Genomic DNA, 46526 nt, shown 5'->3' on the forward strand with positions numbered 1-46526 from the left:
CCTATCAATTCAACCCCAAATTTTTCCAATATCCCTTCCCGCACCAAATCCAATGCGCAATTCAGCGCTGTTTGACCGCCCATGGTAGGCAAAAGCGCATCCGGCCGTTCTTTTTCAATGACGCGGGCAACCTCTGGCCACAATACGGGTTCGATATAAGTGGCATCCGCAAGCTCAGGATCGGTCATAATCGTTGCCGGATTGGAATTAACAAGAATCACGCGGTATCCCTCCTTTTTCAAGGCACGCACCGCTTGTGTTCCAGAATAATCAAATTCACACGCCTGACCAATAACAATAGGGCCTGCACCGAGGATAAGGATGGAGTTTATATCTGTACGCTTAGGCATAAGGGGAGCTTAAAAAATAAAATTGACATATTTTATCGGCTTTGCCTAAAAATTTACACCTTTTGCTGTATCAATTTTGTGATTAGTGCCGCATCGGCCACTGCAGTGCGCATAACATGCCATACACGCATTACCATCTTCAATCTAATCCGTATTTTTATCTTTAAATGATGGCTCTGATACAAAAATCACAACAAGCAAGAATAAAAGAGAGACTCTGGCTTCACAGTCACGAAATTTGCGGAATGAGTGAGTTGCGCTAATTTTGAGTTTTACTCTTTGAGGACACAGTAATAATAAAAGAATATTCCTTCACTGCAGTAAAGACTGATACTTTTCCCCCTTGATACATCTATGAGGCGATTGATTTCGCAAGACTCTTTAAATGCAAATTTTTCGCTGTAAGTAAATTGCCCAAAGCAAATCTCTGGAATATTAGCCGTATTTCCAGTGGCGAATGCAGACCAGGGCAGCATTAGCAAGCACAAAGCTTTTAATAATTGTTTCATATTATAACCTTCATATAGCGAATTGAAATCAGGATCCATCAACCTAAATTGCGATTAAATATATGGAAAATTCGCCATTTAGGGGGATGATAAGCCTTGATACAGAAAAGCTGCATCAAGGCTACGGTTAATAGCGATAATAGTCAGGTTTATAAGGGCCATTCACATCAACACCAATGTAGTCAGCCTGTTCTTTCGTTAATTGGGTAAGCTTCGCACCAATTCGGCCTAAATGCAGGCGGGCAACCTTCTCATCCAAATGCTTTGGCAGGACATAGACTTCATGGGCATAATTGGCGCTATTCTGATAGAGCTCAATTTGCGCCAATACCTGATTGCTAAAAGATGCGGACATGACAAAGCTAGGATGCCCGGTGGCACAGCCCAAGTTCACCAATCGACCCTGGGCAAGCACAATAATCCGCTTTCCATCCGGAAAAATCACATGATCAACCTGGGGCTTGATGTTTTCCCATGGGTACTGGCGAAGACTTTGAATATCGATTTCCGAATCAAAATGGCCAATATTGCATACAATAGCCTGGTTTTTTAGGCGCAGCATATGTTCATGGGTAACCACATGGTAATTTCCGGTCGCGGTAACCACAATATCGACCTGCTCTGCGACATCATCAAGAGTGACCACGCGATATCCTTCCATGGCAGCCTGTAGTGCGCAGATTGGATCAATTTCAGCTATCCAGACTGTCGCCCCCAGTCCGCGCAGGGATTGGGCACAACCCTTTCCTACATCACCATAGCCAAGGATCAGCGCAATTTTTCCGGCAATCATGACATCAGTTGCACGCTTGATGCCATCGACCAAAGATTCACGGCATCCATATAAATTATCAAATTTCGACTTGGTTACCGAATCATTCACATTGAACGCAGGCATTTTGAGCTGTTTGTTGCGCGCCATTTCATAGAGCCTTGCAACCCCTGTGGTGGTTTCTTCAGAAAGCCCTTTAATGCCTGCAAGCAGATGCGGGTATTGCTCATGAACCAGTTTTGTCAGATCCCCGCCATCATCAAGCAGCATATTTGGCACCCAGCCGTTAGGCCCGGTAATCGTTTGCTCAACGCACCACCAGTATTCTTCTTCTGTTTCACCTTTCCAGGCAAAAACAGGGATACCCTGAACTGCCATTGCCGCTGCTGCATGATCCTGTGTTGAAAAAATATTACAGGAAGACCAGCGAACTTCTGCGCCTAAGGCAATGAGCGTTTCAATCAATACCGCCGTTTGGATTGTCATATGCAAACAGCCCGCAATTCGCGCGCCTTGTAATGGTTTTTTTGTGCCGTATTCTTCACGAAGCGCCATCAATCCCGGCATTTCAGTTTCAGCGATGGCAATTTCTTTTCTGCCCCATTCTGCCAAAGCTATATCGGCAACTTTATAATCCCGCATCATCACTTCACTTTCTTTAATCATGATTTCCTCTGATTTTTATAGGGCTTTGCGTAATTCATCAACCTTATTGAGACGCTCCCAGGGGAAATGGTCCCGCCCATAGTGGCCATAGTTGGCGGTCTCGCGGTATATTGGCCTCAATAGATCATGGTGGTTGATAATTCCTTGCGGCGTTAAATCGAAATGCGTATTAATCAAGTCAATGATGGTAGGTTCATCAAGCTTTGCTGTCCCAAATGTTTCAACGTGAATGGAAGTTGGTTCGGCAACGCCAATCGCATAAGAAACCTGGATTTCACATTTATCGGCTATGCCCGCTGCCACAATATTTTTTGCCGCATGCCTTGCCGCGTATGCCGCTGATCGGTCAACTTTGGATGGGTCTTTACCTGAAAAGCAGCCGCCGCCGTGTCTTGCAACGCCACCATAGGTATCAACAATAATTTTTCGACCTGTTAATCCGCAATCTCCTAACGGGCCGCCGATAACAAAACGCCCTGTAGGATTGATGAAAAATCGGGTTTGCGGAGTTAACCACTCCTCAGGCAATACGGGCTTGATAATTTCTTCACGTACTGCTTCTGTTAACTCCTGATGGCTGACGTCAGGTGAATGCTGAGTGGAAAAAACCACCGTATTGACCGAAACGGGAACGCCACCTTCATAATTCAGGGTTAACTGACACTTCGCATCCGGCCTGAGCCAGGGTAATCTGCCCTCCTTGCGAAGCTCTGCCTGACGCTTCATCATGCGATGGGCATAAGCAATAGGCGCCGGCATATACACATCTGTTTCCCGGCTTGCATATCCAAACATAATGCCCTGGTCCCCTGCTCCCAGTTGCTGGGTTTGCTGGTTATCAACCCCTTGGGCTATATCAGGAGACTGTTTGCCGATTGCGGAAAGTACGGCGCAGGATTCCCAGTCAAACCCCATCTCGGAACTGTTGTAACCAATATCTTTAATCACTTCGCGGGTAATTTCTTCAACATCTACCCAGGCACTGGTTGTAATCTCTCCTCCAACCAATACCATCCCCGTTTTTACAAATGTTTCACAGGCAACCCGTGCTTTGGGATCCTGTGCGATTATGGCATCCAATATGGCATCTGAAATTTGATCGGCTATTTTATCAGGATGCCCTTCTGACACCGATTCAGAAGTAAAAACAGAAGAAAATGTCATTGATTGCTCCTTTGATTAGTTCCTTTGGACATGAACTCAATAAATTGCTTAAAAATAATCTCGATATCATGCGGACCCGGGCTGGCTTCAGGATGTCCTTGAAAGCCAAAAGCAGGACTGTCAGCATGTCTAATGCCTTGCAGGCTTTGATCAAACAAGGAACGGTGAGTGACTTCCAAACATGGGGGCAATGATGCCTCATCAATTGCAAAGCCATGATTCTGACTGGTGACAAATACCCTTTTTCTGCCTTCTGTTTCAATCACTGGATGATTAGCGCCATGATGGCCAAATTTCATTTTGATTGATTTTGCGCCACTTGCTAATGCCAGAATCTGAAAACCAAGACAAATACCAAATAGAGGTATCTTTTTCTGCAAAAACTCCCGGGTAGCGGCAATGGCATAATCACAAGCCTTTGGATCGCCAGGCCCGTTCGACAAGAAAATTCCGTCAGGATTCAAGGCCAATGCCTCGCTTGCGGGCGTTTGCGCCGGAACCAGTGTCAAATGACAGCCGAGATCATGCAGTATGCGCAAGATATTATGTTTTACCCCATAATCGTATACCACTACGTGATATTTGGGCGGAAAGGAGCTGCTGGCCCATTCTCCACGGCCAGCGTGCCAGCGCTCTATTGTTTGCCTGGATACGGTTCTTGCCAGATCAAGGCCTTCTAAACCTGCGAAAGCACGGGCTTTTTCCAGGGCGTGTTCTTCTGTTAAGGTATGGGTGCTGATACAGGCATTCACTGCCCCCTGTTCACGCAGATGAAGGGTTAGTTCGCGTGTATCCAGGCCTGCTATCGCTATTACTCCCTGCTTTTTCAGCCAGTCAGGCAATGATTGCCGCGCTCTATAATTGCTGTATAGCGGAGGAGAATTTCTCAGCACAAGCCCGCAGGCCCAGGCACGGGAAGATTCCATATCATCCGGGTTGCAGCCGGTGTTGCCTACATTCGCTGTGGTTAGGGTGATAATCTGTTTGGCATAGGAGGGATCAGTAAGCATTTCCTGATATCCGGTCATTCCTGTATTAAATACCAGCTCGCCTACACAATCTCCATCAGCGCCTATGGAATAACCATGAAAAACTTTACCGTCGGCCAAGGCTAAAATTGCAGGTTTATAAATCATCAACAACTCTATGGGATTAGCTATTTGGACAAAATGTCATATTGTAACCTGCTTATGCGGGTAATAAAAGTTAAATCACCAAAACGGAAAGCACAAACTCTCCAAATTCTGATATACATTTTATGCTTGCATCAGCAGTCCGCCGTTTCAATTTCTTGCTGATATTCACCCGTCTGAATAGACCATAAGTGCCGATAATAGGTAGGGCTTTTCAATAATTCCTGATGCGTGCCCTGCTCAATGATTCTTCCTTTATCCAGAACATAGATTTTATCGGCATTGGTCACTGTAGAGAGACGGTGAGCGATAATGATGGTTGTTTTGTTATGTGAAATTTTAGCCAATGCCTGTTGAATAGCAAGTTCAGTGTCATTATCTACGGCAGAGGTCGCTTCATCCAGGATTAAAATCGGCGCATCTTTTAAAACAGCGCGGGCGATGGCAATACGTTGTTTTTGACCACCAGAAAGGAACGCGCCGCGCGGCCCCACATCTGAGAGCATACCATCAGGCAATTGGTGAATAAATTTATCTACTCCCGCTATACATGCCGCTTTCCAGATTTTGTCCATATCGGCATTTTTCTGGGCATACGCAATATTATCCGCAATACTTCCTTCAAACAGAAAAACATCCTGACTGACTAAAGCAATCTTTTCTCGCCAGTTTTTCAGATCAAAGCAATTAATATTTGCGCCGTTGCAGGTGATGTTTCCTGATTTGGGCAAATAGAAGCGGCAAAGAAGTTTAATAATTGTGCTTTTCCCTGAGCCGGACTCACCGACAAAAGCCACTGTTTCCTTGTCTCTAATGGTCACGCTGAAATCATCCAGCACTGGTTTTTCGCTGCCCAGATAGGAAAATACAACCTGATTGAAACTGATTCCTGAAGAATCGAATTGCTTCTTACCAGATACAAGTTGCTTTCCAGTTTGTTCTTCTTTCTCCCAGGTTAGCAAATTTAAAGCCCTTGTGGTCGAAGCCATGGCGCGCTGAAAATTAACCGTTACATCAGCCAGCATGCTAAACGGCCATAACAGGCGTTGCGACAAAAAGATTAACAGGCTGAATACGCCTACATTCATTGCCCCATGGATGGTTTTATATCCGCCAATCATCAGGGTAAATAAAAAGCCCGTTAAGATAATAATACGGATTACCGGAGTTACCATGGAGCTGATGACAATAGTTTCACGATTGGCATTCTGATAATCCTGGCTTAAAGATTCAATGCGCCTGCCTTCAAACTGTTCAGCCGTATAACTTTTAATGGTCATCAAGCCCGTTAAATTATTGGCGAGGGCTGCGGAGATATTCGCTGCTTTTTCACGCACCAGCAGAAACTTTGGTTCAAGTTTATGCTGAAAATAAAAAGCGCCAAGTAAAATAAAAGGAACGGGCAAAATAGCAAAAACCGTGATAATGGGAGAACAAATTAAAAAAATAATGCCTATTAATAGAGTAGAAGCAGTAATTTGTATGATTTGATTCAGTCCATCTTCTAAAAATCGTTCTAACTGGTTGATATCATCATTGATCGTGGCAATAAGCTGCCCAACAGCAGTTTTATCCACATCCTGCATGCGGGCTGACTGAATATGCTGATAGGTTTCCATACGCAAGCGGTGCTCAACCGCCTGAGCCAGATTTCGCCACTTTACGCTGTACAAATATTGAAAGACAGACTCAAGCCCCCAGGCTACAAAAGTCAGTACCCCAAGCATCACCAATTGAAACATCATATCGGGATTACCGAGCAAGGTGGCAAGCCATGAATTCTTGCGGTTAACCACCACATCCACAGCGACCCCAATCAGCACTTCGGGAAAAATATCAAACAGTTTATTTAATACCGAATACAAAGTCGCGGTGAGGTAATTTTTCCTTTCGCCCCGCATATAATTTAAAAGACGCAGGAAGGGATAGCGGGAGGTTTGCAGGTAGGTTTCTTTATCCACGGTTTAAACCTGTTAATTGAAATCAACGAATGGTGATCTTGAAATAGGCATAATACTCAATTGAAGGACAAAATCAACTTTTATTATTGAGCTGAATTTCATTTGGCAGTAAAGACTCTTTGAAAGAAGAGAAACGTTGACCAAGCGATTTACAATGAAATTCAGGAATCAGATTTTTTAACAAGATAAGCAGTTCATCATCCTGATGCAACACGCACGCGCGATTCAACATTCGAAAAATTTCAACCAGCTCTTTCCACTCAATCTGCCGAAACTTGGCTTTAAACAATTTTTCATGAGCAGTTTGTTCCAACTGCTCAGACGCATGAAACAATTCCTCAAACAACTTTTCCCCAGGGCGAAGCCCGGTATAGGTAATGGCAATGTCTTTCCCCGGCTCCTTTCCTGCAAGACGGATCATTTGCTCTGCAAGATAAGTAATTTTTACCGGCTCTCCCATATCCAATACAAAAATTTCGCCGCCTTCGCCGTTCACCATCGCTTGCAAAATAAGCTGGCACGCTTCCGACACAGTCATAAAATAACGCTGAATTTCAGGGTGAGTCACAGTCAACGGTCCGCCATTTTGTAATTGTTTTTGAAATAGCGGCACCACACTGCCGACTGAACCTAATACATTACCAAAACGCACAGTAATAAACTGGGTGGCAACCCGGGCATCAAGATTTTGACAATATATTTCTGCAGCACGCTTGCTGGCCCCCATAACGTTTGTCGGATTCACCGCTTTATCTGTTGAAATAAGAATAAATTTTTCCACTCCATGAGCAGCACTGGCGTCTGCAATGATTTGTGTGCCCAGGACATTATTATGTACAGCAACCCGAATTTGTGTCTCAAGCATTGGAACATGCTTGAATGATGCAGCATGAAAAACAACCTGGGGGCTAAATTTACGAAACAGCTCTTCAACAGCCACCGCATCAGTCACATTCACCAAGGCAAGCTCAATTCGTTTATCAGGAAAAAGTTCCCTAAGCTCCAGATCAATTTTATATAAATTGTATTCACTGTTATCGAGGATAATGAGTAATCCCGGCGCCAGAGTCAGAATTTGCCGGCAAAGTTCCGAACCGATTGAGCCCCCCCCGCCTGTTACCAAAACACGTTTTTCATTGACGCTTAATGCGATTTTATCCCAGTTCAGTTCGACCTGATCTCGACCCAGCAAATCTTCAATTCTCACTTCGCGCAATGCGTTCACCTCCACTCGCCCTGACACCAGAGCCTGGATGCTTGGCAAGGTTCGAAAAGGTACTTGGCATTGTTCGCAGTAATTCACAATCCGACGCATGGCAGCTGAACGTGCTGACGGAATAGCAATGAATATTAAATCAACAAGATGCAGCTGCACCAAATCAGGCATGTCGCGAATAGACCCAAGAACGCGCACACCATGAACCTCCAGCCCGCGCTTCCCCGGGTTGTCATCAATAAAACCTACTGGCAGATAAGAATGCGTGCGCTTTAAATCCCGCACCAGCCCTTCCCCGGCTTGCCCTGCGCCAATAATTAAAACCCGCTTTATGCCGTCTTGTGCTGCGGAAACGATTTTCTGATCCCAGTAAGAGCGCAAAAGCAAACGGCCACTACACAGCAAAGTAATCAAAACCATGCAGTATAAAGGCAGGACAGAACGCGGAATATCATGAAGCAGCGTAGATAAATACAATACAGGGATACTTAAAATGGTAGCGCTGATTGCAGCACGAAGAATACGTGTCAAATCACTTAATGATGAAAAACGCCAGAGTCCCCGATAAACTTTGAAATAGTAATAGCAGGCAATTTGCACCGTTGCCACCATAGCCAGAGCCGCCAGGATCTGAGGTTGTGTGAGCGAAACGGGAAAAGGTTGCATGTTGTAACGTAACCAGTATGCCATATACCAGGCTACAGGTATTGATAAGATATCAAAGGCCAGGACAGGAAGCTTTGGATAAATTTTCTGCCAATAAAAAACCATTTTTTTCATATTCATATCCATGACTGGTTCAATTGCTCTCTATAATCTGAAAGCAATCAATGCGCACAACCAAACTTTTTCCAGCAAGCATGAAGTATAAACGATGTTATGCAATTATGATAAAAAAATTTTATAAGCCTTAATTTGCGCAATTTGATTTTTAGATAATCAAGTATTTAAACCCAACAGAGTCAAGGCGAAAAAACACAAAAGATTGATGCAGGACAGATTATCCTTAAATAAAAGAAAAACAGGATCGTCGTTGTTTCTTTCCCGCGCTATCAGGAATAAAAATCGCCATATGCCGAATCCGGCGAAAGGGATGGTCAATAAAAAATAAAAGCCTTCATTGCGAGGATATATAACATAGAGCGCATACGTTATAAAACAACCGATCGCTATGAAATTGATCATTACATCCAATATGTGGGGATGGTATTTCTTAAGTGCCGTTCGACTTGCTTTTTTTAACTGTATATTCAGTTCAAGCCTTCTTTTCCCCAGTGCAATCAAAAGACTGAGTAAGGCAGCAGTAATTGCTAACCAGGTGGTAAGAGGCAATCCGATACCAACAGTGCCTGTTAATATGCGAAGCATAAATCCGCTCGCGATGCATAAGATCTCAAGTACGAGAATCGTTCGAAACCAGTGGTTATAAAAAAGATTGATAAGGAGATAAATACTCAGGATAAAAGCCACCTTGCTGGAAACCGCAAATGCGAGCATGTACCCAAAAAGCAACAAAAATGCGAGCGCCCATACCGCAAAAGCGACCGAAACCTGCGCGCTAGCTATAGGTCGATGGCGCTTGAACGGGTGAAGTCTGTCTTCTTCAATATCCTGTAAATCATTATAAACGTATGCTGCACTGGAAATTAAACAAAAGGCAAAAGCAGCCAACAATGCGCTGGGCCAATAACCAGAAACTTCAGCATAAATAACGCCCAGTAAGACAAAAATTGCCTTACTCCAGTGTGGAACCCTCAGCAATAAATATATTTTCCTAAACCACACCATGGCAGCGTCCAGTGAGTTATCATACGAGGAATCATGGAACATTTATGAAATTATCATATTTTCTGATACTGAAGAAGATACCCCTCTATTAAAGCGGAATTGATAAATAAATTAAAGAGTTAAAATGCAACAGTGCATCATGTATGTACAAAAGTCTATTCCTTGCCTAAAGCGGCAGCCTTGGGCGGCATTATTCTTAGACAGGATTTTCGCTGTCAATAAACTGATGTTTCAGGCCAAACGCCTCATTTAAATGATTGCCAAGATTAATAATGCCGTAACGTTCACTGGCATGATGTCCACAGGCAAAATAATGCAAACCAAGCTCTTTCGCTTGATAATAGGTACGCTCGGAAATTTCGCCGCTGATATAGGCATCAACACCAAGCGCATAAGCATTCTCTATATAATCCTGCGCAGCGCCAGTACACCAGGCTATGTTCTGGATCTCTTTTTTTCCAGCAGATATCAGCAAAGGGGCACGTTTCAATTTCGCCTGAATATGATTGGCTAAGGTTTCAGGTTCCATAGGCTTGGAAAAACGGCCGGACCATAACAGATTGGGTATCTTGCCAACCGCATGCATTTTTGGTGATTCGATTGCAAGCATTCTTGCAAGGCTCACGTTATTACCCAGTTCCGGGTGGCAATCCAGAGGTAAATGATAAGCAAAAAGACTGAGATCATGGCGGATTAATTCCCCAATGCGTTTCTTTTTAATGCCGGTAATACAGGCTTCCTCACCTCGCCAGAAATAGCCATGATGCACCAAAAGCGCATCAGCACCTTTTTTTATGGCTTCCAGTACCGCACTATGTGAAGCAGTTACAGCCGTACAGATTGTTTTTATCGTTTCACGCCCCTCTACCTGCATGCCATTTGGAGCATAATCACTATATTCTGCACAGCGAAGAAATTCATGCAAGTAGGAAGCCAGTTGATCCCGTTGCATCACCGTGATGAACACCGCTTAATATCTGCGCCAAGCATTGAAAGTTTTTCTTCAATGCGCTCATAACCACGGTCTACATGGTAAACACGCTCAACTCGAGTTTCTCCCTCTGCGACCAGGCCTGCAAGAATCAGACTCGCTGAGGCACGCAAATCAGTTGCCATAACCGGCGCTGCTGTTAGTTTTTCAATTCCCTTGACCATGGCAGTGTTGCCGTGAAGGCGAATATGAGCCCCCATTCTTTGCAATTCCTGTACATGCATAAATCGGTTTTCAAATATAGTTTCAACAATACTTGAAGCGCCATCAGCAATGCAGTTTAAAACCATGAATTGCGCCTGCATATCGGTAGGAAACCCAGGGTAAGGTGCTGTTGAAATATTGACTGCCTGAGGCCTTAATCCCTGCATATCGAGACTGACCCAGTCCTCGCCAATAGAAATAGCGGCGCCCGCCTCTTCAAATTTACAAAGAATCGATAACAAATTATCGGGCTTTACCTGCTTAATGGTCACCTGGCCACGGGTAATGGCGCCAGCCGCAAGATAAGTGCCAGCTTCAATGCGATCAGGCATGACGCTGTATGAACCGCCTCCCAAAGACTCCACACCTTCCACCTCAATGGTAGGCGTTCCAGCGCCTGAAATTTTAGCGCCCATCTGGATTAAAAAATTGGCCAGGTCAACAACTTCCGGTTCGCGCGCAGCATTTTTGATTATCGTTTTACCTTCAGCAAGCACGGCAGCCATCAAAATATTTTCAGTACCGCCCACTGTCACTGTGTCAAAGACCAACGTTCTGCCTTGCAAGCGCCTTTGCCTGCAGCGGGCTTTGATGAAGCCATTCTTTACGGATATCTCAGCGCCCATTGCCTTTAATGCATTCAAATGCAAATCAACCGGACGCGTTCCGATAGCACACCCTCCCGGCAATGATACATCAGCCTCTCCAAAACGGGTGAGCAACGGTCCCAATACAAGGATTGAGGCACGCATGGTCTTAACAAGTTCATAAGGTGCGACAAATTCATTAATGTGGCTTGCATCAACCTGGACATTCATTTTTTCATCAATAATTAATTGAGCTCCCAGCTGTCCAAGCAGTTCCATCATGGTGGTCACATCTTTTAGATGAGGCACGTTTGAGATTGTTACATTATCATTGGCAAGTATAGTCGCTGCCATAATAGGCAAAGCGGCATTTTTTGCACCAGAAATTAGCACCTCACCTTGCAACGGCTTGCCGCCGTTAATAATTAATTTATCCATGCTGTTTCTCCCATTCTTCCCTGGTCCAGGTTTGCATGCTTAATGCGTGCAGACGCCCGCTGGTAATATAGTGTTTTAACCGGCTGTAAACCCATTGCTGCCTTGCTACTTTGGACTGATTGCGGAATGCATCAGAAACAATGGTTAAATGGTAATGATACCCATCACCTTGGACCTGAGCAAAATCGACTTCTTTTATTTCCTTAAGAAAATTTTCTAATTCTTCATTGCTTATCATCTAATCTTCCATCCGTTAAAACGGTTTCTACTCCGCAAAATTTTGCCAGGGCATACACTTTATCTGGCAAACCTTCTATTTTTAGGATTTTATTGTACTTTTTGCTCATTCTTTTAGCCTCAATCAGCAAAGCAAGACCTGCACTGTCAAAGTGCCTGACCTCATGAAAGCTAATGCTTAATGAAGCGCCGGCTGGATCAAGAAATAAAGGCAGCATCCGTTCGTATTCTTGTTGTACCGTATCAATAGTCAACGTACTGGCTGGTTTGAAAATGGTGTCCACTTTAAGCTGCCTTTTGTTTACGCATTTGCTGGATTAATTCTTGCATATTCGAATTTTGCAAAACCTGGCTGAACTGGGAACGAAAGCTTTGCAGCAGGCTCACCCCTTCCACACTCAGATCATAAATCTTCCACTGGCCATTTTTGGAAACAAGGCTGTAGCTTAACGGAATATTTTGACCGTTAGAACGAACAATAACGCTGTTCACCCTGACAAACCGGCTGTTTATACCGCCGCGTAAGGGTAAAAATTTGACCTTTTCATCAGAATATTCCGCCAAGGGGCTGGCATAAGTACGGATAACCAGTTGTGTAAACTCTCGGGTAAACGCACGCTTTTCAGCTGCAGTGGCTTTATTCCACACATTGCGTCCAAGCACGGAGCGCGACATGCCCGTTACATCAACGATAGGCAGCAAATGTTGCTCGACTGCACGGTAAATAACCTGATGATTTTGTTTAAGATGCCCCCGATTTTGCTTCAAGCTGTTGATAACCTGATTGGCGGCATTTTCAAGCATGGGAACAGGAGAAGATTGCGCCCAAAGCAAAGAACTTGCGATTACAGAAAGAAAAAAAAGCGATGCTTTAATCGTTTTCATATGTCACCTTCTTATTATTTCCAAAATCCTTTTTTACTGAACTGACTTTGCAACCGACCGCCTAAAATGGCCGTGTGTGCAGTTACCCTATTTTTTAATATTAAACAACAATTGGCCAATCAGATTCTCAAGAATTATTGCTTCCTGAGTTTTGGCAATGACATCACCCTCGCGCAAATAGGGATGATTTTTATCATCTTCGCTTTCAAAACCGGGTACAATGCTGATGTAATTAGAACCCAGCAATCCTTCCGTTAAAATTCGCGCCGAAGTATCTTCATACGGTATCGGTTTGTCTTTGCGAAGCGACATGGTCACTGTCGCATTCAGATCATCAGGCTGCAATTCAATTTTGGTAACCTCGCCAATTTTAACACCGGCTACTGTCACCGGCGCGCGTACTTTCAAGCCGCCAACATTGGTAAACTCTGCCGTTACCCGATACGTTTTTCCAGAAGAAAAATCATCAAAACCACTGACTTTAAGCACCATAAAACACAATGCCATTAAACCCAGCAGCATAAATAATCCAACGCTTAAGTCGATGAAACGCTGCTTATTCATTTACCAGTCTCCAATCATCATCGCAGTCAATAAAAAATCAAAGCCAAGGACCGCCAGTGATGAAAACACCACAGTGCGTGTTGTCGCCTCACTGATTCCCTTGGCAGTTGGAACGCATGTAAAGCCTTGAAATACCGCAGTCCATATCACCAAAAATGCAAACACTACGCTTTTAAGAAGGCCGCTTAGTACATCTGTATATACATGAACTGCCGATTGCATATTTGACCAGAATGAACCTGCATCAACACCTAACCACTCGACCCCTATCGCATAACCCCCATAAACGGCTACCGCAGAAAAAATCAAACTGAGTAAAGGCAAAGCAATAATGCCCGCCAAAAATCGGGGAAAAATGACTCTCCCAAGCGGGTCGATTCCCATCATATCCATACTTGAGAGTTGCTCTGTAGCTTTCATCAAACCGATTTCCGCAGTCAATGCAGAGCCCGCCCGTCCTGCAAATAACAAGGCGCTGATAACCGGCCCTAATTCACGGGTAATGCTTAAAGCCAATAATTGGCCTAATTGGCTGCCGGCACCAAATTTTTCAAGAGTATTGTATCCCTGAAGTCCAACGACCATGCCAATAAAAAGCCCTGAGACAATAATAATCAGGCAAGATAAAACGCCCACAAAATAGAGCTGAATGCGCAATTCCGGCCAGAGGCGAAAAAAATCAGGTTTTCGCCATAATGTCCTCAATAGAAAAACCCCGGAACCGCCTATCATTCGCAGCGTCCCCAAACCGCTTTGCCCAAGCCGGGCAATCATATCAAGCATCGAATAACTCCTCAGTATATGCTTTTGCCGGATAATGGAAAGGCACAATGCCATCTGGCTCGCCATGCATGAACTGGCGAATGCGAGGCTCAGCTGATTTTTGCAGTTCCAGAGGGGTTCCCTCACCAACAACTTCACCGCCTGCGATCAAATAGGCATAATCAGCGATAGAACAGGTCTCATTCACATCATGAGAAACGATAATTGTTGTGATATTGAGTAATTGATTAAGCCGCTTTATCAGGCGCATTAAAACACCCATTGAAATGGGATCCTGGCCGGTAAAAGGTTCGTCATACATCATCAACTCAGGATCCAGGGCTATGGTCCTGGCCAGCGCTACACGCCTTGCCATCCCGCCTGATAATTCCTCTGGCATAAGATGCGACGCGCCGCGCAAACCCACAGCTTCAAGTTTCATCAAAACGATAGCCCGCAGCAGCGCTTCACTTAAATTGGTATGCTCCCGCAATGGAAAGGCCACATTGTCATAAACTGATAAATGGGTGAATAAGGCGCTGTTTTGAAATAACAAACCCATTTTCCGCCGAGCCATAGAAAGCTCTTTATGCGGCAACCGGTGAATATTTGCGCCGTTTACAAGAATTTCCCCTTCATTTGGCAAAAGCAAAGCACCAATCAAACGCAGCAGGGTGGTTTTACCGCTGCCGCTTGGCCCCATGATGGCGGTGATTTTCCCGCGGCGTATAGCCAGATCGACGCCGTCAAAAATGAGGCGATCCTGGTGGGAAAATCTTAAATTGTTAATTTCTACTAAATTATCGGGCATATCATTTCCAGTTTTTACCCAACACTAAAAACGCAAACGGATATTATATATGTCTAAAAATTATATTGCGAGAATTCAATACAATAGAAAGTTTTATGGCTATACAGAGTATGATAAACTTAGGTACCCGTTCTTACAGGCTAGATGGGCTTATGAATTTTTGCAAATTAGGTCTTGCAGTCATTGAAACTGAAGCACAGGCTGTATATGAATTAACACAACGCATTGATGAGCGTTTTGAAAAGGCATGCAAACTGCTTCTTGCCTGCAAAGGCCGTATAGTTGTCACCGGCATGGGTAAATCAGGCCATATAGGCAACAAAATTGCTGCTACATTTGCAAGCACCGGAAGCCCCGCTTTTTTTATGCATCCCGGGGAAGCAAGCCATGGCGATCTGGGCATGATAACCCCGCAGGATACAGTGGTTGCCATATCAAATTCCGGCTATACTAATGAACTCATAGTACTTTTGCCCTTGCTCAAGCGGTTACAGGTTCCGTTGATTACATTAAGCGGCAATCCAGATTCTACACTTGCCAAGGCGGCAGATGTCAATCTAGACCTCAGTATACAACAAGAAGCCTGCCCTCTTGGCCTTGCTCCAACAACCAGCACCACAGTTGCCCTTGTGATGGGAGATGCTTTGGCGATCGCTTTATTGCAAGCCAGAGGATTTAGCGCCGAAGATTTTGCCTTGTCTCACCCGGGCGGAACTCTGGGCAAGCGCCTGTTGTTACGTATTGATGAGTTATGCCACCAGGGTGATGAATTACCTGTGGTGGATGAAAATGAGACCATCCGTCAAGCCCTAATTGAAGTCACCGCCAAAAAACTCGGGATGACTTGTGTGGTCAACGGCCACGGTTACCTGGTTGGCATTTATACCGACGGGGACGTGCGCCGCAGCCTGACTCAACAATATGATATCAACACCACCCCCCTAAAAGAAGTCATGACCAGAAATTGTCGTACCGTCCGCCAGGGTCTCCTGGCGGCAGAAGCCCTGGCCATCATGCAAAAACACAGCATTACGTCACTTGTTGTAGTGGATGAAAAAAATCGGCCGACTGGCGTCATCCACCTGCATGATCTGCTGCGCGCTGGAGTTTTTTGAACCAAATATATTCAAAATGGAAAAATGATGAAAGAAATATTAGAAAAAGCTAAAAAAATTAAATGCCTGATTTGCGATGTAGACGGCGTCATGACTGACGGCCTGCTTTATATCGATAACGCCGGTAATGAGTTAAAGGCATTTCATGTGCAAGACGGCATGGGTTTAAAATTACTGCTGGCAGCAGGGATCGAAGTTGCCGTCATAACCACGTCCCAAAATGCTGTTATTGAGCACCGCATGCGTCAACTTGGCATTCATCTTTTTTATACAGGACAAGTAGAAAAACAAACTGCCTTTCAGCGCTTAAAAATAGAATTGGGTTTAAAAAATGAAGAATTTGCCTATATTGGAGATGATCTGCCTGATTTACCTGTCATTCAACAGGTTGGACTCGGCATTGCAGTAGCCAATGCCGTGAATCAGGTAAAAGAATTTGCAGCCTGGCATACCCAATCCCCTGGAGGCCGCGGGGCTGTGCGCGAAGTGTGTGACTTTATTTTAAATGCGCAAAACAAACTCGAAACCGCTTTACAGGGGTATTTTGCTTCATGAACAGCGATCATTTGTCTTTTAATCAGCATCTTGGGGAAAAGCCATCATGAATGCGGCCAAACAAGCAGCCTGGCTATTTGCAGCCTTGATTTCTCTGGCCTGCTGCGGATGGTATTTTGCCAGCTCATCCCATATCGCACAACTCGATGAACATACTTTATCAACGACTCCAGATACCATAGTCAATCAGTTAACGCTCAAGCAATTCGATGCAAACGGGCGATTGATCAATTCCCTGAATACCCCTTTATTGAAGCATATTCCGGCGAATAATACTCACTGGTTCATGAAACCGAGAATCCTTATCACGCAAGCTGCTGATGAGGCTCCCTGGGAAATTAATGCGCTCGAGGCCACCTCTCTGTTTGGCGGCGAACAAATTACATTCAACAAAAATGTGATTATTCACCAACGATCGGGCAAACATCCGGAAAGCACCATAAAAACGGAAGAAATGATTTACTATCCGCAAAAAAAGCTGGCTGTCACCGAACAAGAGGTGACCTTCTTTCAGCCAGGCAATATAGTCAAATCACTCGGCATGAAAGCTTATCTGGATAAAAAGCAGGTGCAGCTCAGCCGGGCACGAGGTATTTATGATCCAAAACAAGGTTAGCCAAAAGAAACCTTTTTATCCCTCGGCTCTTTCAGTCAGGGAATTCTGCTGCTCTATTCTGCTGCTTTTTCTTATTCCCTGCCATGCATTGGCTTTGCCAAATGATCGTGAGCAAGTGCTCATGCTCCAGGCGGACACTGCGGATCTCAACCAAGAAACTCATCGCGGCATCTATATTGGCGATGTGCAGCTTGATCAGGGCACAACCCATGTCCGTGCGGCAGAAGCAATTACAGTTGGGGATGCCAATAATAAGCTGGTTATGGCAAAGGCGACAGGCAATCAAGATGCCCAGGCCCATTATTGGAGCACCCCTGAGAATGGCAAGCCCCCCCTTCATGCCTATGCAGATGAAATTTATTATTATCCCGATAAGCACCTTATCAAATTAATCGGCAATGCCCGCGTAGAACAAGGCAAAAATTCCTTTTCTGCGCCAGAAATCATCTATGATACAGAAAAACAGCACGTTGTAACCCAAAAAAATAATAAAGCCCGTGCTACGATTATTATTCATCCTGAGAAACATTAATGACTGTATTATCCGCCGCTCACCTTCAAAAATCTTTCAAATCAAGACGGGTTGTCAATGACGTAAGCATGCATATTGCCCGCGGCGAATGCGTGGGCTTGCTTGGGCCAAATGGCGCGGGTAAAACCACTTGTTTTTACATGATTGTCGGCTTGCAATCCTGTGATCAAGGTCAGATTCAATTAAACGGCAATGACATCACCAACAAGGCCATGCACGAGCGGGCAAGGCTTGGCATTGGTTACCTCCCCCAGGAGGCTTCCATTTTCCGTAAAATGACTGTCGCAGAAAATATTTATTCCATTCTGCAATTGCGTACTGATCTGGATAAAAAAGCGCGACTTGAAAAACTTGAACAGCTGATGCATGAATTTCATATCTCTCATCTGGAGAAAAGTCTCGGAATGAGTTTATCGGGAGGAGAACGCCGCCGAGTGGAAATAGCAAGGGCTTTGGCCATTGAGCCTTCTTTTATTTTGCTAGATGAGCCTTTCGCAGGAGTTGACCCAATTTCGGTTATTGACATCAAAAAAATTATTTTACAACTTTGCGATAAAAATATTGGTGTACTAATCACTGATCATAACGTTCGAGAAACGCTTGATATCTGCGAACGCGCATACATCGTCAGCCAAGGCAGGATTTTGTGTGAAGGACATCCCGAAGCAATTCTAGCCAATCAACAGGTCCGTTCTGTTTACCTCGGTGATGAATTTTCTCTGTAATATCAGAGCGTTTTGGCAATCGTTTTATGGCTAAAAACAGGGCATGGTTTGCACAAGTTTTAGCTTGAGTTTGTTAAATAGAGCATGCTATGCTCCTCAATTAAGCTAAAATTCAAGCTAAATCATCCCAATTTTTAGCTCACGACATGAATCATCAACACACCCTATGCTGTTACTCATCGATAATTATGACTCTTTTACCTACAATCTGGTGCAGTATTTCCAGTGCCTTGGCCAGGAAGTCAAGGTGATAGCCCATGATCAAGTTTCGCTCTCTAACATTGCAGAGCTTGCTCCTGAGTATCTGGTCATTTCGCCTGGGCCCAATGCGCCGGAAGACGCGGGCATTTCTTTGGACGCAATCAAACATTTTTACCAGAAAATCCCAATTCTTGGCGTCTGCCTTGGGCATCAATGCCTGGCCCAGGCATTCGGCGGGAAAATCATTGGGGCTAAAGAGATACTTCATGGCAAAACTTCAAATATCAGGCATACCAGACAAGGCTTGTTTAAAGGCCTGCCAAACCCTTTTGCCGCAACGCGATATCACTCGCTGGCCGTTGAAGCCGCGACTTTACCTGACTGCTTTTCGATAGATGCCTGGGCAGACGATACCGTCATGGCGATTTCCCATCGTCAATACCCTCTTTTTGGTCTACAATTTCACCCTGAAGCCATCTTGTCAGAATATGGGATGGATCTCCTCAAGAATTTTTTAGACTATGAATATTCAGCAATTATTTGAAGAATTATTAGCAGGCCATGATCTCTCCCCTGATGCTGTTGGCTGCATCATGAAACAATGCATGCGCGGCGAGTTATATGATGCGCAAATTGCCGCATTCCTTGTTTTAATGCGCCAAAAAGGCGAGAGTGTCAGCGAATTAACTGCCGCGGCAAATGTCATGCGGGAATTTGCCCACCCAATTGATCTGGGCAATCATCTGGTGGACATTGTCGGCACAGGAGGAGATGGTAAAAACACGTTTAATATTTCAACCGTCAGCAGTTTCGTCATCGCCGCGGCAGGCGCCAAGGTCGCAAAGCATGGCAATCGTTCCGTATCAAGCAAAAGCGGCAGCGCCGACTTATTACTTGAGGCCGGCTTTAAACTGGATTTGCCGGAGGAAGCTTTGCGCCGGTGCATTAACGAATGTAACATTGCTTTTTTATTTGCCCCTCATTTTCATCAGGCCATGCGCCATGCCCGCCTTGTCCGCCAGCAACTGGGCATTCGTACCTTATTTAATCTTCTGGGTCCAATCACCAATCCTGCCAGAGCAAGCCATCAGGTGGTTGGGGTATTTCAGCATGATTGGCTGATGCCTCTTGCTGAGGTGCTTGCAAATACAGGGAGCGAGCATGCGCTGGTCGTTCACGCAAAAGATGGTCTGGATGAAATCAGTATCGCTGCTGAAACAGATATAATCGAATACCATCAAGGTAAGTTCAAACGATGGACGATTGATCCAACTGTATATGGATGTGCGCACGATTCCCTCGATGGGATTATTGTAGAGAACGCTAAAGAAAGCCTGGCGCTTGCCGAGTCTGTTTTAACAGGAAACAAAGGCCCTGCCCGCGATATTGTTTTGCTCAATAGTGCCGCTGCAATCTACTGCGCAAACCTTGTACCAACTTATCGCGAGGCCCTGGCAAAAGCGGCCGATGCGATTGACAGCGGCCAAGCCCTGAAATGCTTTAATCAGTTACGTATTTTAACCCAGCCAAGCTAAAATTTATGAACAGTATACTAGAAAAGATAGCAGCCAAAAAAAGAGATGAAATCAACCTGGCCAGGCAGAAGAGACCAGTTCACTCAATCAATCCCCAGGAATTTCCAAGCCCTCGGGATTTCATTGCTGCCATCAGGGCCAGGCAGCCGGCGGTCATTGCTGAAATCAAAAAAGCCTCACCCAGCAAAGGAATTATTCGTGCTGATTTTCAAGTCGGTGAAATTGCTAAAACCTATGAGCAACATGGAGCAAGCTGCCTGTCCGTGCTGACTGATATTCATTTTTTTCAAGGGCATCCGACTTATATTGCACTTGCCAAAACCCATAGCTCCTTACCCGTATTGCGCAAAGACTTTATTATCGATGAGTACCAGGTTTATGAAAGCCTCATCCTCGGCGCAGATTGCATACTCCTGATAGTTGCCATGCTGGATGATAACCAATTACAGGCTTACAGCGAGCTCGCCGAAGAACTCGGCTTGGCAGTTCTCGTTGAAAGCCATACCCGAGAGGAACTTGAACGCGCTTTAAAACTTCCCACGCCGCTGATAGGCATCAACAACCGAAATCTGCATTCTTTCGAAACAAACTTGCAGTGCAGTATAGAATTACAAAAATATATACCTGAAGACAAGATTATCATCAGCGAGTCGGGAATTTATACCCGTTTTGATATTGAACTCATGCAAGCTCATGGAATTAATACTTTTTTAATTGGCGAGAGCTTCTTGAGAGCAGACGATCCTGGCGAGGCATTACAACTTCTGCTTCATCACCGCTAAACACCACTATTTATTTGTTTTGCTATGCTAAATTTAGCATAATGTATCTTTTTTTTTCCGAATGCTTATGACACAAAACAAATTAACCGTAAATTTACTAAAAAAAATTGTTGCCTTTGCTGAAAAAAATCACGAAGGCGATGTAGCCAATTATATTCCTGAACTCGCCAATGTGAATAAGGAAACCACAGCCATCGCCGTGTCTCAAATCGGCGGCGAAACGCTCATGCACAGTAATACCGACCTCACTCCGGTTACCTTGCAAAGTACAGGCAAGATAGTCCCCTTGATTGGATTGCTTGAAGAATTTGGCGCAGAACAACTGTTTGAGTGGGTCAAAGTTGAGCCTTCCGGAGATGATTTCGCATCAATCACACGGCTTGAGCAATTTGGGCCAAAACCATCCAACCCCATGCTTAATGCAGGAGCCATCACTCTCTGTTCACATATTCCGGGTATTGGCGAACAACAATTTGCCTGGTTAGAAAACTGGGTTAACAAATTATTTAATCAGCATCTACGCATCAACCCCCTTGTTTTTGCTTCCGAAAAACGAACAGGCGATAGAAACCGTGCGCTTGCTTATTTGCTGAAAGGCAGAAATTGCCTGGCTACGGGTGTAGACGAAACTCTAGATTTATATTTTACTCTCTGCTCATATGAAGCAACGATTGAGCAAATGCTATACTTGCCTACCCTGCTTGCAAACTATGGCAAGGATCCTCGGAGCAACCAGCAAGTGATTTCCCAGGAAACCTGTCAAATCACTTTAGCCATTATGGCAACATGCGGTCTTTATGACGAAACAGGCACCCATTTGGTACGCACCGGAATGCCCGCAAAAAGCGGCGTTTCAGGGTATACGATCGCGGTTGCTCTTGGCAAGGCAGGTATTGTGGTACTAAGCCCGCGGGTCAATCGAAAAGGAAACAGCATACGCGGCGAAATCATGCTCGAGGAACTGGCCAAAACCATGAATTGGCATTTTGCCAGCCCTTAATTATCGGCAATCGGACAACGCGAACTCATGTTACTCAAGTTCTGGCTCCGGCATATTGGGGGATCCAGGCTCCGGTGTCTCAACCGGTTCTGGTTCCGGAGTATCCGGCGACAAAGGCTCCGGAGTATGTACAGGCTCCGGCTCTGGCGTATCCACCGGTAGATTTGGAATTTCATCTGGTTGCTGCATGGCATTCCCCTTGGATCTCGTCAGCATATGATTTAATCAATTGAACCTTAGTAGGTATGTATATAATTTTCCAGCTGTTCAATCTCGCGCATCTTATCTTCCAGCAAATTTAATAGTAAGTCGCCGATAGAAACAATGGCGATTAAGGCTTCGTTTTCATCTGTTACCAGAATGTGACGACGCCTGGTAACCGTCATGACCTCCATTGCTTTTTCAACAGTATCTGTTTCTTTTAATACACTGACATCGGCATAGAGTATTTCATAAGCTTTGGTGGACTCAGGAGACAATCCTTTATAAAGCAGAGAGCGGATGATATCGCGCTCGCTGACAATCCCCAGAATGTTTTCATCATCGGTGACGACAAGCGCGCCAATATTGTCCTCAACCATCATGGCAACGCAGCGGGATACAGCAACATCTGGATGCACATAAACAATAGGGCGTCTTGGCTCTGGAAGAATGGAATGCAATAAGTTTGCCATAATTACTCCCTGTTTTTTAATCCTGCAGAATGAATACTAAATGAATACTATAAGTATAGCCATGTTTAAAAAATAGGGTTGTGAACGCCTGAAATCCATTAAGTAGATTCCAGGCATTTGATGGCTTAAGCGCTAATTTAATGTGCGGTTCGCGCCTGTATTTGGGGAAAAAATATTGAACAAAAACAATTTAGGAAAGATGGATAAAGCACAGGCTGGGTGGAATTAAATTCCGTCCAGCCTGAAAAAGGGGAGCATTACGCTTAGCTGACAACGCGCCAGGAACCATCATTTTGACGGCAGGCCTTGCCATAGATTTGCTGTTTCTTGCCCCCAATTAGAGCTTCGGTAATATACTCTCGGCAAGGCTGCTGATTTTTATAATATGTGCGGGTCGGCTTAACCGTATAGCGGTTACCGTTGTCAGGATTTTTCCAGCTAACCGGTTTTCCTGTAGGCGCCGTTTCCAGAGCATGTTGCATTTCCAGCCTGTCTTGCCTATCCATATACTGGCCAATCTTGCCGCCTAGAAAAGCTCCAAGCAGGGCACCCCCAGCAGCTGCGGCCACCTTGCCTGAACCGCCGCCAAACTGGCTGCCCAGCAATCCACCGACGACGCCTCCGGTTACCGTTCCTACGCCTTCATTGGTTATTTGAGCGCAGCCGGCCAGAAAAACAGATAAAGACAAGGAGGCTATCATTAATTTTTTCATTTTTTACTCACCTGTTTAATTGTTTGTTAAAAAGACAGACATTCTATCATCAAGGATAGAATTTATCCACCATCATGCTCTGAAAATCATTTTAATCTGCGCGTGGTCTGTTTGTCACCTGAGTCAGCAACTCATAAGCAATTGTCCCTGCCGAATGGGCAACGCTTTCAATCGGTATATGAGGTCCCCACAATTCAACCATATCCCCTTCCTTCATCTTTGGACAATGTGTCAAATCGATTGTTAGCATATCCATCGAAATTCGCCCAACGACAGGTGCCAAAATACCGTTCAACCAGACATTGGCTTCCTTGATATGGCGAGGATAGCCGTCCCCATATCCTGCGGGGACAACTCCTATGGTTGATGGTTTTCCGCTCTTCCAAATCCCGCCATAACCCACAGGCGAATCGGGAGGATAGTGATGGATGGTGCTTAGTGATGAGGTAAACCGCATGACTGGCTTCAATCCCAGTTCAAGTCCGGTCTGATTCGGAAAGGGTGAAATGCCATAGAGCATGATGCCCGGCCTTACAACATCTGCATGAGATTCAGGGAATGAAACAATCGCTGCGGAATTGGCAATGCTTTTGATAAATCTTCCCGGCAATTGGGATGTTGCAGTGATAAATCGCTGAAGCTGAAAATCGTTACTGGGATTTTTTACCTCATCTGCATTAGCCAGGTGGGTCATCAAGCCAATTTCCTCATGCACCCAGGCACAGGCACGCAAAGCATGGATGACTTCAGAAACTTCATGAGGCGCAAAGCCCAATCTATGCATACCGGTATTGATTTTAACCCAAATCTTAACAGGGCGGTCAAGCGGCGTGGCTAACAACCATTGTAACTGCTGCTTTTGGTGAATAACACATTGCACATTCAATTGATTGAGTAAAGACAACTCGTCTTGTGTAAAAATTCCCTGAAAAAGAATGCAATCGCTCCTGCTCCCAAGTTTCCGAAGGATAATGGCCTCCTCAAGGCACGCCACGCCGAAAGCATCTACCCTTCCCTCAAGCGTCGGAATAACAGACGACAAGCCGCAGCCATAGGCATTGGCTTTAACCATGGCGATAATTTTTTTACCTGGCGCATATTCCCGAACACGGTTTACATTATGCAGCAAGGCCGAGCTATCGATATGAATATTCGTTGGTCTACCCAATTATTCTGCCCCCTGGTAACCGTTAAAGGCCAAATCTTCAAAGCGGGTATATTTTCCAAGGAAAGCTACACGCACTTTGCCGATTGGTCCATTTCGCTGTTTGGCGATGATAATTTCCGCAGTACCCTTATCAGGGCTGTCTTCATGATAGACTTCATCTCGATAGATAAAGAAAATCAAATCCGCATCCTGCTCAATCGCCCCAGACTCCCGCAGGTCAGACATGATAGGACGCTTATCATGCCGTTGTTCAAGACTGCGGTTCAACTGGGAGAGTGCGATCACCGGAACATCAAGTTCTTTGGCCAATGATTTCAGGCTTCGTGAAATTTCTGAAATCTCAGCCGTACGATTATCGGCTTTAAAACCGGGCACTTTCATCAATTGCAAATAGTCAACAACAATCAATCCCAACTGACCCTGTTCCTTGGCTAGCCTTCGCGCACGAGCGCGCATTTCAGCAGGACTCAACGCCGGAGTATCGTCAATATAAAGCGGAGCTTCAGAAAGCATATGTACGGCCGAGGTCACTCTTGGCCAATCGTCGTCATCGAGCTTACCAGTGCGAATACGATGCTGATCGATCCTGCCAAGAGACGACATCATACGCATGGCCAGTGAATCTGCGGGCATTTCCATTGAAAAAACCAAAACCGGTTTGCCTGCGGTAATTGCGGCATGCTCGGCAATATTCATGACCAGAGTTGTTTTCCCCATTGACGGCCTGCCTGCTACGATAATTAAATCAGAAGCCTGAAGCCCCGACGTCATTTTATCGAGATCGCTAAGGCCAGTAGCCAACCCTGTAATTGCACCGGCGCTGTGATATAGCTCATCAATTTTTTCTACCGCTTTAACAAGGATTGATTTGATAATCTCAGGCCCGCCCTCGCTTGCTGTTTGTTCAGCGATGGCAAACACCTTTCGCTCCGCTAAATCCAAAAGTTCACTCACTTCCCGGCCGTCAGGATTATAAGCAGCATCAGCAATTTCACTGGCAACTGCTATCATCTGCCGTTGCACCGATTTTTCTCGAACAATATCCGCGTATGCTGAGATATTGGCAACGCTTGGTGTGTTGTTTGCCAACTCAAAGAGATAAGCCTCCCCTCCTGCTTCATCAAGCAGGTTGACCGACATTAACTTATCGAGCACAGTCACAACATCAAAGGGTTGGCTCTTATGGGCAAGGTCTAAAATGGCGCGAAATAAAATACGATGTTCTGCACGATAAAAATCAGTTTCACAAATCTTGGTACTGACCTTATCCCATGCCTGGTTTTCAAGCATCAAACCGCCGATAATTGACTGCTCTGCTTCAAGTGAATGGGGCGGCCGCTTTAGGGTACCAACATTTTTTTTACGTGCCTCGACTTCTAACATAATCTGATTATTTTTACTGGAGCGAAAAAAAAGTATTGTACTGGGGTATCAGGAAAAAGTAACCTGCCCTTTGCGAACAGTGAGAGACCTGCGCCGAAAAATACTTAACTTCTGTATTCTACAGTTTCTTCGCGAATCAGGCTCAGTTGCCGGGATCCAACACCCCTCAAGCAGCCATAGGATGTTGGAACAGGAACATGTTGGTTATATTGTACTCAATATCAGGTTTCTTGCATGAACGCTTGGGCTATTTGATTTTGTATCAATCTTAATCAAGCCATACTTGGATCATGATTTTCAGAGGCCGATATTTTTTTTACCCAAACCTGGGTTCTGCCGAGCATTGCAAGACCAACATAGCCACGAACATAAAGTTTGTCTCCATGCATTGAGAGTTTAGCCCGGTAAATCTTCCCTGATTTTGGATCAAGAATTTGGCCGCTACTCCATACGCCCCTGCCCTGATCTTTCAATCCCCAAAGAAACGTTAATCCTTCAATAGGCTTATTCTTAAATTCTCCGGGGCATTTAGCACAAATGCCTTTGTCGCCTTTCTCTCTGAAAACTTTTACGATCTTCCCGCTTAATTCCCCGTTTTTAAGAGAAAGTTCTACAACGGCTCTTTTTTTCCCTGTTTTGTCATCCATGGTAGTCCAGGTTCCAACAGGCATATCTGCCATGGCTTGAGGCATATAGAAAAAGGCAAGAAAGGTCACTAAAGACAGAACTATGCGCCGCATCACATTTTCCTCCAAAAAAAAAACAGTAGGCAAAAGAATATTCGAGAAGGTCATTTTTTGCAATGGGCATATCACCCCTCACCCAGAGGTTTAAAGAATTGGGTAATATCTTCCTCGGTTAGCATCAACTCTCCGGAGTCTTTAGAATTCAATACCCCAAAGATTAATCGGCGTTTCTTTTCCTGCAATTGTAAAATTGCTTCTTCTACTGTTCCCTTGGTGATTAATTTATACACGAATACAGGATTTTCCTGGCCTAATCGATGGCTTCTATCAGTTGCCTGATCTTCCACTGCCGGATTCCACCAAGGATCATAATGAATCACAGTATCAGCGCGGCTTAGGTTTAATCCTGTCCCTCCTGCTTTAAGACTGATTAAAAATACAGGCACTTCCCCTTGCTGAAACCGATTGACCAAATTCTGTCGATTTTGTGTTTTGCCAGTGAGCTTCAAATAGGGGTAACCATTCCTGATTAATTTTTCTTCTATTAACCGCAACATACTGGTGAATTGAGAGAAAATCAACATAAAGCGCCCTTCCTCAATCAGGTTTTCCAATAATTCCATTAATGCTTCAAGCTTTGCAGACCGAAGATGTGCAGAAGCTGCAACAGGCATAGGTAACAAGCGAGGGTCGCAGCAAATCTGGCGAAGTTTTAACAAGGCATCCAAAATGGTAATTCGGCTTCGCCCCAAACCCTGCTTTACAATTGCGTCACGGACTTTTTGTTCCATACTGATGCGAATTGTTTCATATAAATCTCTTTGCTTGCCGCTTAACTCAATCATATGGTTCATTTCAGTTTTATCCGGCAATTCTTTTAACACGTCGTTTTTACTGCGGCGTAAAAGAAAAGGACTGATCCTGCGCACCAATAGCGATTTTTTATTTTCATCCTCATACTTTTCGATCGGAATCTCGAAATACTGCCGAAACTGCTTTGCCTGCCCTAAAAACCCGGGCATTAAAAAATGAAACAGCGACCACAGTTCGCCTAAATGATTTTCAAGCGGGGTACCCGTCAGACAAAGCCTGTGCCGGGCTGAAATCTGTTGTATGATCTGCCTCGTTTTGGTGCGTGAATTTTTAATGAACTGTGCTTCATCAAGAATTAAATAATAAAAAGAATGAGTTAAAAATCGTGCCCGATCACGCTGAATTAGAGCATAGGTAGTCACAATCAAATCATGCTTTTTAAAATCCTGGCTGTTGCGGGATGCGCCATGGAAAATGGAAACATCAAGTGATGGCGCGAACCGTTTTGCTTCTTCGGCCCAGTTACCGAGGAGGCTTGTCGGAGCCACAATTAAGCATGGGTCTTTCATGCGGCCATGTTCTTTTTCACACAATAAATGAGCGAGTGTTTGTACCGTTTTTCCAAGTCCCATATCATCGGCTAGAATCCCGCCAAATTCAGCGGCGCGCAAACCCTGCAGCCAGTTTAAACCCTGCCGCTGATAATCGCGTAACGGAATGCATAATCCCTTTGGAGGCTCTATTTGGGGCAGCTTAATTAATTCTGAGAGCGCCTTGAGTTTTCGCCGAATTTCTTCAGTTCCCTGCCATCGTGCTTGGCTGGCATGAATTGCGCTTTCTGCTTCAAGCATCAGTAATAACTGATAAGGTTTAATGTGAACCATTTCTTCTGCCTTTTTTTTGCCCGAGGAATATTCAAGCAAAAAACGCAATAAGGGTTTTAATCGACCCAATTCAATTTTTAAAACGATTCCCCGCTTAACAGTCACGTTTAAAAGTAATTTATCTGACAGACTCTCAAGTGTTTGTCTGTCCCAACGATTCAGTAAGTCTGTGATCATCGGCAGCAGGCTGACTGTTTGGCCATTCACTTCAATACCAAGTTGATAGGAAAAAAAATTTTTAGAAGACTCATGCACTTTTGAATGCCAGATTACTTCGCTGGCGTTCAAGATTTTAACGGGTTCAGGATATTTTTCCGTCTTTAATACAGGCTCAGCGGTTGAACCAAATTCCTTGTGATGTAAAGCAAAGAGGCAGGCAGCTACATGCTCGCAGTTCCCGCTCAAGCCGCAGCTACAAGAACCGGGTGTGGCAGGCCAGGTTTTCAAGTCCAAATAGACATTACAAAAATGTCTTGTTTTGTCTTTCACGCGGGCTTTCACCAAACCATCGCTCAACAGGAGATTGAATACATAGCCTTGGGCTTGATATTCATGGGCAAGTTGCAAAGTTGCGGGCGAAAATATCTTGTCCATTTGTGACAATGCAGAATTCAGCATGTCCGGCACCGGATTTTATTAAAACTTTATATTATAGCAAACTTATGGGGCTTTGGTTTTCTATTGGCGATCTCCAACCCATCAGATGGAAAGCCGCAGAGATTTATCATACCCACGCCAATTTTGAGCACACGTATTAAAAGAATTGCATTGTCGGTTGTGAAGCAAAAACTGGAGGCGCTGAATCTTGACTTTTCAAGATGTTGTTTATAAAATGCCAATCTTGGTTTATTTATATATAATATGGAAAAAAATATGACATTATCTATTGACAGCATCATATACCCTAAGCGACATCATTTAACAGGAAATAATAAACCGCTGGCGCTCGTTGTCCATTCACCTTACTGTTTTTCAGATAATGCTACGAAATTTCAATTAAATATGGAAGAAGTCCGCAACCAGGGGTTTGGTATCTTAAATAAAAAGCAAATCACCTTTGATCAAGATGAGAAGCAGTTAACAAATTCAATCAAGCCGATTATAGAAAGTAAAACAGGAAACAAATCAATATCGCTCATTTTTTATTCCCACGGGCTTCCTGGCTTTTTATTTGGGGATAGGGAAACATTTGAGGCTGAAGCAAAAGGCATCCGGCAATTTGTTTCTTTTGTTAACTTGTTAGAGAGTCGTATTAATAAGAAAATTGATAACATCATATTAAACGCATGCTATTCTGCTTCAGAGTTATATAACCCGAAGCTTAAAAAATATTTTTATTCGCCAGCAAGATTACTGAGTATTTTATTGCCAGGTAAAAAGGTAGTCGGCTTTGTTGGAGAACATGCCGGCGCAACTGTAACGCATATCTATAAAAAAGAGAATCAGAATTTTTCGGAAATCAAATTAAAACCGCATTTAGCGGCCATGTTATTTGAGGATGGCCAAGAAATAATAAAACCTGATGAACCGCTGTATTGCCTGGGATACATGCTCCCCAACAGCATTAAAAACGAAATCTCATTTCATGGTGAGTTTTTTGAATCAATTTTACAACAGAATCAACAGGGGGAACTGATTCTTCCACAAATAAAGTTAATAGCGAATATAAAAGAAGATATGACCAATTCATGTTCAGTAAAAAACAGCAAAACATCCAAAGTTTTGAGCCTTTCTAAAGTTAATATTTCATGATTGGAAGCATGAATAGGATTTTCAAAAAAACACTATGTTGGATATTTGATCAAATTTTGCTATAATTTTTCGAATAATTTTTACTCATCAGGAATAAAGCAATGGGAAAAATCAGCCAATCTATTTTACAGCCAGAAAAAAGCAAACAGCATTTATTTGGCTCTAAAAACACAAGCCGTACGCTTGCGCTTGTTGTGAATTCACCCTATGAGACAGAGGATTCTGCAACAAGCTATAAATCGAGCAGCTCTTACCTGCAGAACGCCGGTTTTACTGTGATAAACAAAAAAGCATGTACTTACGGCGACTCCCCAGAAGATATTCACAACAAAATCAAGCCTCTAGGACAAAAGGAAACTAATGAGCTGACTGCTTTCTTTTATTGCCATGGCGTGGTTGGCTGGTTTTTTGGCCAAGAAGGATCGCACGAAGCAGAAATGGAGGGTGCCATTGAGTTTGCCAGGTACATTCGTGCCTTTGAACAACGAACCGGAATGAACGTTAAGAATATTGTTTTGTCTGGCTGTTATACAGCGGTCGAACTATTTAACCGCGAGGAGGGATTATATATTAATTCATCAGCCAGATTGCTCAGCATGCTGCTTCCAGCTAAAAATATTGTCGGATTTTTAGGTCATCATGCCGATGCAAAAGTAACCCATGTTTATAAAAAAAATGATAGTAAAAAAAAGGATGCGGAAGAATATGTGGAAGTTAAGCCCAATGCGTATGAGGCTTCGGTGGTTTTTAGAGATGGTAACGCAATTGAAAAACCCCAAGAGGAATTATATTGCGATCACAAGTATACAAAACTTTTTGTAGAGGACAGTTTAAAGCTGGGCCCTACAAGTCAGGCTGATATTTTTAAGCCGGCCTTGGTAAAAGAAGAATTAAAGGAGAATAAGTACGAAAACTGGATTTTGGAAACCGACGAGAATATAGGTTATTTTCAGGAACAAGTTTGCGCAGAAAAATCAGAAGAAATTAAAAAAGAATTTTCCAAGGAAACTGAACGGGCCAACTTGTCATCTTCATTGAATTAATCTCGTATAAATTGCGATAAATATCTCAACCCTCTTGCGTTCCCTCCAGCTTTTTTTTGCTCACGGGAATGCAGGAAGCATCAATCAAAGAAACCGCCAATTACAAAACCTTGCAATACATAGAGAAGATTGGGTAATTAGGATAAAATAATCTTTTTTCTAAGAACCAATACAGCAAATGCAGGCATTAACCCTTCTCATGGCACAGATTAACCCCAAAGTGGGAGCCATTCATGAGAACGCAGAAAAAATCATTCAAGTCATTAACCGGCATCAACAGCACCATGACTTAATTATTTTCCCGGAGCTTGCATTAAGCGGCTACCCTCCTGAAGATTTGCTTCTACGCAACGAATTCCATGCGCGCATTGAATCAGCTCTCTATGAAATCAGAAACAATGTAAAGAACTGTCATGTGATCATCGGCCATCCGAGCCTTGAACATGGTTATCGATACAATTCAGCCAGTGTTTTTCATGCCGGCATGCAAATAACCCGTTACCATAAGCAGTTATTGCCCAACTATGGGATTTTTGATGAAAAGCGGTATTTCACCCCTGGACCAAAACATGCCTGCCAATTTACCTTGAAAAACCGCCGCATAGGCTTATGCATCTGCGAGGACATATGGCAGGCAGGTCCTGTTGAGGAACTCATTGCGCATGACACTGAAATAATTCTTTGCATCAATGCTTCGCCCTTTGATTACGATAAATATAGCAAACGGATAACATTGCTTGAAAAATATGCGAAACAAGGAGTTGCGCTGGTCTATGTAAATCAGATTGGAGGTCAGGATGAGCTTGTTTTTGACGGCCGGTCGCTTGTGATGAATGCCAAAGGGGAAGTCACCGTTCGGGCTCCAGCATTCGTTGAGTCTTTGCAATCTGTTATCATCGAAGGCGATACCATTTCAGGTGAGATAAACCCGCTCTTGGACAATGAATCGCTGATATATCAGGCTCTGGTTTGCGGCTTGCGGGATTATGTAGAAAAAAACCATTTTCAAGGAGTCATCCTTGGCCTATCAGGCGGAATTGATTCAGCCTTAACCTTAACCATAGCAGTTGACGCCTTGGGGCCATCAAAAGTGCATGCAGTACTGATGCCCTCCCGCTATACTGCGTCCATGAGCAATGAGGATGCGCTTTCCCAGATAAAAGCATTGCGCGTAAGCTTTACCACTTTACCCATTGAACCGGTATTTAACTCAATATTAACTAGTCTCGCGCCAGTCTTTGTTGCGCGCGAACCAGATATCACTGAAGAAAATATTCAAGCCCGAATTCGCGGTTTGTTTTTGATGGCGCTTTCCAATAAAACCGGTCAAATGGTGCTGACTACCAGTAATAAAAGTGAAACCGCAGTAGGTTACTCAACCTTATATGGAGATATGGCAGGCGGATTTGCCGTTTTAAAAGACGTGCTGAAAACCCAGGTTTATGCTTTGGCACGTTACCGCAATGGCATTTCCCAGGTCATCCCCGAACGGGTATTAACGCGCGCGCCTTCTGCAGAACTCAGGGAAGGGCAAACTGACCAGGACGCACTGCCGCCTTATGAAATCCTTGATGCAATCATCACTTACTACATGGAATATAACTTAAGCGCTGATGAAATCGTCGAACGGGGCTACGACCCAAGCATCGTTTTAAAAGTATTAAAGCTCATTGCCAGAAACGAATATAAACGAAGACAAGCAGCACCGGGAGTTAAAATCAGCCCCTGTGCCTTTGGCCGCGATTGGCGGTACCCCATCACCTCGGGCTTTGGGCCGAAGATTGTTGGAGCACGCGAATAATTTTTTGCGTTTTGCCCTAAGCTCATACTTGCAAATTAAGGCCAAAACGTTAACATGGAAAGGTTTTATCGAACAAGGAGTGTCATGAGAATCAAAGCCTTAACCGCCGCGCTACTTACGGCAAACCTTGCAACTGCCGCAACACCGATTGACGGTTGGTACAGCTCGCTCTTCGGAGGCTACGCCTACCTTCCGGACAATGTCAGCAATACCCGCCTTGGCCTAACCCGCGCTGATGCCGTTTATGAAGGAGGTTTTGACGCAGGCGGCAGTATTGGGTACAAAAGCAATCCACTGCGTTATGAAGGCGAGCTTACTTATATCAATGCCAAGATTGATCATTTCAGGATTAATAACACCCGGCAGATTGCACCCCGCGGTTATGCAACTTCAATATTGGCCATGGCCAATGTTTACTATGACTTTCCAGGCATACTTGCGGCCTCCATTGAACCTTTTCTTGGAATTGGCCTTGGCTACGGCTGGGTAAAAGCTGAGTTAGACAGTTCAGGCCCATCAGGCCCCACCCGCTTCACTGGTGAAAACAGCGTCTTTGCCTATCAGGCCACTGCCGGCTTGACTTACAACTTTGCTGAGAATTACGCTTTGACCTTGGGGTACCGCTATGTCGCAACAGAAGAAGTGCATGATTTGGGTAAAGTTTTTCAAGCCCACCTCGCCAATGTAGGTGTGGTCTATCGTTTTTGTGAAAATCGCTATAAATAAGGATGTACAATGCAACAGATAGTCAGATATATGCTTCCAGGCTTGTTTTTTATGCATGGCGTGTCTTATGCCTTAAATCCTTACCCGGGATTCTATGCCGGCATTATTTTAGGCGGAAGTTATTCACCTGATACGACGATTACTTTTTCTGAGCCTGCAGCCCAAACTCCTGCTTGTCCGTTTAATCTTTGCCTTCCCAACCGCAAGGGGGATCTCTCTTATTCCGGATATGGCAATATTGGCGGACAAATTGGATACCGTTTTAGCGGATTTCGCGTTGAACTGGAGCCCGTCGTCAATTATAACCCTTACCAGGACATTACCGTTGGCAATACTCTCTATAGAAGCCCCAAGTCCAGTACAGGCGTTCGCCTTAAAGGCAGCACGACTACAGCCATGTTGATGTTCAACGGCTATTATGATTTTTTCACATTCTGCGAGTCATGGAACCTCGTACCATATGCAGGTGCCGGCGTGGGTTATGCATATATCAAAAATGATATAGAGTTTTATTGCAATAATAAAAGCATTCCCTGCACAAATATTTCCGATTCAACCAGCACCACTGCCCTGCAAGGAATTTTAGGGCTTGGTTATCACCTGGATGACTTCACCTGGTTCGGACTGGATTACCGCTATATCGCCACAGGCCATAGCGATATGCTGGATTCAAATGTACAGGTACATACAATTAATTTAAGCTTTAATGGATCGCTTTGCCTTTAAATATCAATTATCTGGTGCAGCATGACCTATCAAATCTTACCGTCCCTGCTTTCAGCTGATTTACTGAAATTGGGTCAGGAAATTGAAGCAGTCATTCAGGCTGACGCTGACATGCTTCATTTTGATGTTATGGATAACCATTATGTACCCAACTTAACTTTTGGCCCTGCTTTATGCGCGCATATTCGCAAACAGTTTACAAAAATTCCAATCGACGTTCATTTAATGACCACTCCCGTAGACAACTTGATCCAACAGTTCGCCAAAGCAGGCGCTACCCGCATCAGCATCCACCCGGATGCAACCATACATCTTGACAGAAGTCTGCAATCTATTCGCGAAAATGGATGTCAGGCAGGTTTAGTGCTTAATCCCGCAACATCTACTGAAGCGTTGGCCTGGTCTGTTCACCGCCTTGATTTTGTCCTGGTGATGACCGTAAATCCTGGCTTTGGCGGCCAGTCGCTTATTCCTGAGTTAATTCCTAAAATCAAGGTAATCAAAAAAAACTACCCTGACCTGGCTATTTGTGTAGATGGAGGCATTGATATCGGCAATATCGCACAACTTGCTGAGGCAGGAGCCACAGAATTTGTTGCGGGCTCTGCTATATTTAACAGTATTGATTACAAAAGCACAATCAAAGAAATGAGGCGGCGGCTAAACGTCCTTAGGCCAAGTTAAACTGTCTGGTCATTTTTGCGAGAATTATATATCGGGGCGATCATCATTAATTATAAAACCATGCTTGCTATGTCGATTAAATTGCAGTTATTCATTTGCGGTTTATGTTTAAGTGCTCTGGTATTCGCTTCAGATGCTAATCCCTATCTTGAGAAATTCCAGACTTATTTAACCTTAAGTCAAAATCTTCCTGATTACCCAACGCCTGAATTTATTGATTTTATTAGCAACGATTCCCCGTTGGCTAACAAGTTGCGTGAAAAATGGCTTTATCAATTGGGTAGAAAAAAGGACTGGTCTACTTTTAATCAATTTTACAGGAATCCTGCCAGCATGGAACTGCGGTGCTATGCATTAGCTGCTCAATATCATCTGGGAAAGCAAAAGGAAGCGCTGCAATCTGCCGAAGCTATTTGGCTATCTGGCAGTTCGCTGCCGATGGAATGTGATGAGATATTAAATATTTTACTAAAAAGCGAACAATTTAATGAACAGCTCATCACCAAGCGCATTGTGTTGGCTCTGGACAAGAGAAATCTTTCGCTCGCTCGCTATCTTTTAAAACAATACAAAAAACCCAGGTTGGAAGACATTCACTTACTCAATCAAATTTACCGGAAACCGAGCAGCATCTCGCTGCTTCAAACCGGCGAACTTCACGATGATTATTACTTATATGGCCTAAAGCGCATGGTCTCTATCGACATGGAACAAGCAGTTCATTACTGGAATCACATTAAGACCAAGCAACTCTTAAGCGAATCACAGCAGCAATCTTTTTTAGCCCACATTGCCTTATATAAGGCGATTCGAAATCATGCAGACGCTTTACAATGGTTTTATAAAGTAAAACCTGCATATTACAATGACTCTCTAGTTGACTGGCAGATCCGCTATGCCCTGAAACATCACAAGTGGCGAGAAGTGATTCGCATTATCAATCTTTCTCCTGATAAAGATAATCCTTCCTGGCAATATTGGTTGGCGCGGGCACTTCATGCTCAAGGCAAAATAAGCCAAGCACAAGCGATTTATGAGAAACTCGCTAAAATGAGGAACTACTACGGGTTTCTGGCCAGCTTAAGGTTAAAAAAAAGCTTTAGTTTTAAAAATGAACCGCCCGTTATCAACCCAAAGCTTCTTGAACCATATCAACCCATTATTGAACTCATCCGCAAGTTATATGAATCCGGTCAAGCTCTTGAAGCTTCTCGCCTGGTGAATGATTTTGTACTGGAACTGCCGAAAGAAGAGCGCAGCGCACTCGCTTTATGGTTGGCTCAGGAATTACAGTGGTTTGAAAAGTCTTTATACATCAGCAACAATGATATATTAAATGATCAACTGGTCTTAAGATTTCCTCTGGCCCATCATCAGATCATCCGACAAAATGCAAAGCAATTTCATATACCGGAGGCATTAATTTATGCCATCATCCGACAGGAAAGTACTTTTCGAGACAACGTGGTTTCCAGTGCTGGCGCTCTCGGCTTGATGCAGGTCATGCCTAAGACTGCAGAAATGATTGCAAAAAAGGCCGGCATCCAATACAAAAACCGGCAACAATTGTTTTCAATAGAGGATAATATCCGGTTAGGAACCGCTTATCTACAACAGCTTGGCAAGCGGTTCAGAAATCATCCGATGCTGATGGCTGCTGCCTATAATGCAGGTCCCTACCAGGTGGAACGCTGGTTGAAAAACCACCCGCCCAAACAAATTGATATCTGGATTGATACGCTGCCTTGGCATGAAACCAGAAATTACTTAAAAAATGTGATTGCATTTTATGCAGTATACCAATACCTAAAACAGGAAAAGCCTGATTTAAGCCCCTTTATGAAAGAGATTTAAATAACGAGGATGTATAAGGCACCCGTGCCTCGTAACACTTGCATTAGCAACTGCTTTTGTTTTTCCTGAGCTATCTGTTGCAATTCCTTGGTTGTTCTGGTCGATTTTTTATTAGCAGAAACAATAACATCGCCCGGTCTTAAGCCCGCGCGCCAGCCGGCACTGTTTTCAGAAGCGCCGACCACTTGCACACCTTTAATATGGCCGTGTAGCGGCGAGTCCTGCTCAAAATCGCGTAAAGCCAATCCATATAAAAACGGATTTTTGGATTGCAGCTTCTGCTCATGTTTTTTGGCATCAGTAACCGTAACATTAAATACCATATCCTTGCCGTTTCGCTTGACTTTAATTTTTGCTTCGCTTCCTACGCGCAATAAGCTGATGGTGGTTTTAACCTGGGTTGCCTGAGTAATTCTCGTGTCATTTATCTGGACGATAACATCACCTGCACGAAGGCCTGCAGATTCAGCAGGCGAATTTTCATTAACCTGAGATATCAAAGCTCCCTGCAAATCCTCAGGATAATCTAAAGCCTGCGCAAGCTCTGGAGTTAAATGCTGGACAAAAATTCCCATCAGGCCGCGATGAACAGATCCATATTTAATGATCTGGTCAGCCACATCTTTTGCCATATTGATGGGAATGGCAAATCCAATACCGACATTACCGCCATACAGTGAAATGATGGCTGTGTTTATTCCAATCAACTCACCTTTGGTATTAACCAATGCTCCGCCAGAATTTCCAGGGTTAATGGCAGCATCAGTTTGAATAAAATTTTCAATGCCTTCAATATTCAAATCACTCCGCTTCATGGCGCTCACAATGCCAAACGTTGCTGATTGGCTGTTACCAAAACTGTTTAACCCAAAGGGATTACCGATAGCCACGACAAAATCACCAACTTCAACCTTATCGGAATCGGCAATAGGTATACTCTTTAGGTTTTTTGCATCAATTTTGAGCACAGCGACATCAGTTTCACTATCACCGCCAATCAATTTGGCTTTTAAACGGCGTCCATCATTAAGCGTAATGGTGATCACTGAGGCATTGCGAATGACGTGATCATTGGTCAGGATAATGCCGTTTTCCGGATCTATTATCACACCTGATCCAATGCTTTGGAATTTTTTTGGTTTTACCGGTACTGGCCTTGATTTGTCCTCATCCTCATCCCCTGCCGCTGCGCTTACCGGTATAATCCCCTGAACCGCGACATTGACAATAGCTGGCATGGTATTTTTCAAAACCGGAGCCAATGTAGGCAACTCCTGTGCAGGCATTGCCGCATAGGTAAGAGCTGCCATACCAAAGAACATGAAAAAAAGCATATTTCGAAAATTATAAATCATATCAGTTACCTTGTTTAAACCAGATTAAGGTGGCCATTCTGCCTGTAAGCCCCTGTCTGCGGTAAGAATAAAAAGTTTCATGTAGTTCATAGGTACAAAGACCGGCATGATACACGGCATAAACCCCAAGTTGATTCAGAATCAGTTCAGCCATCCTCGGCAGATCTGCAAGTTTTTTATCTCCCCGCTCACGGAATATTTGGTCAGCATAAGTGTACCTGTTTTTAAAATTCCGCCGCACATCCTCTCCAACTTCGAAACAGGATTGGCAAATTGCAGGGCCTATCCAAGCTAAAAGCGAGTCCGTTTTATTATTCATTTTTTCAATTGTGTTTTCAATAATTCCACTGGCCAAGCCTCGCCAGCCAGCATGAATGGCTGCAATCTCCGTTCCTTTGCGATCGCAAAGAAGCACAGGCAAGCAATCAGCAGTCATGATAGCAAGCGGAAATACGCTGTTGCGCGTAATGGCCGCGTCGGCATTACGTTCATCCTCTTCCTCAACGACAATACAACGGTTGCTGTGTGTTTGTATAAGCCAGACAGGTTCACGCACGAGCGCGAGAGAATGAACCAGGTTATCGCGATTGCGTTGTACGGCAGCTGATGAATCGCCAACGTGCATGGCAAGGTTATTGCTCTCATACTCCAGGGTACTAACCCCGCCTAATTTAGTCGTGGTTAAAGCAGCAATATGGTCTGGCGCAGGCCAGTTCGCTTTCACATAAAACAAAATATTTTACCACCTTCGCAGCAAATCTAAAATGATCAAACATAGAGCAATGCTTGTCAACTGCCCAATGCGGTTTTATCCCACGAATTCCATATTTAATTGGTAAAAACCTAAAAAATATTTAAAAAATAAACGAATTGTATCTATAATTTCATAAGATTAATCAGGGTGTGTCCCATATGCTTTATAACGGATAACCTCCCCTGAGATAACCGATGAAGGTAACCAACATGAAATCAGCAGCTTCTATCTTGTTAAAGATTATATTTTTGCCGCTAGGATTATTAGCAAGCCTTGCCCTTGTTGCAGTCTTAACCGCTTTACTTGTTCTTTTATCGCCTATCCTAATCCTGTGCCTGTCTTTTATGGCAGGCAAATGGTTAACAGATAAAATCTGTTCCTGGTTCAATCTGGGTGCGGATAATATGAATATCGGCCTATATTTGGTTATGCAGGGTTTGCTAAGCCTTGCCTCTCTTCCATTTGTAGCAGTAGGAGGCCCAATTATTGGGGGAGCATTAGCCCTGATTATTATTCCAGTCGTAACCACTGTACTTGCTTTTCATATTGCCTTTAGCTCAGCAAACCGCATTATTGAATGGCTCTTTCCAGATGGTTCAGCTATAAAAAACCAGAACAGTGCTGAAAGATTAAGCTTCCTTGAGGAGTCCTATCGTCATTTACAACAGAGATTTTCACTTTCCAGCCGCAGCAGCCAGGAACTTACCTCTTCAACGTCCAGTTTAATGGAAGATGAAACATCACAGGATAATATTGAAGTCATAACACCCTCAAAATTTGAAGTCGATCTAAGTGACAATCTGGGACATAGAGGTTCCCCGAAAATCTAGGGGCGCCTCTTTGTGATTTTGACTTGCTGTTTGTCTTTCCCGCAAAGGCAGGAACCCATTTTTGAAGTGACCGAGTACCAGATGAATGATGGATCCGCGCCTTTCCGTGAATGACAAAAAATAGTCAAGGCGTTCAATGCCGCCTACCAAAATTAGATAGAAGCGCTACCGGCATAAACCAAGAGTCAAGATCACTCTTCGCTCTTGTCCAATATTTCAAGGAGAGATGTAAAATCCTTGGGTAACTCTGCCTTTACCGAAATCATCTTCGCGGTATAAGGATGGCAAAATGTCAGCATATACGCGTGCAGTGCTTGCCTCTTGAAGTTGCTAAGCGCTTGCGCCAAATCGGCTGCAGCTGATTTGGGTATCCTGAGTTTGCCGCCATAAAGCGGATCACCTACAATTGGATGATTGATATGCGCCATGTGCACTCTGATTTGGTGGGTTCTCCCTGTATGGAGGATGACTTCAAGAAGGGTAAAATCATGGTATTTTTTAACGATTTGATACTCTGTGACAGCTTCCCTCCCCTGATTGCGGACTGCCATTTTCAAACGGTTGCGCGGATGCCTGCCATACAATGTTTCAAGTATTCCGCCAGAAATGAGTTGGCCTTCCACCAAAGCAAGGTAATGCCGTTTGATTTCACGCGCGCGCATTTGGCGAATCAGGGTATTGTATGCCTTAAGCGTTTTGCCTGCCATCAAAAGCCCTGTCGTGTCCTTATCCAGCCTATGGATAATTCCTGCTCTCGGCAGCTGCTGTAAAGATGGATCATGATGCAGTAAAGCATTAACCAAAGTATGCCCGGGATTTCCTGCTCCTGGATGAACAACCAAACCAGCAGGCTTATTGATAATCAGCAGGTGATCATCTTCAAAAATGATCTCAAGAGGTATGGCTTCCGGTAATAATTGTTCGTTATGCGGCAAATTTTCAGGAAGAGTTATAGTAACTATGCCTTTGCCGCGAATCTTATCTTTAGGCTTATGCGCCACACCATTAACAGTAATGTATCCCTCTTTAAGCCAATGACTCAACTGCGAGCGCGAGTACTCAGGAAGCATATTTGCAAGCGCAACATCAAGCCGTTGACCATATAACTCCGGAGGAATGGGAAGCTTTATTGTAAGGCTGTTGCTTTGCATCTGAAGATACGCTCTGGGCCGGGATTACTCATTGTAGAGCCTGCCGCGCAACGAGTTAGGCTGGGCTTCAGTGATCTTTACATTGGCAAATTGCCCAATCAATTCCTTTGGCCCATCAAAATTAACAACACGGTTACATTCAGTGCGGCCGGCAAGCTGTTGCTCGCGTTTTTTTGAAGTGCCCGTGACTAAAACCCGCTGTACCGTCCCCACATGTGCCTGGCTGTAGCGTGATGATTGTAATAAGAGGCGATCCTGTAAAATTTTCAGGCGTTCTTTTTTAACTTCCATTGGAGTTTCATCTGGAAGATTGGCAGCTGGTGTACCCGGTCTTGGGCTATAAATAAAACTAAAAGAGGTATCAAATCCTATTTCGTGAACCAAATTCATTGTGTCTTGAAAATCCCGGTCAGTTTCTCCAGGAAATCCAACGATGATATCGGTAGATATATGAATATCAGGCCGAATTTTGCGAAGCTTTCTGATTTTGGATTTATATTCCAATGCGGTATAACCCCGTTTCATCATAGCCAAAATGCGATCCGAACCGCTTTGGACAGGAAGATGCAAATGATTGGCAAGTTCAGGTACCTCGCTATAGGCTTGTATTAAATTATCGGAAAAAGCCAAAGGATGGGAAGTGGTATAACGTATGCGGCCAATACCGTCAATTGCGGCAACATACTGAATCAACAGAGCCAAATCAGCAACCTCTCCATTATGCATAATACCTTGATAATCATTTACATTTTGACCCAAGAGATTAATTTCCTTAACGCCCTGGGCAGCCAGTTGATAACATTCTGCCAGAACATCATCAAAAGGACGGCTGATTTCCTCTCCGCGAGTATAGGGAACGACACAATAACTGCAATATTTACTGCAGCCTTCCATAATGGAAACAAAAGCAATGGGGCCTTCAGCGCGCGGGGCGGGAAGATGATCAAATTTTTCAATTTCTGGAAAACTGATATCAACAACCGGTTTATTTGTTTTCCACCGCTCATTGAGCATTTCAGGAAGACGGTGCAAGGTTTGGGGGCCAAATACCAAATCTACAAATGGAGCGCGCTTGATGATGTCAGCGCCTTCCTGGCTGGCAACGCAGCCGCCAACGCCTATCACTACATGCGGGTTTTTAAGTTTGTATTCCCGCCATTGCCCCACTTGCGAAAATACTTTTTCCTGGGCTTTTTCACGAATGGAACAAGTATTTAACAAGATAACATCTGCCTCGTGAACCTGTTCAGTTTTTTCCAGCCCATGCGATTGGAATAATACATCAGCCATTTTTGCCGAGTCATACTCATTCATCTGGCAACCGTTGGTTTTGATAAACAGTTTTTTTGTCATGATTTTCAACTAGATTAAATTTACTTTATTTACTTTCGTATACATTGTTGCAATAAGTTTCCTGAAGAAATGGCAGGATCAATAATGATATCAACATTCCAATCGGCAATACTGCCAAAGCGCAATGATAGGCTTCCATGGGATAAATTCTTACATTATTGACCATTTCTCCAGTCCATAACAGATCGAGAATATAACCAATGAGAGGCTGTGCAATAGCAATGCCTATCATATTCATCATATTCATAAAGCTCAAACCGGTTGCAACATAACGCTTGCTGCACAGTTCCTTAGCCACAGCAAAAGCGGGTAAAAATCCTGCAGAAAATATGCCAAAAGCAAACAGCAGAAATTCCATTATCCAGCCCGATTCAATCGGGGCGTAGATAAGCAAGGAAGCGGACGTAACAGCCCCAACACTGCCAATATATAAAGAAGGCTTGCGTCGGCCAATGCGTGTGGAAAAAATGCCCCAAAGAGGGCTTGCTATTGCCCAGCCTACAAATACCAGGGAAATATAATTCGCCGCAGTTGCCTTAGCCAAATCCATTTTATGCATTAAAAAAGGAACACCCCAAAGGCCACAGAACACAGGGGTAGCCATGTACATCAATCCCCCATATACAGCGACCAGCCACAGCTGTTTATTCCTTAATAACATCATGAGGCTAGAGAGCATCGACTCCTCTTCGTCGGTGCCTGAATTGCTTGAATGCCTTGCATGCTTCGGCTCATCTTTTGCGATAGTAAAAATCAATCCTGCGAGCGCCAGGCCGATTACCCCCATAATTACCATGCTTCGCCGCCAATCATACGTATCAATCAACAAGGCCAAAGGCGCCTCGCCACCTATTGCACCCAGCATGCCAATTGTTACCATAATGCCTGTTAACAAAGCGAACCGCTCTGATGGAAACCAGTTTGCAGCCAGTTTCATCGTGCCAACTGCTGCAAACGCTGAACCAAAGCCAATCATCAAGCGCGCAAGACAGGCCATATAAAAACTGTTTGTCATGCCAAATGCAATCGTACTTAATGCGCAAATCAGGGTAGCGATGGTCAGCAAGCGCCTCGGACCAAAGTAATCCATCAACACACCGCCTGGCAATTGCATGGACGCGTAAGAATAGAAATAGATACCCGAAAGAATGCCAAGGGTGTGTCCAGTGACTGAAAAATCCCGCATCAGCTCTGAACTCATGACGCTGGGCGAAACCTGTAACAGGCACTCATAAAAATAAAACAGGCAGCCAAGTCCCCAAACAACCCAGGGCATTAGCGCTTTAACAGAAAAACCAAAAGAGGCAGCTGATCGCGGGTTACTGCAAGCCATTAATAGTCATCTCCAATTGATTTAATTACAAAAGTCCTGAATGGGCATGACCGCGCAATTCATTAGAATTTTTTTATGCACGAAAGTAAAATGTTATCAGCTTGTCTAGTATTTGTCTATTCTGCATGGCTTAAATCTGTGTTACATAAATTATTGAGTTACTCTCTTGACAGAAGCTTTGTAAACAGAGAAAATCTCGGCCTCACAAGGCTATGTAGCTCAGCCGGTTAGAGCGCGGCACTCATAATGCTGAGGTCGGTGGTTCGAGTCCACCCATAGCCACCAAGGACATACCAGAGCAGCAGCATGCTTCTGTCGCAATCCACAGGCATCAATTTAACGAATCAAACCAAATCAGCGGCACTTCATCTTCCCTGGAAATATCAATAGACCCTATGACCGGATCAAAAATTTGGTTATCATGCTATCATTGTAATTAAGTGATAGTTTAATGCGTATATTTTTATTGGTTGGTCTATTCCTCACATCCATTCTTCATGCAGCCGAAGTCACGATTCAAACTGAAAAGGACAAGGACGATACCGTTTTTTTTCTCGAAATTGGTGATTTCACCTTAAAGCAGGATGCAGAAAACCTGCAAAGAGAGTTAAAGGCAACCTTCAATGAGCGGGCAGAGGTTGTTCGCCATCCCAGAGAAATATTCCTGGTCAAAATCGGACCACTTAAGGATTATGCCCATACGCGAAAACTTAAAGATAAGATTGCTGCTTTTCTTAAAGCATCAAGCGAACGCGTTCAAAATTCAAGTCTTCCTGCGGAAAAAATATGGAATTTAAGAAACGCTGATATTCGCGCTGTGATTGCTGAGGTATCAAGAGTGACTGGTAAAAATTTTCTGGTGGACCCACGGGTTCAAGGGAAAATATCAATTGTATCGAGTACCCCGCTGTCCGATAAAGAACTATATCAGGTTTTTTTATCCATGCTGCAAATCTCAGGTTATTCAGCCATCCCCAGCGGAAAAGTAATTAAAATCATTCCAAATATTGATGCGAAAACACAGGCATCGGATTTATTGAGCCAAATGAAACAACCCGCCCTTGGCGATACAATTCTTGTGCAGGTAATACCCATTCACTATGTTCCTGCCGAGCAACTGGTTCCTGTTCTTAGGCCGCTGATGCCCCAATGGAGCAGTGTATCCGCCTATGGTCCATCCAATATGCTGATTCTTTCAGGGCAAGCAAGTAAAATCAGGCAACTTGCGCACATTATCAAACAGGTAGACAGTTCCAGCGCCAGCGGCATTGACGTCGTGCCTTTAAAACATGCGTTAGCAATGGATATTGCCAACACGCTAAAAGATTTGGTTAAATCGCAAACTCCTTCAGGGCTTCGCAGCCAAACCACGCTCGCAGCAGATGACCGCAATAATGCGATTCTCATCAGCGGCAGTAAAACAGAGCGCCTGCGTTTGCGCCTTTTGATTAATCAGCTTGACAAGCCAAGCCCCTACGGCAGCAACAGCAATACCCAGGTTATCTATCTCAATTATCTGCGCGCTGAGGATTTGGTACCGATTTTGGCAGGCATAGCGCAGGCAAGCTTCAGTGGCACTGTGGGTACCACCATAGGAACCATCACTCGCCCAGCCCTGGACAGCACAAACCCTGCTTCCAATTTCGCAGGCGGCACATCAAGCAGCGGTCAGACAGGCGCCATTGGCACGACGGGGGCTGCAGTTAATCCCGACGCTGTTCCTACCACAGCCGGCGCTACCACCGAATCTGAAGGCAGCACCAAACCTTCCGTGCAAATCATCGCAGAACCCAATACAAACTCGATCATCATCAATGCTCCAGTCACCCTGATTCGCATGCTCAAATCTGTGATCAGCCAACTAGACATTAAGCCTGCACAAATACTAATCGAAGCGCTGGTCGCTGAAATTAATGAAAGCGATGTGGTCAACCTTGGCATCGAATGGGGCAGCATCAACCAGGATACGTTAGCCAGTACCAGTTTTCGCCCTGGATTTGCTGTCGTGAATTCTCGAACGACACTTGATCAGTTTCAAGCCCAGATTTATGCTCTGGCCAGAGAGCGCAGAGCCAATATTCTTTCCACGCCATCGGTGGTGGTTTTGGATAATCGCCAGGCAAAAATTCTCATAGGCAAACAGCTTTCAGTTGCCACAACGTCTTACCCGAACAACGCTGGAGGCACAACCACCGCCAGTCCTTTTACTACATTTGAACGGGTCAATGTCGCTTTGCACCTGTATGTCAGGCCGCAGATTACGCGCGGCCAAGGGATCCAGATGCAGATAGACCAAGGGAATGATACTCTGGATGCAACAAGCACAATTGATATAACAACCAATCCTGTGTTTAACATCAGCGCGATCGTGACTTCTGTCCATGTAGACAGTGGCGATATCATTATTTTAGGCGGCCTGGCTCAAGACAGCCTTGGAAATGATGATACCCGGCTACCGATTTTAGGCGACATCCCAGGCGTTGGACGGCTGTTTCAACGAAATCTCACAAATCGCGAGAAAAAAGTGCTGATGGTCTTTATCCGGCCGCAGATATTAAGAACAGAACGGGATGCCTTGATGGTCACAGGCGGTAAATATGTCGATATACGGCAATACCAACTGGAATCATTGCGCGAACAAGAATACGATGAACGCAATAAAGATATCGTTTTACCGCCATTACGGCAGGCGCCGCTGCCAAAGCCATTCTGCCGTCCGCCTGCCAAGGCCCTTCCGTTAAAAT

At 44.3% G+C, this 46526-nt stretch carries 45 protein-coding genes, 1 tRNA gene and 1 pseudogene; 19 read left to right on the forward strand and 28 right to left on the reverse strand.

The genetic code is table 11. The annotated features are described in order from the left end of the window. From Llon_RS11770 to Llon_RS08265, 16 genes are all read right to left on the reverse strand, one after another. Nucleotides 1-350, reverse strand: a 350-nt coding sequence (locus Llon_RS11770; RefSeq protein WP_475001236.1) for a carbamoyl phosphate synthase preATP-grasp domain-containing protein, incomplete at its 3' end; no start/stop codon positions are given. 272 nt (nucleotides 351-622) lie between these two features. Continuing rightward, nucleotides 623-859 carry a hypothetical protein gene (locus tag Llon_RS08195; RefSeq protein WP_131754644.1) on the reverse strand — a complete coding sequence of 79 codons (237 nt, stop codon included), beginning with the start codon at nucleotides 857-859 and terminating at the stop codon, nucleotides 623-625. Nucleotides 860-986: 127 nt separating this feature from the next. Next, nucleotides 987-2297 (reverse strand): adenosylhomocysteinase, encoded by a 1311-nt coding sequence (gene ahcY, locus Llon_RS08200; protein WP_058529583.1) that lies wholly within the window; start codon nucleotides 2295-2297, stop codon nucleotides 987-989. Nucleotides 2298-2312: 15 nt separating this feature from the next. After that, nucleotides 2313-3461 (reverse strand): methionine adenosyltransferase, encoded by a 1149-nt coding sequence (gene metK, locus Llon_RS08205; RefSeq protein ID WP_058529584.1) that lies wholly within the window; start codon nucleotides 3459-3461, stop codon nucleotides 2313-2315. After that, nucleotides 3458-4597 carry a glutamine-hydrolyzing carbamoyl-phosphate synthase small subunit gene (gene carA / locus Llon_RS08210; RefSeq protein WP_058529585.1) on the reverse strand — a complete coding sequence of 380 codons (1140 nt, stop codon included), beginning with the start codon at nucleotides 4595-4597 and terminating at the stop codon, nucleotides 3458-3460. The genes metK and carA overlap by 4 nt, the downstream gene beginning before the upstream one ends. A 131-nt stretch (nucleotides 4598-4728) precedes the next feature. Next, nucleotides 4729-6555: an ABC transporter ATP-binding protein gene (locus Llon_RS08215; protein ID WP_058529586.1), complete on the reverse strand. Its 1827-nt coding sequence runs from the start codon at nucleotides 6553-6555 to the stop codon at nucleotides 4729-4731. 73 nt (nucleotides 6556-6628) lie between these two features. Next, on the reverse strand, nucleotides 6629-8551 hold the full coding sequence (locus Llon_RS08220) for a polysaccharide biosynthesis protein (protein ID WP_058529587.1): 1923 nt from the start codon (nucleotides 8549-8551) through the stop codon (nucleotides 6629-6631). A 159-nt stretch (nucleotides 8552-8710) separates the two neighbouring features. Beyond that, entirely contained in the window at nucleotides 8711-9559 is an 849-nt protein-coding gene (locus Llon_RS08225) for a decaprenyl-phosphate phosphoribosyltransferase (protein ID WP_058529588.1), read from the reverse strand. Nucleotides 9560-9755: 196 nt separating this feature from the next. Then, nucleotides 9756-10514: a Nif3-like dinuclear metal center hexameric protein gene (locus Llon_RS08230; protein ID WP_083503297.1), complete on the reverse strand. Its 759-nt coding sequence runs from the start codon at nucleotides 10512-10514 to the stop codon at nucleotides 9756-9758. Beyond that, on the reverse strand, nucleotides 10511-11779 hold the full coding sequence (gene murA, locus Llon_RS08235) for a UDP-N-acetylglucosamine 1-carboxyvinyltransferase (RefSeq protein ID WP_058529590.1): 1269 nt from the start codon (nucleotides 11777-11779) through the stop codon (nucleotides 10511-10513). The genes Llon_RS08230 and murA overlap by 4 nt, the downstream gene beginning before the upstream one ends. Next, nucleotides 11772-12017, reverse strand: coding sequence for a BolA family protein (locus tag Llon_RS08240; RefSeq protein ID WP_058529591.1), 246 nt, complete (start codon nucleotides 12015-12017; stop codon nucleotides 11772-11774). Before Llon_RS08240 ends, murA begins: the two co-directional genes overlap by 8 nt. Next, nucleotides 12004-12300, reverse strand: coding sequence for an STAS domain-containing protein (locus Llon_RS08245; RefSeq protein ID WP_058529592.1), 297 nt, complete (start codon nucleotides 12298-12300; stop codon nucleotides 12004-12006). Before Llon_RS08245 ends, Llon_RS08240 begins: the two co-directional genes overlap by 14 nt. Before the next feature lies 1 nt (nucleotide 12301). Further along, a complete protein-coding gene (locus Llon_RS08250; protein ID WP_058529593.1) occupies nucleotides 12302-12901 on the reverse strand; it encodes an MlaC/ttg2D family ABC transporter substrate-binding protein in 600 nt (199 codons plus the stop codon). 87 nt (nucleotides 12902-12988) lie between these two features. Next, nucleotides 12989-13465 carry an outer membrane lipid asymmetry maintenance protein MlaD gene (mlaD, locus tag Llon_RS08255; RefSeq protein WP_058529594.1) on the reverse strand — a complete coding sequence of 159 codons (477 nt, stop codon included), beginning with the start codon at nucleotides 13463-13465 and terminating at the stop codon, nucleotides 12989-12991. After that, nucleotides 13466-14248: a lipid asymmetry maintenance ABC transporter permease subunit MlaE gene (gene mlaE, locus Llon_RS08260; protein WP_058529595.1), complete on the reverse strand. Its 783-nt coding sequence runs from the start codon at nucleotides 14246-14248 to the stop codon at nucleotides 13466-13468. Then, nucleotides 14241-15038 (reverse strand): ATP-binding cassette domain-containing protein, encoded by a 798-nt coding sequence (locus Llon_RS08265; RefSeq protein ID WP_058529596.1) that lies wholly within the window; start codon nucleotides 15036-15038, stop codon nucleotides 14241-14243. The genes mlaE and Llon_RS08265 overlap by 8 nt, the downstream gene beginning before the upstream one ends. Before the next feature lie 152 nt (nucleotides 15039-15190). Between Llon_RS08265 and Llon_RS08270 the strand changes: the two genes are divergently transcribed. From Llon_RS08270 to glsA, 9 genes are all read left to right on the forward strand, one after another. Next, nucleotides 15191-16153: a KpsF/GutQ family sugar-phosphate isomerase gene (locus tag Llon_RS08270; RefSeq protein ID WP_058529597.1), complete on the forward strand. Its 963-nt coding sequence runs from the start codon at nucleotides 15191-15193 to the stop codon at nucleotides 16151-16153. A gap of 27 nt (nucleotides 16154-16180) precedes the next feature. Then, nucleotides 16181-16708 (forward strand): 3-deoxy-manno-octulosonate-8-phosphatase KdsC, encoded by a 528-nt coding sequence (gene kdsC / locus Llon_RS08275; protein WP_058529598.1) that lies wholly within the window; start codon nucleotides 16181-16183, stop codon nucleotides 16706-16708. A 46-nt stretch (nucleotides 16709-16754) separates the two neighbouring features. Then, a complete protein-coding gene (gene lptC / locus Llon_RS08280) occupies nucleotides 16755-17324 on the forward strand; it encodes an LPS export ABC transporter periplasmic protein LptC (RefSeq protein WP_058529599.1) in 570 nt (189 codons plus the stop codon). Further along, on the forward strand, nucleotides 17305-17856 hold the full coding sequence (gene lptA / locus Llon_RS08285; RefSeq protein ID WP_083503298.1) for a lipopolysaccharide transport periplasmic protein LptA: 552 nt from the start codon (nucleotides 17305-17307) through the stop codon (nucleotides 17854-17856). The genes lptC and lptA overlap by 20 nt, the downstream gene beginning before the upstream one ends. After that, entirely contained in the window at nucleotides 17856-18581 is a 726-nt protein-coding gene (gene lptB, locus Llon_RS08290) for an LPS export ABC transporter ATP-binding protein (RefSeq protein WP_058529600.1), read from the forward strand. Before lptA ends, lptB begins: the two co-directional genes overlap by 1 nt. 166 nt (nucleotides 18582-18747) lie before the next feature. After that, nucleotides 18748-19326 (forward strand): aminodeoxychorismate/anthranilate synthase component II, encoded by a 579-nt coding sequence (locus Llon_RS08295; protein ID WP_058529601.1) that lies wholly within the window; start codon nucleotides 18748-18750, stop codon nucleotides 19324-19326. Then, complete coding sequence (trpD, locus tag Llon_RS08300) at nucleotides 19304-20317, forward strand: anthranilate phosphoribosyltransferase (protein WP_058529602.1); 1014 nt, start codon at nucleotides 19304-19306, stop codon at nucleotides 20315-20317. Before Llon_RS08295 ends, trpD begins: the two co-directional genes overlap by 23 nt. Before the next feature lie 5 nt (nucleotides 20318-20322). Then, the gene (gene trpC / locus Llon_RS08305; protein ID WP_058529603.1) at nucleotides 20323-21099 is read left to right on the forward strand and encodes an indole-3-glycerol phosphate synthase TrpC; all 777 of its coding nucleotides are present in this window, start codon (nucleotides 20323-20325) and stop codon (nucleotides 21097-21099) included. 67 nt (nucleotides 21100-21166) lie between these two features. Next, complete coding sequence (glsA, locus tag Llon_RS08310; RefSeq protein WP_058529604.1) at nucleotides 21167-22099, forward strand: glutaminase A; 933 nt, start codon at nucleotides 21167-21169, stop codon at nucleotides 22097-22099. A gap of 30 nt (nucleotides 22100-22129) precedes the next feature. Here the strand turns inward: glsA and Llon_RS11430 are convergent, their stop codons facing one another. From Llon_RS11430 to Llon_RS08340, 7 genes and pseudogenes are all read right to left on the reverse strand, one after another. Continuing rightward, nucleotides 22130-22288: a hypothetical protein gene (locus tag Llon_RS11430; protein WP_157079317.1), complete on the reverse strand. Its 159-nt coding sequence runs from the start codon at nucleotides 22286-22288 to the stop codon at nucleotides 22130-22132. A gap of 47 nt (nucleotides 22289-22335) precedes the next feature. Then, entirely contained in the window at nucleotides 22336-22773 is a 438-nt protein-coding gene (locus Llon_RS08315) for a CBS domain-containing protein (RefSeq protein WP_058529605.1), read from the reverse strand. Nucleotides 22774-23036: 263 nt separating this feature from the next. Next, the gene (locus Llon_RS08320; protein ID WP_058529606.1) at nucleotides 23037-23486 is read right to left on the reverse strand and encodes an RT0821/Lpp0805 family surface protein; all 450 of its coding nucleotides are present in this window, start codon (nucleotides 23484-23486) and stop codon (nucleotides 23037-23039) included. A 91-nt stretch (nucleotides 23487-23577) separates the two neighbouring features. Further along, nucleotides 23578-24654 carry an alanine racemase gene (alr, locus tag Llon_RS08325; protein WP_058529607.1) on the reverse strand — a complete coding sequence of 359 codons (1077 nt, stop codon included), beginning with the start codon at nucleotides 24652-24654 and terminating at the stop codon, nucleotides 23578-23580. Beyond that, nucleotides 24655-26037, reverse strand: a complete 1383-nt coding sequence (gene dnaB / locus Llon_RS08330) for a replicative DNA helicase (protein WP_058529608.1) — start codon at nucleotides 26035-26037, stop codon at nucleotides 24655-24657. It abuts the gene before it with no gap. 272 nt (nucleotides 26038-26309) lie between these two features. Then, the gene (locus tag Llon_RS08335) at nucleotides 26310-26777 is read right to left on the reverse strand and encodes a DUF2147 domain-containing protein (RefSeq protein ID WP_058529633.1); all 468 of its coding nucleotides are present in this window, start codon (nucleotides 26775-26777) and stop codon (nucleotides 26310-26312) included. Nucleotides 26778-26848: 71 nt separating this feature from the next. Continuing rightward, a pseudogene (locus tag Llon_RS08340) lies at nucleotides 26849-28714 on the reverse strand (DEAD/DEAH box helicase); the annotation flags it as partial. 579 nt (nucleotides 28715-29293) lie between these two features. Between Llon_RS08340 and Llon_RS08350 the strand changes: the two are divergent. From Llon_RS08350 to Llon_RS08380, 7 genes are all read left to right on the forward strand, one after another. After that, nucleotides 29294-30172 (forward strand): hypothetical protein, encoded by an 879-nt coding sequence (locus tag Llon_RS08350; protein ID WP_058529611.1) that lies wholly within the window; start codon nucleotides 29294-29296, stop codon nucleotides 30170-30172. 101 nt (nucleotides 30173-30273) lie between these two features. After that, nucleotides 30274-31215, forward strand: coding sequence for a hypothetical protein (locus tag Llon_RS08355; RefSeq protein WP_058529612.1), 942 nt, complete (start codon nucleotides 30274-30276; stop codon nucleotides 31213-31215). Between the two features lie 178 nt (nucleotides 31216-31393). Next, the gene (locus tag Llon_RS08360) at nucleotides 31394-33016 is read left to right on the forward strand and encodes an NAD+ synthase (protein ID WP_058529613.1); all 1623 of its coding nucleotides are present in this window, start codon (nucleotides 31394-31396) and stop codon (nucleotides 33014-33016) included. An 84-nt stretch (nucleotides 33017-33100) separates the two neighbouring features. Further along, nucleotides 33101-33742, forward strand: a complete 642-nt coding sequence (locus tag Llon_RS08365; RefSeq protein WP_058529614.1) for an outer membrane protein — start codon at nucleotides 33101-33103, stop codon at nucleotides 33740-33742. 9 nt (nucleotides 33743-33751) lie between these two features. Next, nucleotides 33752-34468, forward strand: coding sequence for an outer membrane protein (locus Llon_RS08370; protein ID WP_058529615.1), 717 nt, complete (start codon nucleotides 33752-33754; stop codon nucleotides 34466-34468). 21 nt (nucleotides 34469-34489) lie between these two features. Next, complete coding sequence (rpe, locus tag Llon_RS08375) at nucleotides 34490-35152, forward strand: ribulose-phosphate 3-epimerase (protein ID WP_058529616.1); 663 nt, start codon at nucleotides 34490-34492, stop codon at nucleotides 35150-35152. A 69-nt stretch (nucleotides 35153-35221) separates the two neighbouring features. Beyond that, the gene (locus Llon_RS08380) at nucleotides 35222-37006 is read left to right on the forward strand and encodes a transglycosylase SLT domain-containing protein (protein WP_058529634.1); all 1785 of its coding nucleotides are present in this window, start codon (nucleotides 35222-35224) and stop codon (nucleotides 37004-37006) included. Here the strand turns inward: Llon_RS08380 and Llon_RS08385 are convergent. Further along, nucleotides 37003-38328, reverse strand: coding sequence for a Do family serine endopeptidase (locus Llon_RS08385; RefSeq protein ID WP_237758295.1), 1326 nt, complete (start codon nucleotides 38326-38328; stop codon nucleotides 37003-37005). The genes Llon_RS08380 and Llon_RS08385 overlap by 4 nt on opposite strands. 34 nt (nucleotides 38329-38362) lie before the next feature. After that, complete coding sequence (gene pgeF, locus Llon_RS08390) at nucleotides 38363-39094, reverse strand: peptidoglycan editing factor PgeF (protein WP_115336842.1); 732 nt, start codon at nucleotides 39092-39094, stop codon at nucleotides 38363-38365. Nucleotides 39095-39324: 230 nt separating this feature from the next. Here pgeF and Llon_RS08395 point away from each other — a divergent pair, with 230 nt between their 5' ends. Further along, nucleotides 39325-39945 (forward strand): hypothetical protein, encoded by a 621-nt coding sequence (locus Llon_RS08395; protein ID WP_058529618.1) that lies wholly within the window; start codon nucleotides 39325-39327, stop codon nucleotides 39943-39945. Between the two features lie 191 nt (nucleotides 39946-40136). On the opposite strand, the gene rluD is transcribed toward Llon_RS08395, so the two are convergent. The 3 genes from rluD to Llon_RS08410 are packed head-to-tail and all read right to left on the reverse strand — an operon-like array spanning nucleotide 40137 to nucleotide 43782. Then, nucleotides 40137-41096 (reverse strand): 23S rRNA pseudouridine(1911/1915/1917) synthase RluD, encoded by a 960-nt coding sequence (gene rluD / locus Llon_RS08400; protein ID WP_058529619.1) that lies wholly within the window; start codon nucleotides 41094-41096, stop codon nucleotides 40137-40139. A gap of 24 nt (nucleotides 41097-41120) precedes the next feature. Continuing rightward, a complete protein-coding gene (gene miaB / locus Llon_RS08405; RefSeq protein ID WP_058529620.1) occupies nucleotides 41121-42449 on the reverse strand; it encodes a tRNA (N6-isopentenyl adenosine(37)-C2)-methylthiotransferase MiaB in 1329 nt (442 codons plus the stop codon). Nucleotides 42450-42474: 25 nt separating this feature from the next. Further along, on the reverse strand, nucleotides 42475-43782 hold the full coding sequence (locus tag Llon_RS08410; protein ID WP_058529621.1) for an MFS transporter: 1308 nt from the start codon (nucleotides 43780-43782) through the stop codon (nucleotides 42475-42477). Nucleotides 43783-43990: 208 nt separating this feature from the next. On the opposite strand from Llon_RS08410, the gene Llon_RS08415 reads away from it, so the two are divergent. Together Llon_RS08415 and Llon_RS08420 are read left to right on the forward strand one after the other, a co-directional pair. Continuing rightward, nucleotides 43991-44067, forward strand: a tRNA-Met gene (locus Llon_RS08415). 166 nt (nucleotides 44068-44233) lie between these two features. Then, a partial coding sequence (locus Llon_RS08420) for a secretin N-terminal domain-containing protein (RefSeq protein ID WP_058529622.1) occupies nucleotides 44234-46526 on the forward strand: 2293 nt, incomplete at its 3' end.

This window comes from Legionella londiniensis, assembly GCF_001467825.1.
In the GTDB taxonomy this organism is placed as follows: domain Bacteria; phylum Pseudomonadota; class Gammaproteobacteria; order Legionellales; family Legionellaceae; genus Legionella_A; species Legionella_A londiniensis.

Coding starts and splice junctions, on each gene's coding strand:
- Llon_RS08195 (WP_131754644.1), bottom strand. CDS start 859: ATGAAACAATTATTAAAAGCTTTGTGCTTGCTAATGCTGCCCTGGTCT.
- ahcY (WP_058529583.1), bottom strand. CDS start 2,297: ATGATTAAAGAAAGTGAAGTGATGATGCGGGATTATAAAGTTGCCGAT.
- metK (WP_058529584.1), bottom strand. CDS start 3,461: ATGACATTTTCTTCTGTTTTTACTTCTGAATCGGTGTCAGAAGGGCAT.
- carA (WP_058529585.1), bottom strand. CDS start 4,597: ATGATTTATAAACCTGCAATTTTAGCCTTGGCCGACGGTAAAGTTTTT.
- Llon_RS08220 (WP_058529587.1), bottom strand. CDS start 8,551: ATGAAAAAAATGGTTTTTTATTGGCAGAAAATTTATCCAAAGCTTCCT.
- Llon_RS08225 (WP_058529588.1), bottom strand. CDS start 9,559: ATGGTGTGGTTTAGGAAAATATATTTATTGCTGAGGGTTCCACACTGG.
- murA (WP_058529590.1), bottom strand. CDS start 11,779: ATGGATAAATTAATTATTAACGGCGGCAAGCCGTTGCAAGGTGAGGTG.
- Llon_RS08240 (WP_058529591.1), bottom strand. CDS start 12,017: ATGATAAGCAATGAAGAATTAGAAAATTTTCTTAAGGAAATAAAAGAA.
- Llon_RS08250 (WP_058529593.1), bottom strand. CDS start 12,901: ATGAAAACGATTAAAGCATCGCTTTTTTTTCTTTCTGTAATCGCAAGT.
- mlaD (WP_058529594.1), bottom strand. CDS start 13,465: ATGAATAAGCAGCGTTTCATCGACTTAAGCGTTGGATTATTTATGCTG.
- mlaE (WP_058529595.1), bottom strand. CDS start 14,248: ATGCTTGATATGATTGCCCGGCTTGGGCAAAGCGGTTTGGGGACGCTG.
- Llon_RS08265 (WP_058529596.1), bottom strand. CDS start 15,038: ATGCCCGATAATTTAGTAGAAATTAACAATTTAAGATTTTCCCACCAG.
- Llon_RS08270 (WP_058529597.1), top strand. CDS start 15,191: ATGAATTTTTGCAAATTAGGTCTTGCAGTCATTGAAACTGAAGCACAG.
- kdsC (WP_058529598.1), top strand. CDS start 16,181: ATGAAAGAAATATTAGAAAAAGCTAAAAAAATTAAATGCCTGATTTGC.
- lptC (WP_058529599.1), top strand. CDS start 16,755: ATGAATGCGGCCAAACAAGCAGCCTGGCTATTTGCAGCCTTGATTTCT.
- lptA (WP_083503298.1), top strand. CDS start 17,305: ATGATCCAAAACAAGGTTAGCCAAAAGAAACCTTTTTATCCCTCGGCT.
- lptB (WP_058529600.1), top strand. CDS start 17,856: ATGACTGTATTATCCGCCGCTCACCTTCAAAAATCTTTCAAATCAAGA.
- Llon_RS08295 (WP_058529601.1), top strand. CDS start 18,748: ATGCTGTTACTCATCGATAATTATGACTCTTTTACCTACAATCTGGTG.
- trpD (WP_058529602.1), top strand. CDS start 19,304: ATGAATATTCAGCAATTATTTGAAGAATTATTAGCAGGCCATGATCTC.
- trpC (WP_058529603.1), top strand. CDS start 20,323: ATGAACAGTATACTAGAAAAGATAGCAGCCAAAAAAAGAGATGAAATC.
- glsA (WP_058529604.1), top strand. CDS start 21,167: ATGACACAAAACAAATTAACCGTAAATTTACTAAAAAAAATTGTTGCC.
- Llon_RS11430 (WP_157079317.1), bottom strand. CDS start 22,288: ATGCAGCAACCAGATGAAATTCCAAATCTACCGGTGGATACGCCAGAG.
- Llon_RS08315 (WP_058529605.1), bottom strand. CDS start 22,773: ATGGCAAACTTATTGCATTCCATTCTTCCAGAGCCAAGACGCCCTATT.
- Llon_RS08320 (WP_058529606.1), bottom strand. CDS start 23,486: ATGAAAAAATTAATGATAGCCTCCTTGTCTTTATCTGTTTTTCTGGCC.
- dnaB (WP_058529608.1), bottom strand. CDS start 26,037: ATGTTAGAAGTCGAGGCACGTAAAAAAAATGTTGGTACCCTAAAGCGG.
- Llon_RS08335 (WP_058529633.1), bottom strand. CDS start 26,777: ATGCGGCGCATAGTTCTGTCTTTAGTGACCTTTCTTGCCTTTTTCTAT.
- Llon_RS08350 (WP_058529611.1), top strand. CDS start 29,294: ATGACATTATCTATTGACAGCATCATATACCCTAAGCGACATCATTTA.
- Llon_RS08355 (WP_058529612.1), top strand. CDS start 30,274: ATGGGAAAAATCAGCCAATCTATTTTACAGCCAGAAAAAAGCAAACAG.
- Llon_RS08360 (WP_058529613.1), top strand. CDS start 31,394: ATGCAGGCATTAACCCTTCTCATGGCACAGATTAACCCCAAAGTGGGA.
- Llon_RS08365 (WP_058529614.1), top strand. CDS start 33,101: ATGAGAATCAAAGCCTTAACCGCCGCGCTACTTACGGCAAACCTTGCA.
- Llon_RS08370 (WP_058529615.1), top strand. CDS start 33,752: ATGCAACAGATAGTCAGATATATGCTTCCAGGCTTGTTTTTTATGCAT.
- rpe (WP_058529616.1), top strand. CDS start 34,490: ATGACCTATCAAATCTTACCGTCCCTGCTTTCAGCTGATTTACTGAAA.
- Llon_RS08380 (WP_058529634.1), top strand. CDS start 35,222: ATGTCGATTAAATTGCAGTTATTCATTTGCGGTTTATGTTTAAGTGCT.
- Llon_RS08385 (WP_237758295.1), bottom strand. CDS start 38,328: ATGTTCTTTGGTATGGCAGCTCTTACCTATGCGGCAATGCCTGCACAG.
- Llon_RS08395 (WP_058529618.1), top strand. CDS start 39,325: ATGAAATCAGCAGCTTCTATCTTGTTAAAGATTATATTTTTGCCGCTA.
- rluD (WP_058529619.1), bottom strand. CDS start 41,096: ATGCAAAGCAACAGCCTTACAATAAAGCTTCCCATTCCTCCGGAGTTA.
- miaB (WP_058529620.1), bottom strand. CDS start 42,449: ATGACAAAAAAACTGTTTATCAAAACCAACGGTTGCCAGATGAATGAG.
- Llon_RS08410 (WP_058529621.1), bottom strand. CDS start 43,782: ATGGCTTGCAGTAACCCGCGATCAGCTGCCTCTTTTGGTTTTTCTGTT.